Annotated in this window: 52 protein-coding genes and 1 pseudogene (1 of these 53 only partly in view); 16 read left to right on the top strand and 37 right to left on the bottom strand. The window is 72.8% G+C overall.

The genetic code is table 11. The features are described from left to right. A protein-coding gene (locus ACFVWY_RS13505; protein ID WP_389870869.1) for a Na+/H+ antiporter subunit A crosses the window boundary here: on the bottom strand, positions 1-232 show its beginning. It extends 2696 nt beyond the left edge of the window; the window shows 232 of its 2928 coding nt (coding positions 1-232); its start codon is at positions 230-232; its stop codon lies off the left edge, out of view. Between the two features lie 497 nt (positions 233-729). Here ACFVWY_RS13505 and ACFVWY_RS13500 point away from each other — a divergent pair, with 497 nt between their 5' ends. The 5 genes from ACFVWY_RS13500 (at position 730) to ACFVWY_RS13480 (ending at position 6319) form a co-directional block, all read left to right on the top strand. After that, the gene (locus ACFVWY_RS13500; RefSeq protein WP_389870866.1) at positions 730-3699 is read left to right on the top strand and encodes a nitrate- and nitrite sensing domain-containing protein; all 2970 of its coding nucleotides are present in this window, start codon (positions 730-732) and stop codon (positions 3697-3699) included. Beyond that, positions 3696-4133 (top strand): roadblock/LC7 domain-containing protein, encoded by a 438-nt coding sequence (locus tag ACFVWY_RS13495; RefSeq protein ID WP_389870864.1) that lies wholly within the window; start codon positions 3696-3698, stop codon positions 4131-4133. The genes ACFVWY_RS13500 and ACFVWY_RS13495 overlap by 4 nt, the downstream gene beginning before the upstream one ends. 44 nt (positions 4134-4177) lie before the next feature. Next, entirely contained in the window at positions 4178-4534 is a 357-nt protein-coding gene (locus ACFVWY_RS13490) for a DUF742 domain-containing protein (protein WP_389870945.1), read from the top strand. 6 nt (positions 4535-4540) lie between these two features. Beyond that, the gene (locus ACFVWY_RS13485) at positions 4541-5110 is read left to right on the top strand and encodes an ATP/GTP-binding protein (RefSeq protein ID WP_389870862.1); all 570 of its coding nucleotides are present in this window, start codon (positions 4541-4543) and stop codon (positions 5108-5110) included. Between the two features lie 75 nt (positions 5111-5185). Continuing rightward, entirely contained in the window at positions 5186-6319 is a 1134-nt protein-coding gene (locus ACFVWY_RS13480; protein ID WP_389870859.1) for an FAD-dependent monooxygenase, read from the top strand. A 135-nt stretch (positions 6320-6454) separates the two neighbouring features. Here the strand turns inward: ACFVWY_RS13480 and ACFVWY_RS13475 are convergent, their stop codons facing one another. After that, complete coding sequence (locus tag ACFVWY_RS13475; RefSeq protein ID WP_389870856.1) at positions 6455-6856, bottom strand: RidA family protein; 402 nt, start codon at positions 6854-6856, stop codon at positions 6455-6457. Further along, positions 6853-8040 carry an acyl-CoA dehydrogenase family protein gene (locus ACFVWY_RS13470; protein ID WP_389870853.1) on the bottom strand — a complete coding sequence of 396 codons (1188 nt, stop codon included), beginning with the start codon at positions 8038-8040 and terminating at the stop codon, positions 6853-6855. The genes ACFVWY_RS13475 and ACFVWY_RS13470 overlap by 4 nt, the downstream gene beginning before the upstream one ends. A 193-nt stretch (positions 8041-8233) precedes the next feature. Here ACFVWY_RS13470 and ACFVWY_RS13465 point away from each other — a divergent pair, with 193 nt between their 5' ends. From ACFVWY_RS13465 to ACFVWY_RS13450, 4 genes and pseudogenes are all read left to right on the top strand, one after another. Continuing rightward, positions 8234-9835 carry an AMP-binding protein gene (locus ACFVWY_RS13465; RefSeq protein ID WP_389870850.1) on the top strand — a complete coding sequence of 534 codons (1602 nt, stop codon included), beginning with the start codon at positions 8234-8236 and terminating at the stop codon, positions 9833-9835. Positions 9836-9909: 74 nt separating this feature from the next. Further along, positions 9910-10077 (top strand): annotated as a pseudogene (locus tag ACFVWY_RS13460) (DUF397 domain-containing protein); the annotation flags it as partial. A gap of 286 nt (positions 10078-10363) precedes the next feature. After that, the gene (locus tag ACFVWY_RS13455) at positions 10364-11185 is read left to right on the top strand and encodes a GNAT family N-acetyltransferase (RefSeq protein WP_389870848.1); all 822 of its coding nucleotides are present in this window, start codon (positions 10364-10366) and stop codon (positions 11183-11185) included. Next, positions 11182-11616, top strand: a complete 435-nt coding sequence (locus ACFVWY_RS13450; RefSeq protein ID WP_389870846.1) for a hypothetical protein — start codon at positions 11182-11184, stop codon at positions 11614-11616. The genes ACFVWY_RS13455 and ACFVWY_RS13450 overlap by 4 nt, the downstream gene beginning before the upstream one ends. Here the strand turns inward: ACFVWY_RS13450 and ACFVWY_RS13445 are convergent. Both ACFVWY_RS13445 and ACFVWY_RS13440 read right to left on the bottom strand, forming a co-directional pair. Then, positions 11603-13891 (bottom strand): bifunctional salicylyl-CoA 5-hydroxylase/oxidoreductase, encoded by a 2289-nt coding sequence (locus ACFVWY_RS13445; RefSeq protein ID WP_389870843.1) that lies wholly within the window; start codon positions 13889-13891, stop codon positions 11603-11605. The two genes, ACFVWY_RS13450 and ACFVWY_RS13445, sit on opposite strands and share 14 nt — an antisense overlap. A 2-nt stretch (positions 13892-13893) precedes the next feature. Then, positions 13894-14721 carry an enoyl-CoA hydratase family protein gene (locus ACFVWY_RS13440; protein WP_389870841.1) on the bottom strand — a complete coding sequence of 276 codons (828 nt, stop codon included), beginning with the start codon at positions 14719-14721 and terminating at the stop codon, positions 13894-13896. A gap of 250 nt (positions 14722-14971) precedes the next feature. On the opposite strand from ACFVWY_RS13440, the gene ACFVWY_RS13435 reads away from it, so the two are divergent. Next, a complete protein-coding gene (locus ACFVWY_RS13435) occupies positions 14972-15412 on the top strand; it encodes an ATP-binding protein (RefSeq protein WP_389870839.1) in 441 nt (146 codons plus the stop codon). Between the two features lie 55 nt (positions 15413-15467). Here the strand turns inward: ACFVWY_RS13435 and ACFVWY_RS13430 are convergent, their stop codons facing one another. From ACFVWY_RS13430 to ACFVWY_RS13345, 18 genes are all read right to left on the bottom strand, one after another. Continuing rightward, on the bottom strand, positions 15468-16889 hold the full coding sequence (locus tag ACFVWY_RS13430; protein ID WP_389870836.1) for an amino acid permease: 1422 nt from the start codon (positions 16887-16889) through the stop codon (positions 15468-15470). 152 nt (positions 16890-17041) lie between these two features. Continuing rightward, positions 17042-18052, bottom strand: coding sequence for an ornithine carbamoyltransferase (gene argF, locus ACFVWY_RS13425; protein WP_389870833.1), 1011 nt, complete (start codon positions 18050-18052; stop codon positions 17042-17044). Positions 18053-18185: 133 nt separating this feature from the next. After that, the gene (locus tag ACFVWY_RS13420) at positions 18186-19418 is read right to left on the bottom strand and encodes an arginine deiminase (RefSeq protein WP_389870830.1); all 1233 of its coding nucleotides are present in this window, start codon (positions 19416-19418) and stop codon (positions 18186-18188) included. Positions 19419-19600: 182 nt separating this feature from the next. Further along, complete coding sequence (locus ACFVWY_RS13415) at positions 19601-22174, bottom strand: polynucleotide kinase-phosphatase (RefSeq protein WP_389870827.1); 2574 nt, start codon at positions 22172-22174, stop codon at positions 19601-19603. Continuing rightward, entirely contained in the window at positions 22171-23805 is a 1635-nt protein-coding gene (locus ACFVWY_RS13410) for a 3' terminal RNA ribose 2'-O-methyltransferase Hen1 (protein ID WP_389870824.1), read from the bottom strand. The genes ACFVWY_RS13415 and ACFVWY_RS13410 overlap by 4 nt, the downstream gene beginning before the upstream one ends. A 44-nt stretch (positions 23806-23849) precedes the next feature. Further along, entirely contained in the window at positions 23850-24836 is a 987-nt protein-coding gene (gene mmuM / locus ACFVWY_RS13405; RefSeq protein ID WP_389870822.1) for a homocysteine S-methyltransferase, read from the bottom strand. Between the two features lie 18 nt (positions 24837-24854). After that, positions 24855-25778, bottom strand: coding sequence for an LLM class F420-dependent oxidoreductase (locus ACFVWY_RS13400; protein WP_389870819.1), 924 nt, complete (start codon positions 25776-25778; stop codon positions 24855-24857). Between the two features lie 80 nt (positions 25779-25858). Then, positions 25859-26425, bottom strand: a complete 567-nt coding sequence (locus tag ACFVWY_RS13395; protein ID WP_389870816.1) for a DUF6099 family protein — start codon at positions 26423-26425, stop codon at positions 25859-25861. 123 nt (positions 26426-26548) lie between these two features. Continuing rightward, complete coding sequence (locus ACFVWY_RS13390; protein ID WP_389870813.1) at positions 26549-26917, bottom strand: nucleotide pyrophosphohydrolase; 369 nt, start codon at positions 26915-26917, stop codon at positions 26549-26551. Next, positions 26914-28140 carry an ATP-binding protein gene (locus ACFVWY_RS13385; RefSeq protein WP_389870810.1) on the bottom strand — a complete coding sequence of 409 codons (1227 nt, stop codon included), beginning with the start codon at positions 28138-28140 and terminating at the stop codon, positions 26914-26916. The genes ACFVWY_RS13390 and ACFVWY_RS13385 overlap by 4 nt, the downstream gene beginning before the upstream one ends. Before the next feature lie 150 nt (positions 28141-28290). Next, positions 28291-28689 carry a cell division protein SepF gene (locus ACFVWY_RS13380; protein ID WP_389870807.1) on the bottom strand — a complete coding sequence of 133 codons (399 nt, stop codon included), beginning with the start codon at positions 28687-28689 and terminating at the stop codon, positions 28291-28293. Positions 28690-28793: 104 nt separating this feature from the next. Further along, entirely contained in the window at positions 28794-30089 is a 1296-nt protein-coding gene (locus ACFVWY_RS13375; RefSeq protein WP_389870805.1) for a cytochrome P450, read from the bottom strand. Continuing rightward, positions 30086-30700 (bottom strand): ATP/GTP-binding protein, encoded by a 615-nt coding sequence (locus ACFVWY_RS13370; RefSeq protein ID WP_389870803.1) that lies wholly within the window; start codon positions 30698-30700, stop codon positions 30086-30088. The genes ACFVWY_RS13375 and ACFVWY_RS13370 overlap by 4 nt, the downstream gene beginning before the upstream one ends. Beyond that, positions 30678-31031 carry a DUF742 domain-containing protein gene (locus ACFVWY_RS13365; protein WP_389870801.1) on the bottom strand — a complete coding sequence of 118 codons (354 nt, stop codon included), beginning with the start codon at positions 31029-31031 and terminating at the stop codon, positions 30678-30680. Before ACFVWY_RS13365 ends, ACFVWY_RS13370 begins: the two co-directional genes overlap by 23 nt. After that, positions 31028-31453, bottom strand: coding sequence for a roadblock/LC7 domain-containing protein (locus tag ACFVWY_RS13360; protein WP_389870799.1), 426 nt, complete (start codon positions 31451-31453; stop codon positions 31028-31030). Before ACFVWY_RS13360 ends, ACFVWY_RS13365 begins: the two co-directional genes overlap by 4 nt. Continuing rightward, positions 31450-32820, bottom strand: a complete 1371-nt coding sequence (locus tag ACFVWY_RS13355; protein WP_389870796.1) for an ATP-binding protein — start codon at positions 32818-32820, stop codon at positions 31450-31452. Before ACFVWY_RS13355 ends, ACFVWY_RS13360 begins: the two co-directional genes overlap by 4 nt. Positions 32821-32888: 68 nt before the next feature. Further along, positions 32889-33890: an MBL fold metallo-hydrolase gene (locus tag ACFVWY_RS13350; protein WP_389870793.1), complete on the bottom strand. Its 1002-nt coding sequence runs from the start codon at positions 33888-33890 to the stop codon at positions 32889-32891. Positions 33891-34260: 370 nt separating this feature from the next. Beyond that, on the bottom strand, positions 34261-35061 hold the full coding sequence (locus ACFVWY_RS13345; protein ID WP_389870790.1) for a DeoR/GlpR family DNA-binding transcription regulator: 801 nt from the start codon (positions 35059-35061) through the stop codon (positions 34261-34263). A 242-nt stretch (positions 35062-35303) separates the two neighbouring features. Here ACFVWY_RS13345 and ACFVWY_RS13340 point away from each other — a divergent pair, with 242 nt between their 5' ends. Next, positions 35304-36188, top strand: a complete 885-nt coding sequence (locus tag ACFVWY_RS13340) for an SIS domain-containing protein (RefSeq protein WP_389870788.1) — start codon at positions 35304-35306, stop codon at positions 36186-36188. Positions 36189-36273: 85 nt separating this feature from the next. Here the strand turns inward: ACFVWY_RS13340 and ACFVWY_RS13335 are convergent, their stop codons facing one another. The 3 genes from ACFVWY_RS13335 to ACFVWY_RS13325 all read right to left on the bottom strand — a co-directional run bounded on the left by ACFVWY_RS13335 (position 36274) and on the right by ACFVWY_RS13325 (position 38159). Then, on the bottom strand, positions 36274-36825 hold the full coding sequence (locus ACFVWY_RS13335; RefSeq protein ID WP_389870785.1) for a hypothetical protein: 552 nt from the start codon (positions 36823-36825) through the stop codon (positions 36274-36276). 209 nt (positions 36826-37034) lie between these two features. Beyond that, positions 37035-37280: a hypothetical protein gene (locus ACFVWY_RS13330; protein ID WP_389870783.1), complete on the bottom strand. Its 246-nt coding sequence runs from the start codon at positions 37278-37280 to the stop codon at positions 37035-37037. Positions 37281-37442: 162 nt separating this feature from the next. Next, positions 37443-38159, bottom strand: coding sequence for an IclR family transcriptional regulator (locus tag ACFVWY_RS13325; RefSeq protein WP_389870942.1), 717 nt, complete (start codon positions 38157-38159; stop codon positions 37443-37445). 186 nt (positions 38160-38345) lie between these two features. Between ACFVWY_RS13325 and ACFVWY_RS13320 the strand changes: the two genes are divergently transcribed. Genes ACFVWY_RS13320 through dmpG form a run of 3 tightly spaced genes read left to right on the top strand, consistent with a single transcriptional unit; the run spans position 38346 to position 41109 of the window. Beyond that, positions 38346-39146 (top strand): 2-keto-4-pentenoate hydratase, encoded by an 801-nt coding sequence (locus ACFVWY_RS13320; protein ID WP_389870780.1) that lies wholly within the window; start codon positions 38346-38348, stop codon positions 39144-39146. Further along, entirely contained in the window at positions 39143-40090 is a 948-nt protein-coding gene (locus ACFVWY_RS13315; RefSeq protein ID WP_389870777.1) for an acetaldehyde dehydrogenase (acetylating), read from the top strand. Before ACFVWY_RS13320 ends, ACFVWY_RS13315 begins: the two co-directional genes overlap by 4 nt. Then, positions 40087-41109 carry a 4-hydroxy-2-oxovalerate aldolase gene (gene dmpG, locus ACFVWY_RS13310; RefSeq protein ID WP_389870774.1) on the top strand — a complete coding sequence of 341 codons (1023 nt, stop codon included), beginning with the start codon at positions 40087-40089 and terminating at the stop codon, positions 41107-41109. The genes ACFVWY_RS13315 and dmpG overlap by 4 nt, the downstream gene beginning before the upstream one ends. Positions 41110-41161: 52 nt before the next feature. On the opposite strand, the gene ACFVWY_RS13305 is transcribed toward dmpG, so the two are convergent. The 11 genes from ACFVWY_RS13305 to ACFVWY_RS13255 form a co-directional block, all read right to left on the bottom strand. Then, on the bottom strand, positions 41162-42298 hold the full coding sequence (locus ACFVWY_RS13305; protein WP_389870772.1) for a P1 family peptidase: 1137 nt from the start codon (positions 42296-42298) through the stop codon (positions 41162-41164). 4 nt (positions 42299-42302) lie between these two features. Then, a complete protein-coding gene (locus tag ACFVWY_RS13300; RefSeq protein ID WP_389870770.1) occupies positions 42303-42998 on the bottom strand; it encodes a 4'-phosphopantetheinyl transferase in 696 nt (231 codons plus the stop codon). Positions 42999-43109: 111 nt separating this feature from the next. Continuing rightward, positions 43110-44348 (bottom strand): MFS transporter, encoded by a 1239-nt coding sequence (locus ACFVWY_RS13295; protein ID WP_389870767.1) that lies wholly within the window; start codon positions 44346-44348, stop codon positions 43110-43112. Between the two features lie 6 nt (positions 44349-44354). Further along, entirely contained in the window at positions 44355-44918 is a 564-nt protein-coding gene (locus ACFVWY_RS13290) for a GNAT family N-acetyltransferase (RefSeq protein ID WP_389870765.1), read from the bottom strand. Positions 44919-44934: 16 nt separating this feature from the next. After that, positions 44935-46113, bottom strand: a complete 1179-nt coding sequence (locus tag ACFVWY_RS13285; RefSeq protein WP_389870762.1) for a type III PLP-dependent enzyme — start codon at positions 46111-46113, stop codon at positions 44935-44937. Continuing rightward, positions 46110-47456, bottom strand: a complete 1347-nt coding sequence (locus tag ACFVWY_RS13280) for a DUF6271 family protein (protein WP_389870759.1) — start codon at positions 47454-47456, stop codon at positions 46110-46112. Before ACFVWY_RS13280 ends, ACFVWY_RS13285 begins: the two co-directional genes overlap by 4 nt. Next, a complete protein-coding gene (locus ACFVWY_RS13275) occupies positions 47438-48526 on the bottom strand; it encodes a phytanoyl-CoA dioxygenase family protein (protein ID WP_389870757.1) in 1089 nt (362 codons plus the stop codon). Before ACFVWY_RS13275 ends, ACFVWY_RS13280 begins: the two co-directional genes overlap by 19 nt. Before the next feature lie 321 nt (positions 48527-48847). Beyond that, positions 48848-49759 (bottom strand): ArsR/SmtB family transcription factor, encoded by a 912-nt coding sequence (locus ACFVWY_RS13270; protein WP_389870754.1) that lies wholly within the window; start codon positions 49757-49759, stop codon positions 48848-48850. A gap of 448 nt (positions 49760-50207) precedes the next feature. After that, complete coding sequence (locus ACFVWY_RS13265) at positions 50208-51062, bottom strand: Gfo/Idh/MocA family protein (RefSeq protein WP_389870752.1); 855 nt, start codon at positions 51060-51062, stop codon at positions 50208-50210. A 117-nt stretch (positions 51063-51179) separates the two neighbouring features. Continuing rightward, positions 51180-54323 carry a glycine--tRNA ligase subunit beta gene (glyS, locus tag ACFVWY_RS13260; RefSeq protein ID WP_389870938.1) on the bottom strand — a complete coding sequence of 1048 codons (3144 nt, stop codon included), beginning with the start codon at positions 54321-54323 and terminating at the stop codon, positions 51180-51182. A gap of 130 nt (positions 54324-54453) precedes the next feature. Further along, positions 54454-54936 carry an ATP-binding protein gene (locus ACFVWY_RS13255; RefSeq protein WP_389870750.1) on the bottom strand — a complete coding sequence of 161 codons (483 nt, stop codon included), beginning with the start codon at positions 54934-54936 and terminating at the stop codon, positions 54454-54456. A gap of 200 nt (positions 54937-55136) precedes the next feature. Between ACFVWY_RS13255 and ACFVWY_RS13250 the strand changes: the two genes are divergently transcribed. Further along, complete coding sequence (locus ACFVWY_RS13250) at positions 55137-55961, top strand: Scr1 family TA system antitoxin-like transcriptional regulator (RefSeq protein ID WP_389870936.1); 825 nt, start codon at positions 55137-55139, stop codon at positions 55959-55961. Continuing rightward, on the top strand, positions 55961-56149 hold a 189-nt coding region (locus tag ACFVWY_RS13245; RefSeq protein WP_389870747.1), incomplete at its 3' end, for a DUF397 domain-containing protein. The genes ACFVWY_RS13250 and ACFVWY_RS13245, both read left to right, overlap by 1 nt.

Below are 56149 nucleotides of genomic sequence, written 5' to 3'. Positions count from 1 at the left end.
GTTCGCCGAGGGCGTCGAGCCGCAGGACGACGGTGACGTCGTACGCGGGCATCCAGGGCCATGACCAGGTGACCGCGGAGCCGGAGACCGCGGTGTCCCACTGGGTGGCCGCCCACACGGTGGTGGCGGCGGGCGGCAGCGCGAGGACGACGAAGGCGCGTCGGCCCAGCGCCCGTACCAGCGGGTGCGCGAAGGCCGCCAGGACGAAGTGGCAGGCGATGAGCGCGGTCATGCGGCCCCGGGGGGCGTGTCACGCCGGTCCGGGGCAAAGGGCCGGGGCCTGGGCGATACAGAACGGACGAAGAGCACCGAATAGAGATATATCCCTCGCCGTGCTCCACCCGCACGGCGCGCCGCGCCTGTCAGCACCTGCTGGATTCGGCCACCGCCGGCTCCCGCCCCGCGGGCCGTGCGGCGAAACGGCGGGTTCCCGCCGCCCGCCGCCTGCCGGGCGTCGCGGAGCGGAAGGAGCTGCCGGGGCTACCGCCGGAGTCCGGCACCGGCTCCCCGTAACAGGAGGAACCCGTCATCTCCGGTCCCCGTGACGGCAATACGGCGGCGATACGGCACCGGGACGACGGGGCGCGGCAGGGGCAGCGGCGGGGGGCGCGGCAGAGCGGGGTCCGGAATGCGATGAGGATGTGCATGACCGGTGATGCACCAGTGAGCCCGGATTCTTTTCATTTTTTCACTGTGACTAAAATCTATCTGTCGAAGTTCTCAACGGATTTGACCAGTCCCGAGGCTGGCATCATCAAGGAGCACGCCCTGCGCACGCGCGCCTCACGGCGGACCGAGTCGACCACCATGTCGCTGCGGACAGCCCTGCTCGTTCTGGCCATCGTTCCCGGCGTCGCACTGGCCGCCCTCTGGGCCGTCACCAGTGGCCAGACCCTGCTGGACTTCCAACGCCAGGCGGCCCAGGGCCAATTGGCCGAGAAGGCCGGTCAGCCGTCCAACATCGTGTACTACAACCTGCAGCAGGAGCGTCGGCTCAGCGCCGAGGCGCTCGCCCGGCACGAGGGCGTCACCGACGAGCTCCGGCAGCAGCGCAAGAAGACCGACGAGGCCGTCAAGAGCTTCCAGTCCCTCTCCGGCGTGGGCGCCGACGACGCGCCCGCCGAGGTCCGTGACGCGGTCGGCAAGGCCCGCGAGGCCATCAACCAGCTGCCCGCCCAGCGCGCCCTCGTCGACGACGGCGGCGACGAGCAGCAGAAGGCCGTGTACCGCTACTACACGGATCTGATCGCGGTCGACCTCCAGCTCTTCGGGGCGCTCAGCCACGTCGACAACGGCCGTATCACCACGCTCTCGCAGCCGCTGGTCGACCTGTTCTGGACCAAGGAGATGATCTCCCGTTCGGACGCGCTGCTGGCACGCGGCTGGCCGGACGGGAAGCTGAGCACCACGGACCTGCGGCAGGTCCGCGAGGTGGTGTCCGGCCAGGAGCTCCAGTACTCCACCAAGGTCGTTCCCCAGCTGTCCACGGACGAACGGGCCATGTGGCAGACGATCGTGCGCAGCGAGGCGTGGAAGACCAAGACGCGGCTGGAGGGGCAGATCCTGCGTCCGGCCGAGGCCGACGCGGACGGATCGATCTCCCTCGGCGCCAAGGAGAAGACCTGGCGCGCGGCGATGGACGAGCTGGACCCGCAGATCGAGAAGCTGCTGGAACAGCGCACCGCCTCCGTGGTCGACGAGGGCAAGGGCAGCGTCATGTCGCTGCTGTTCAAGATGGCGCTGACGACGGTCGTCGGCCTGATCGCGGTGATCGCCGTCATCTGGACCACCTGGCGCCTCACCCGTAACCTCCGTCGCCGTATCGGCAGTCTGCAAGAGCGCGCCGAGGCCCTGGAGAAGTCGCTGCCGGACGTCGTCGAGCGGCTCGCCCTGGGTGAGCGGATCGACGTCGAGGCCGAGGCCCGCGCCATCGAGAACGACGCCAAGGGCGGCAAGAGCGACGAGTTGACCCAGCTCGGCGACGCGCTCAACCTGGCGCGCACCAGCGCCCTGGCGGCGGCCGTCAAGCAGGCCGACCAGCACCGCGGCTTCGAGCGGCTGCTCCAGCGGATCGCCCGCCGCACCCAGCAGCTGATCGGCCAGCAGCTGAAGAAGCTGGACGAGCTGGAGCGCAAGCACGAGGACCCCGAGGTGCTCGACGGCCTCTTCGACCTCGACCACCTCACCGCCCGGCTGCGGCGGTACGAGGAGAACCTGGTGATCCTCGCGGGCGGCTCCCCGCACCGGCGCTGGCGCAAGCCGGTTCCGCTGCTGGACGTGATGCGTTCCGCCCAGGGCGAGGTGCAGGACTACCGGCGGGTGGTGCTGGACCTGGACGGCAGCCCCTGGCTCTCCGAGCGGGCCGTCGGCCCCGTCTCCCACGTGCTCGCCGAGCTGATCGAGAACGCGCTCAGCTTCTCCCGGCCGCCCGCCCCGGTGGAGGTCAGGGCCGCCAAGGTGAGCCGCGGTCTGGCCATCGAGGTCGAGGACCGGGGCCTGGGGATGGACGAGGAGCAACTGGCGGCGGCCAACGTGCTGATGGCCAGCCCGCCCCGGATGGACGTGCTCGCCCACTCCGACGACATCCGTCTCGGCCTGTACGTGATCGCGCGCCTGGCGGACCAGCACGGTCTGCGGGTGGAGTTCCGTTCCTCGGCGTACGGCGGCACCCGCGTGGTCGTCCTCGTCCCCGACGAGCTGACCGTGCCCGAGCCGCGGACCGGTCCGGTCGGGGTGGCGAACCCCGCCCCGGCCGCGCAGCAGGCGCCGCCCGTCCCCGCGGCCCCCGAGCCCGGGGAGGCGCTGCCCACCCGCGTCCAGGGCCAGGCCCTCGCCGGGGTCACCGCGCTGAACGCGGCGGGTGCCCCGTACGCCGCCGCCGAACAGCCCCGCCCTGCGCCGGAGCAGGACCCGCTGCCCTACCCGTCCCCCGCCGACCCGTATCCGGGCCAGGAGCAGCCGTACCCGGCGCCCGGGCAGCCGGCCGCGCCGGTGCCTGGCGGGACGTACCCGGCCCCCGAAGCGCCGTACGCGACCCCCGAGGACACGTACACGGCCCCCGAAACGCCGTACGCGGCCGCCGGGGACACGTACCCGGCCCCCGAGGGCACGTACGCGGCCCCCGAAGCGCCGTACGCGGCCTCCGAAGGCGCGTACGGCACGGCCGAGCAGCCGTACATGACGGCCGCCGGGCAGTACCCCGTGGGCCAGTCGCCGTACGCGGCCGAGGAGCCGTACCCCCGTCCCCCGGCGACGTACGCGGCGCCGTACGCCGCCGGGACCGGGCCGGACCCGGCGTCCCCGCCGCAGCCCGCGCCGGAGGTCTTCCGGACCGCCTCGCTCCCGGTGTCCGAGCCCGACCACCCCGCGCCGCCGGACCCGGGCGCGGACCTCGCCCACGCCCCGGACCACGGGGCCGGGCAGCCCGCCTCCCCCGGCTCGGAGCCACCGCTGCCGCGCCGGGTCCGGCAGGCCAGCCTGGCCGATGAACTGCGGATCACCCCGGCGGGCACCCGGCCCGCCGCCCCGCAGCCGCCGGGCCGCCCGGAGAACCCGCTGCCACGCACGGAGCCCCGCCGGGCCGGTGCCGCGATCGGAGCGTTCCAGCGCCGGTCCCGGGCCGCCCGCGCGACCGACGAGGCACCGGCGCAGCCCGCACCGCCCGCCCTCCCCCTGCCCACGAGAGAAGAACGGCCATGACACGCACTACCGCCACCCACCAGGACCTCGACTGGCTGCTCGACGGCCTGGTGGACTCGGTGGCCGAGACCCAGAACGCCGTCCTGCTGTCCGACGACGGGCTCGTGGTGAGCCATTCGCGGACCATCAGCCGCCCCGACGCCGAGCGGCTGGCCGCCATCTGCACCGGCCAGCAGAGCCTGGCCCGCGGAGTCGGCCAGCTCTTCAACGGCGGCAGCGTGCACCAGGTGATCGTCGAGCTGAACGAGCTCTGGCTCTTCATCATCGCCGCCGCCCAGGGCACCCACCTCGCCGTCATCGCCTCGCAGGAGGTGGACGCCGAGATCATGTCGCTCGCCATGCACAACCTCGTGCAGCAGGTCGGCCAGAAGCTCAGCACGCCGGTCCGCGGCGAGTTCGACGCCTTCGGCACCGGGGACGGGCAGCGCGCGTGACCCCGTACTGGGAGGACGAGGCCGAGGAGGACGCGGCGGGCACGATGGTGCGTCCGTACACCATCACCCATGGCCGGACCGCTCCCGAGCGGGACGACTTCAGCCTGATCACGGTGCTGACGACCGCGCAGGACCCCCGCGACGAGCACGGCGCGCCGGTCCGGCCCGGACGGCTCCAGCCGGAACACCGGATGATCCTGGAGCGCTGCCGCCGCCCGGCAGCGGTCGCCGAGGTCTCCTCCGACCTCGGCCTCCCGGTATCGGTGACCAAGATCCTGCTGGCCGACCTCGTCGCCCAGGGCCTGCTGCTGGCCCGCGCCCCCCTCTCGGTGGCGCGGGTCGCGGGCGGCGCCACCATGGGCGTGCTCGCCGCCGTTCGTGACGGACTCCGGAGACTCTGAACCAAGATGACAAGCAGTCAGGCGGCCCCCGCCGCCGTAAAGATCCTTATCGCCGGAGGCTTCGGCGTCGGCAAGACCACCCTGGTGGGCGCCGTCAGCGAGGTCGCTCCGCTGCGCACCGAGGAGTACCTCACCAAGGCCAGCGTCGGCGTCGACGACCTGGCCGGGGTCGGCCAGAAGGACACCACCACCGTGGCGCTGGACTTCGGCCGCATCACGGTCAGTCCCGAGCTGGTGGTCTACCTCTTCGGCACCCCGGGGCAGGAACGTTTCTGGTTCATGTGGAACGACCTGGTCAACGGGGCGCTCGGCGGTGTGGTGATCGCCGACACCCGCAGGCTGGAGACGAGCTTCGCCTCGATCGACTTCTACGAGAGCCGCAGCATCCCCTTCGTGGTGGCCATCAACTGCTTCCACGGCCACAACACCCGCACCCCGGACGAGATCAGGGCCGCCCTCGATCTCGACCCGCACGTACCGCTGCTCATCGGCGACGTCCGCGAGCGGCCCTTCGGCCGGGACGTCCTGCTGGCCCTGGTGGACCACCTGATGAGCCTGCCCGCGGCGGCCGGCTGACCGCGGGCCGGTCCCGCGTGCCTCCCCGGCCCTTCTCGCTCCTTCCCGCTCCTTCTCGCTCTGGAGACACCTGAGATGGCAACACCCCTGCGCGTCCTGATTCACGGTGGCGGCATCGGCGGGCTGACCCTCGCCACCGCACTGGCCCGGCGCGGTCACACCGTCGAGGTCGCCGAGCTCCGCGACGAGGTGGACGCGCTCGGCGTCGGCATCATCCAGCCGTCCAACGCCCTTCACGTGATGCGGGAGATCGGGGTCCTCGACGACTGCCTGGCCGCGGGATTCGAGTGGGAGGTGCTGACCATCGCCGACCCGGCGGGCGGCACCCTCGCCGAGATACCCCAGCCCCGGATGGCCGACGCCCCCTCCAACAACGGCATCCCGCGCCCCGCCCTGGCCCGGGTGCTGAACTCCGCGGCCACCGCCGCGGGCGCGAAGATCCGGTTCGGCACCACGATCAGCGAACTGGCCGACGACGGCACCGGCGTGGACGTCACCCTGTCCGACGGCTCCTCGGGCCGCTGGGACCTGGTGGCCGGCTTCGACGGCATCGGCTCCCCGCTGCGCACCCGGCTCTACGGGGACCGCTACACCCCCGAGTACACCGGCTTCGCCAACTGGCGGGTGACGGTGCCCCGCCAGCCGCAGGTGCGCGGTGTGGTGATGGGCACCGCGGGCAAGGACGCCAAGGCGCTCCTCACCCCGATCACCGAGGAACTGATGTACCTGGGCGCGGTGTTCGCCGAGGCCGAGGACTTCCGGCCGGACCCGGAGCGGGCGCACGAGCAGCTCGCGGAGCGGCTGCCGATGTTCTCCGGTCCGGTCGCCGAGGCGCTGGCCACCGTCACCGACCCGGCCGCGGTGGTGTACTCGCGGATCTCCCAGGTGACGGTCGAGGAGCCGTGGCACGTCGGACGGGTCGTCCTCGCCGGTGACGCCGCGCACGCCTCCACCCCGCACCTCGCGCAGGGCGCGGCGATGGCCGTGGAGGACGCGCTGGTGCTGGCCGAGTCGCTGGACGCCGAGGACGGCGTGGCCGCGGCGCTCGAAGCGTGGGAGGCGCGCCGCCGCCCCCGGGCCATGTGGGTGCAGGCCCTCTCGCGCGCGGTGCTGAAGCAGGAGACCGGCACCGCGACGACGCCCGAGGAGGACGAGCTGCTGAAGGTCGGCATCCCCGGCGCCGCCCATGTACTGGTCCAGCCGTACTGAACCGTTCAAGGGCCTGATCAAGAGACTGGTCAAGGGCCTGGTCAAGAGACTGCTCAAAGGTCCGGCCGAGGGCCCGCGCGGTCGTCGGTGAGCCCGTGCGGGCCCGGGAGAACTCCTGGGCCCGCACGGTGCGTTCTACGGCAGGACAGCCACCCCGTCGATCTCCACCAGGGCCCGCTCGTCCCAGAGACGGGTCACCCCGACGACCGCCATCGCCGGGTAGTCGCGGCCGGCCAGCCGCCGCCAGACACGGCCCAGTTCCGCCACGCGTCCCCGGTAGTCGGCCACGTCGGTGGCGAACACCGTGACCCGGGCGAGGTCGGTCGGGGCGCCGCCCGCCGCGCGGAGCGCGGTCAGCAGGTTGGCGAGCGCCGTGGCGAACTGCGCGGTGAGGTCGTCGCCCACGATCCTGCCGTTCTGGTCCAGGGCGGTCTGCCCGGCCAGGAAGACCAGCTGGCTCCCCGTGACCGTGACGGCGTGCGAGAACCCCGTGGGCGGGGACAGGTCGACGGGGTTGATCCGGTGTACCGGACTCATGCGGAAGCCTCCCGGCTCGCGTACAGCTCTTTGGCGATGATGGTGCGCTGGACCTCGCTGGCGCCTTCGTAGATCCGTGGGGCGCGGACCTCCCGGTAGAGGTGTTCCAGGAGGTGGCCGCGGCGCAGGGCACGGGCGCCGTGCAGTTGGACGGCGGTGTCGACGACGTACTGGGCGGTCTCGGTGGCGTACAGCTTGGCCATGGCGGCCCGCCCCGGCACCCCGGGCTCCCCCGCGTCGTACGCGGCGGCGGCCGCGTACACCAGGAGCCGGGCCGCCTCGGTCCGGGTGGCCATCTCGGCGACCTGGTGGGAGACGGCCTGGAGGTCCTTCAGCACGCCGCCGAACGCGGTGCGCGCGGCGGTGTGCTCCACCGCGGCGTCGAGCGCGGCGCGGGCCATGCCCACGGCGAACGCGCCGACGCTGGGGCGGAAGAGGTTGAGGGTGTCCATCGCGACGTGGAATCCCCGGTCCGGTACGCCGAGCACATCGGCGGCGGAGACCGGGACGCCGTCGAACTCCAGCGCACCGATGGGGTGCGGCGAGAGCATGTCGAGGGCGGTGCCGGTCAGCCCCGGGCGGTCGGCGGGGACCAGGAACGCGGTGATGCCGCGGGAACCGGTGCCGGGGGCGGTGCGCGCGAAGACGGTGTAGAAATCGGCCTCCGGCGCGTTGGAGATCCAGTACTTCTCGCCGGTCAGCCGCCAGCCCCCGCCGTCGGGTTCGGCGCCGGGTCCGGCGCCGTGCCCGGCCGCGGAGCCCACCGCCGCGCCAGCCGCGGGCGCGGCCTTCAGCGCGAGGGCCGCCGCGTCCGACCCCGCGCCGGGCTCACTGAGCGCGAAGGCGGCGACGGCTCGGCCGGCCCGCACCTCGGGCAGCCAGCGGGCGCGCTGGGCGGGCGTGCCGGAACGGACCAGGGGGTGGGTGCCGAGCCCCTGGAGGGCCAGCGCCGTCTCGGCCTCCGTGCAGCCGCGGGCCAGGGACTCGCGCAGCAGGCAGAGGTCGAGGGCGCCGGAATCGAGCATCCGGCCGAGGAGACCCGCCTCGCCGAGCGCGGCGAGCAGCGGGCGGTTGACATGTCCGGGGTCACCCTTCTCGGCGAGTGGGCGCAGGTGCCTCTCGGCGAGGCTTCGCAGCTCCTCGCACCAGGCGGTCTGCGCCGGTTCGAGTGAGAATGCCGTCATACCCGCGCTCCTCTTGTTCTGTTATGTCGTTTTCTCGTACCCGTTCTTCGCATCCGCGCTCCGGCCTGTCGTCCAGTCCACTCCGTGCTCGTCTGCCCAGTCGTACGATTTCCAGTCCACTCGCCTTATCGCGGACCGTTGACTACCGTCACCCAAACGATACGCTCCAGAGGCGACAAGGGGGCGATCCGTCATGGACCCGAAGACCTCAGCGCACCTCGACCCGTTCGCCAGGGAGCACCTGCCACCCCGAGACCAGTGGCCGGAGCTCCTCTTCGACCTTCCCGCCCTGCGCTACCCGGACCGCCTCAACTGCGCGGCGGAGCTGCTGGACCGCACGGCGGAGCGGTTCGGTCCGGACCGCCCCGCCTTCCGCACCGATGACGGCGCGGTCTGGAGCTACGGGGAACTGCGCGAGCGGGTGGACCGGATCGCCCACGTCCTCACCGCCGACCTGGGCGTCGTACCCGGCAACCGCGTCCTGCTGCGCGGCCCCACCGGCCCCCGGCTGGCCGCCTGCTGGCTCGCGGTGCTGAAGGCCGGTGCGATCGCCGTCACCGTGCTGGACCGGCAGCGGCCCGGCGAGCTGTCCGCCATCTGCTCGCTGGCCAGGGTCAGCCACGCGCTGTGCGACGCCCGTTCGGCCGAAGACCTGCTGAAGGCGAACGTGCCGGGGCTGCGCACCACGGTGTACGGGGGCGACGCACCGGACGACCTGCTGCGGCTGGCCGCGGCCCGGCCGGGCCCGTACCGGGCGGTGGACACCGCGGCCGACGACGTCGCGCTGATCGCCTTCACCTCGGGCACCACCGGACGCCCGAAGGGCTGCATGCACTTCCACCGGGACGTCCTCGCCATCGCCGACACCTTCTCGGCCCAGGTGCTGCGTCCCACCCCCGACGACGTGTTCGCGGGCAGTCCGCCGCTGGGCTTCACCTTCGGACTGGGCGGACTGGTGGTCTTCCCGCTGCGGGCCGGTGCCAGCGCGCTGCTGCTCGAACAGTCCGGCCCGGCCAGGCTCCTGCCCGCACTCGCCGCCCACCGGGTCTCCGTGCTCTTCACCGCGCCGACCGCCTACCGGGTGATGCTCGACCGGCTCGGCGACTACGATCTGAGCACGCTGCGCCGCTGCGTCTCGGCCGGGGAGAACCTCCCGGCGGCCACCTGGCGGGCGTGGTACGAGCGGACGGGGCTGCGCATCATCAACGGCATCGGCGCCACCGAGCTGCTGCACATCTTCATCTCGGCGGCCGACGACGCGATCCGCCCCGGCACCACCGGACTCCCGGTGCCCGGCTGGCAGGCCCGGGTGCAGGACCGGGAGGGCCGCCCGGTGCCGGACGGGGAGCCGGGACTGCTCGCCGTACGCGGCCCGGTCGGCTGCCGCTACCTCGCCGACCCGCGCCAGCGGGACTACGTCGCGCACGGCTGGAACCTCACCGGGGACACCTACACGCGCGACGCGGACGGCTACTTCCGCTACGTGGCCCGCGCCGACGACATGATCATCTCCTCCGGGTACAACATCGCGGGCCCCGAGGTCGAGGACGCCCTGCTGCACCATCCGGCGGTGGCCGAGGCGGCGGTGGTGGGCCGGGCGGACGAGCTGCGCGGCCAGATCGTGGCGGCGTACGTGGTGGTGCGCGAGGGTGCGGCGGTGACCGCCGACGAGCTGCGCACGTACCTGAAGGAGGAGCTCGCCCCGCACAAGTGCCCGCGCGTGGTGGAGTTCCTGGAAGCGCTCCCCCGTACCGCCACCGGCAAGCTCCAGCGCTTCCGGCTGCGGGAGGGCTGACCCGGTCCGCCAACTGAGGGAAGGGGAAAGCGGATACGAAGTCCCGTCGGCCACAGCCCGGCACGTGGCGGAAGCGTTCGTACCGCCTCAACGAGAACGCCTCCTGCGTGGAGGCCGCCGAGTTCCCGGACCGGACCGGGGTCCGGGACGCGAAGGACCGGCAGGGACCGGAGCCGGCGCTCCCCTCCTCGTCGTGGTGCGGGTTCATCGCAGCCCTCCGTGCGGGAGGACTCGGCGGCTGACACGCCGGATGCCCGGCCCGCCGGAATGCGGCTCGGGCCGGTTCCCGCGCCGCGCTGCCCGGCTCGCTGCCCGGCTCGCTGCCTGGTGCCGAACTGCCGCGGCCGGACGCCTGGCCCAGGATCGCGCTTGTACGTCGGCGCCCCGGCCTGGCGGTCGGTCTCGCGGCCCGCGGCAGCGTGGTCGGCGCCGGCTTCTCCAGCCGCTGTGGACCCGGGGCCGGGCGGTCGGCCAGGACACCCGGTACGCGTACGCGCCCCGCCTGCCCCGCGCGCGGCAGGATGAGGCATGACCTGGACCTTCACCGATGACGTCGATGTCTTCCTCGACGCGGCCGGTGCCTCGCTGGCCGCCCGGCCCGCCGAGAACACCCTGCTGCTGACCCTCACCGACGCCCTGCGCCGCCACGGCCCGCACGCCTACGGGGCGGGCGTCCCGCTGCTGGGCTGGTGGCGCGGGGCGGACGGCGAGGTGGCCGGGGCGCTGGTGCGGACGCCACCGCATCCGCTGGTACTGGGGACCGTCGCCCCCGAGGCGGTGGGCCCGCTGGCCGCCGCGCTCGCGCCGAACCGGTTCAGCGCGGACCGGGCCACGGCCGAGGCGCTCGCCGCCACCTGGCCCGGCCACCGGGTCGAGGAGGAGCAGCGGCTCTACCGGCTGGGCACGCTGGTCCCGCCCTCCCCCGCCCCGCCCGGCCGGGCCCGGAGGGCCGCGCCCGCCGACCGGGAGCTGCTGGTGCGCTGGCATCACGCCTTCGCCGAGGAGGCGGGTACGCCGATCGTCCGTGCCGAGCGGATGGTCGACGAGCGGACGGCCTCGGGCGGGCTGACGGTCTGGGAGGACGGCGGGGCCCCGGTGTCGATGGCGGGGGTCTCCGCGCGGATCGCGGGCACCGTCCGGGTGGTCGCGGTCTACACCCCGCCGGAGTGCCGGGGCCGGGGGTACGCGGCGGCGGTGACCGCGGAGGTGAGCCGGGGGGCGGTGGCGGCGGGCGCACGGGCGGTGCTGCTCTTCACCGACCTCACGAACCCCACCAGCAACGGGGTGTACCGGCGGATCGGCTTCCGCCCGGTCTCGGACCGGCTGACGGTCTGCGCGGCCGGGCGGTGAGCGGGCCGCCGGAGCCCTTCTGGCTGGTCGCGGCGAATGTCGTGCTGTGGCGGCGGTACGGGCCGCTGGGCCAGGAGCTGCGGCCCGGCACCAAGGCGTACCGGGGCGGCGCGAAGGTCTACGTCGTCAGCACGTACCCGGGGACGGGGAACCAGCAGCTGACCACGGTGGGGCGCGGGCGGCACACCGGCCGCTGGATCACGATCGACACGGCGACCCGTCACTTGTACGGCTTCCGGGCGCGGCTGGTGTACAGCCCGGCCGTGCTGAGGCGGTGCGCCGGTGCAGGGCGCGCGCCCCGGGCGGAGGCGGAGGAGCTGGCGGCGCCGCTGGAGCGGATCGCCGGTGAGGAGCGGCACGCCTGGCACGGGGGCCCGCACCCGGACCCGTGCCTGTGCCACGCCTGCCGGCCGCCGGTCAGTCCAGGGTGAGGCGGGGTTTCGGGGCATCGGTGCGACCGGTCGGCGGGGTGCGGCTGCCCGCGCGGTACGGGGCAGGCCAGGGCGCCCCGGGTCCGGAATAGCCCTGCTCGGCCGCCGCGTGCAGCGTCCAGTGCGGGTCGTAGAGGTGCGGGCGGGCCAGGGCGCAGAGGTCGGCCCGCCCCGCGAGCAGCAGGGAGTTGACGTCGTCCCAGGAGGAGATGGCGCCGACCGCGATGACGGGCACGCACAGGGTGTTGCGTATCCGGTCCGCGTACGGGGTCTGGTAGGAGCGGCCGAACTCAGGCTGTTCGTCGGGCACCACCTGGCCGGTGGAGACGTCGATGGCGTCGGCCCCGTGGGCGACGAAGGCGCGGGAGATCTCCACGGCGTCGTCGGCGGTGGTGCCGCCCGCGGCCCAGTCGGTGGCGGAGATCCGGACGGTCATGGGCCGGTCGTCGGGCCAGGCCGCGCGGACCGCGTCGAAGACTTCGAGGGGGTAGCGGAGTCTGCCCCGGAGCGAGCCGCCGTAGGCGTCGGTGCGGTGGTTGGTGAGCGGCGAGAGGAAGCCGGAGAGCAGATAGCCGTGGGCGCAGTGCAGTTCGAGCAGGTCGAAGCCGCTCTGTCCGGCGCGGCGGGCAGCCGAGACGAACTGCTCGCGCACGGTGTCGAGCCCCGCCCGGTCCAGAGCGTGCGGAACCTGGTTGACCCCGGCCGCGTAGGGAATCGGGGAGGCGGCGACGAGCGGCCAGTTGCCGTGCGGCAGCGGCTGGTCGATGCCCTCCCACATCCGCCGGGTGGAGCCCTTGCGCCCGGAGTGGCCGAGCTGTACGCCGATGGCGGTCCCCGGGGCACCGGCGTGAACGAAGTCGGTGATCCGGCTCCAGGCGGCGGCCTGCTGCGGGGTGTAGAGGCCGGTGCAGCCGGGGGTGATACGGCCCTCGGCGCTGACGCACACCATCTCCGTCATGACGAGTCCGGCGCCGCCGAGCGCGCGGGCGCCCAGGTGGACGAGGTGGAAGTCGCCCGGGACGCCGTCCTCGGCCTCGTACATGTCCATGGCGGAGACGACGACGCGGTTGCGGAGTTCGAGGCCGCGCAGCCGCAGGGGGGTGAACATCGGCGGGACACCCGGGGCGCAGCCGAACTCCTCCTCGACGGCGGCGGTGAAGGAGGGGTCGCGCAGCCGCAGGTTGTCGTGGGTGACGCGGCGGCTGCGGGTGAGGAGGTTGAAGGCGAACTGGCGGGGCGGCTGGTCGACGTAGGTGCCCAGCTCCTCGAACCAGCGCAGGCTGGCGGCGGCGGCCCGCTGGGTGGACGCGACGACCGGTCGGCGCTCGGTCTCGTACGCGGTCAGCGCGCGGGGCAGATCGGGCTGCTCCTCGATGCAGGCGGCCAGGGCGAGGGCGTCCTCGACGGCGAGTTTGGTGCCGGAGCCGATGGAGAAGTGCGCGGTGTGCGCGGCGTCGCCGAGGAGGACGGTGTTGCCGTGGGACCAGTGCGCGTTGACGACGGTGCGGAAGGTGAGCCAGGAGGAGTTGTTGGAGCGCAGTTTCCGGCCGCCGAGTGCCTGCTGGAAGATCTCGGCGCAGCGCAGCGTCGCGTGCTCGGTTGCGCGGCTGTCGAATCCGGCGGCCCGCCAGACCTCCTCGCGCATCTCGACGATGACGGTGGAGGCGTCGGCGGCGAAGGGGTAGGCGTGCAGCTGCATCACCCCGTGCGGGGTCTCGGCGATCTCGAAGCGGAAGGCGTCGAGGGCGAAGTCGGCGGCGAGCCAGATGTAGCGGCAGCGGTGGCCGGTGAGGCGGGGGCCGAAGCTGTCGGCGTGAGCGGTACGGGTACGGCTGTGCACCCCGTCGGCGGCGATCACCAGATCGTGTCCGGCGGCCAGCTCGGCGGCGGGCGGCGCCTCGGTACGGAAGCGGAGCCGTACGCCGAGCGAGGCACAGCGCTCGTGCAGGACGTGCAGGAGCCGGCGCCGCCCGAGCGCGGCGAAGCCGTGGCCGCCAGAGGTGTGGGTGACACCGCGGTGGACGATGTCGATGTCGTCCCACCGGACGAATTCCTCGCTGAGCGCCCGGTAGACGACGGGGTCGGCGTGCTCGATGCCGCCGAGGGTCTCGTCGGAGAGGACGACGCCGAAGCCGAAGGTGTCCTCGGGGGCGTTGCGTTCCCAGACGGTGATCTCACGGTCCGGGTCGAGCCGTTTGAGCAGGGCCGCGGCGTAGAGCCCGCCCGGTCCGCCGCCGATGACCGCGATGCGCCGCACGGAGGGCCGGGTGGCCATCGTCAGCGTCCCCGCCACTTGGGGGGCCGTTTCTCGGTAAAGGCGGCGTGGAATTCGGCGTAGTCCTCGCCGTGCATCAGCAGGGCCTGGGTGGCGGCGTCCAGCTCGACGGCGGCGGCGAGCGGCAGGTCGAGCTCGGCGGTGAGCAGGGCCTTGGTCTGGGCGAGGGCGAGGGCGGGCCCGTCGGCGAGGCGGCGGGCGAGCACGGCGGCGCGCTCGTCGGCCCGGCCTTCGTCGGTCAGCTCGCTGATCAGCCCGATCCGTTCCGCCTCGGCGGCGCGGACGGGTTCGCCGAGCATCAGCAGCCGGGTGGCGTGGCCGAGGCCGACGACCCGGGGCAGCAGATAGGCGGCTCCCATGTCCCCGCCGGAGAGCCCGACCTTGGTGAACAGGAAGGCGAAGCGGGCGGAGGGGTCGGCGACGCGGAAGTCGGCGGCCAGCGCGAGCACCGCCCCCGCCCCGGCGGCCACTCCGTGGACGGCGGCGACGACCGGGAAGGGGGCCTCCCTGACGGCCCGGACGACCTGCCCGGTCATCCGGTTGAAGTCCAGCAGCTGGGCGGTGTCCATGGCGAGGGTGGCACCGATGATCTCGTCGACGTCGCCGCCGGAGCAGAATCCGCGCCCCTCCCCGGCGAGTACCAGGGCGCGCACGGCGCGTTCGCGGGACAGTTCGGCGAGCAGGTCGCGCAGGTCGGCGTAGGCGCCGAAGGTGAGCGCGTTGAGCTTCTCGGGGCGCGCGAGGGTGACGGTGGCGACCCCGTCCTTGATGGTCAGCCGCAGATGGCGCCAGTCGTCCGTGCGCGGTGCCGAGCTGGGAAACGGGCTCATCGAGGGGGCTCCCCTTCAGCCGTCGGGCTGCTGCCTGGACCCGAATTTATCACTCGTACGTGACTCCCGTCATGAGTGCGCGATAGGGCTGCACAGGGAAAAAAGAGTGTCCAACGTCCCTTTCATACCGGTCGGCAGTCCCTTGTCTCTCTCGTTGCAGTTCGTAAGGTTGAAACCGAGAAGTCTCGAACTCCACACAGGTCCCGCGCCCCCGAGGGCCCGCTTCCAGTCCAGGAACGGAAACCATGCCGTGCTCCCCGATGCCCCCGATGTCCCTCCCCCCGCCTCATGGCGGATCACGCTGCCGCACTCGACGGCAGCCGTCCCGATAGCCCGTGCCCTGATCCGCACCGCACTCGCGGACATCGACGCGCCGGCCGACACCGACACGGCCGAGCTCCTCACCGCGGAGCTGGTGGCCAACGCGGTCGAGCACACCCTCAGCGGCGAGCCGATCGAGCTGGTGGTGGAGCTCCTGCCCACCGGCTGCCAGGTCGAGGTGCACGACCGCTCCCCGGCCCCGCCCGGCGGTCTCGACTTCCCCCACCCCGGCGGCGAGCCGGACCCCTGGCAGGAACACGGCCGGGGGCTGCTGCTGATCCGCGCGCTCAGCTCCTCCTGCGGCCACCGCCCGACGGAGCACGGCAAGGCGGTGTGGTTCACGCTCCCGCCCCTCGCGCCCCAGGACTGAGCGGCCCCGGCCCGGACAGCGGAACCGGACGGCGAGGGCCGGACGGCGGCGGGGCTCAGCCGGTCCGGCCGGCGGCGAGCCGGGAGTGGACGCGGCCGTAGCCGGCGTACACCGCCGAGCCGACGAGCAGGAAGACCGCGAACTGCAGCCAGGTCGCCCAGCCCGTCCCGTACATCAGGTAGAGGCAGAAGGCGATGCCCAGAAGCGGGCCCAGCGGGTGGAGCGGCGCCCGGAAGGGGCCGCGCACCTCCGGGTTGCGGCGGCGCAGCACGATCACCGCGAGGTTCACCGCGACCATGGTGGCCAGCGCGCCGATGGTGGTCAGGTTCACCACCATGTCGAGCGAGGAGAAGGCCGCCGGGACCGCGAAGACCACGGCCACGATCCAGGTGTTGGCGACCGGGGTCGCGGTGCGCGGCGAGACCCGTTCGAAGATCCGGGGGACCAGCCCGTCCCGGGACATCGACATCAGGATGCGGGTCTGCCCGTACATCACCGCGAGCACGACGGAGGCGATCGCGACGACCGCGCCGAAGGCGACGATCCCGCCGCCCGCGGTCGAGCCGGTGACCTGGTTGACGACGATCGACAGCGCCGCGGGCCGGTCGGCGACCGCCTGCGGCCCCAGCGCGCCGATGGCACCGAGTGCGACCGCGCAGTAGAGCAGGGTGACCAGTCCGATGCAGATCATGATCGCGACCGGGATGTTCCGCCGGGGGTTGCGGACCTCCTCGCCCGCGGTGGTGATGGCGTCGAAGCCGATGTACGAGAAGAAGGCCAGCGAGGCCCCGGCGGTGACCCCGCCCGCGCCCTCGGCGAAGAACGGCGTGAGGTTGCCGCGCTCGAAGGCGGTGAAGGCGACGGCGCAGAACGCGACCAGGACGGCGATCTTGAGGACGGCCATCGCGGCGGTGGCCCCGGCGCTCTCCCGGACCCCCCGCACCAGCAGGGTGGCGGCCATCATCACCACCAGCACGGCGGGCAGGTTGATCACCCCGCCGTCTCCGGGCCCGGCCGAGAGGGCCTCGGGCAGCCGCACACCGATCAGGCTGTCCAGCAGTTCGTTGACGTACTGGCTCCAGCCGACGGCGACCGCGGAGACCGAGACGCCGTACTCCAGCAGCAGACACCAGCCGACGAGGAACGCGACGCGTTCGCCGAGGGTGGCGTAGGCGAAGGAGTAGGAGCTGCCGGAGACCGGGATGGCGCTGCCCAGTTCGGCGAAGGAGAACGCGGTGAAGACGCAGGTGATCGCCGCGAGCACGAAGGAGAGCACGACCGCGGGGCCCGCTTCGGCGACGCTGTCGGAGAGGCCGACGAAGATCCCGGTCCCGACGACGGCACCGATACCGAAGCACACCAGCTGGAAGAGGCCCATGGTGCGCTTGAGGCCGTGCCCCTCCAGGTCCGCGCCGGACTCGGCGATCAGCTGGTGGGGGCTCTTGACGCGCGGCCCGGACGGGTGCAGCGGACTCACGGGGACGGGCTCTTCTCTGAGGGGCGCGGAAAAGGAAGTGGGGTTCGAGCGTGCGAGCTCGAACCCCACCGGATGGCACCATCATAGCCATCTCTCCGCATATTCACCCAATTGGGTGCATGATCATGCAATTGTCGGCTTCCGGCCGTCCGTCACCGGCCCGGGGACGCCATCGTCGCGACCAGCACGGCCTTGATGGTGTGCATCCGGTTCTCCGCCTCGTCGAAGACGAGCGAGTGGGCTGATTCGAAGACCTCGTCGGTGACCTCCAGCTCCGTCAGTCCGTACTCCGCCTCGATGCCGCGCCCGACCTCGGTCCCGAGGTCGTGGAAGGCCGGGAGGCAGTGCAGGAACTTCACGTCCGCGTTGCCGGTGGCGCGGAGTACGTCCATGGTCACGGCGTACGGCGCCAGCGCGGCAATGCGCTCGGCCCAGACCTCCTTGGGCTCACCCATGGAGACCCAGACGTCGGTGGCGACGAAGTCGGCGCCCCTGACGCCCTCGGCGACGTCCTCGGTGAGGGTGACGACCGCTCCGCCGGCAGCGGCGAGGCGGCGGGCCTCGGCGACGACCGGCTCCGCGGGCCAGTACGCCTTCGGCGCGACGATCCGTATGTCCATACCGAGCAGGGCGCCGGTGATCAGGTAGGAGTTGCCCATGTTGAAGCGGGCGTCGCCGAGGTAGGCGAAGGAGATCCGCTCCAGCGGCTTGTCGCAGTGCTCGGTCATGGTGAGGAGGTCGGCGAGCATCTGGGTCGGATGCCAGTCGTCGGTGAGCCCGTTGAAGACCGGCACGCCGCCGTGGACGGCCAGCTCCTCGACGGCCGCCTGGCTGTCGCCGCGGTACTCGATGCCGTCGAACATCCGGCCGAGGACGCGCGCGGTGTCCTTCACCGACTCCTTGTGCCCCATCTGCGAGCCGGAGGGGTCCAGGTAGGTCGTGGAGGCGCCCTGGTCCGCGGCGGCCACCTCGAAGGCGCAGCGGGTGCGGGTCGAGGTCTTCTCGAAGATGAGCGCGATGTTCTTGCCGCGCAGCCGCTGCGTCTCGGTCCCGGACTTCTTGGCCGCCTTGAGCTCGGCCGCCAGCTCGATCAGGCCGCGGAACTCCTCGGCCGTGAAGTCCAGCTCCTTGAGGAAGTGGCGGCCTGCGAGGTCTATGGCCATGGTGCAGCTCCAGGGTCGGGCGAGGGTCGCGCGTGCAGTGATTCTGGAAGTCTATACGACGCACTGCATCGCTATACGGAATGGTCGCGCAGCCCGCGCGGCCCGCCCCGCTCCCCCGCGTCCTGCGCCCGCTCTACACCGCGTCGCGCACCACCGGACAGCTCATGCAGCGCGGGCCGCCCCGGCCCCGGCCGAGTTCGCTGCCGGGGATCTCGATGACCTCGATCCCCTCCTTGCGCAGGAAGGTGTTGGTCGTGGCGTTGCGCTCGTACGCGACGACGACGCCCGGCTCGACGGCCAGCACGTTGCAGCCGTCGTCCCACTGCTCGCGCTCGGCGGCGTGCACGTCCTGGGTGGCGGTGAGCACCCGGATCGCGTCCAGCCCCAGGGCGCGCGCGATCGCCCGGTGCATCTGCTCGGGCGGATGGTCGGTGACCTTCAGGTCCCGGGGGCCGTCGCCGGGCTCGATGGTGTACGAGCGGAGCATGCCCAGCCCGGCGTACTGGGTGAAGGTGTCGCCGTCGATCATCGTCATCACCGTGTCGAGGTGCATGAACGCCCGCCGCTTGGGCATGTCCAGCGCCACGATCGTGCGGGCCGAACCAGCGTCGAAAAGGCCCCGGGCCAGCATCTCCACCGCCTGCGGGGCGGTGCGTTCGCTCATCCCGATGAGCACCGCGCCACGGCCGATGACCAGGACGTCACCGCCCTCGATGGTGGACGGATAGTCCGCCAGCCCCTCCGACCAGTGGTGGAAGGGGCCCGCTTCGGAGCCGGTGAAGAGCGGGTGGTGGTGGTAGATCGCCTCGAAGTGGACGGTCTCGCGCTGCCGGGCCGGCCAGCGCATCGCGTTGATGGAGACCCCGTCGTATATCCAGGCCGAGGTGTCCCGGGTGAAGAGGTGGTTGGGCAGCGGATGCAGCAGGAAGTCGTCCAGGTCCATGACGTGGAAGCGGACGGAGGTCGGCTCGCGGTGCCCGGCCAGGAACTCCCGCTTGGTCATGCCGCCGACCAGCGCGTCGGCCAGCTCCGTGCTGGGCATCTCCTCGAAGGCGGCCCGCAGGTGCTCGGTGGCGAGCGGACCGTACTCCTTCTCCTCGAAGACCCGGTCCAGGACGAGCCGTCTGGCCACCGGGATGTCCAGTGACTCACGGAGCAGATCGCCGAAGAGGTGCACCTCCACACCGCGATCGCGCAGCACGTCCGCGAAGCCGTCGTGCTCCTGGCGGGCGCGGCGCACCCAGAGCACGTCGTCGAAGAGGAGCGCGTCCTTGTTGCTGGGGGTGAGGCGCTTCAGTTCCAGATCAGGGCGGTGCAGAATGACGCGGCGCAGCCGCCCGGCCTCGGAGTCGACGTGGAATCCCATGTCTCCATCCTCACCGGGCACGGCCCCGTTCACTCCCGCACAGCACCGGCCGGTGCCCGGTCCGCCGCTCCGACGGGACCGGTCGCGGCGGTCCGCGGACCGACGCGACCGGCATCGGCGCCATGGGCCCGACCGGTGCAGAAGTCACCGGCCGGCCGGGGCGGAGCCGGGGGCCGACCGGGTCAGAGCCGGGGGTCGACCGGCTCCGACTCCAGGGCCAGCACCGCGAACACCGCCTCGTGGACCCGCCACAGCGGCTCCCCGTCGGCCAGCCGGTCCAGCGCTTCGAGACCCAGCGCGTACTCCCGCAGCGCCAGCGACCGCTTGTGGCCGAGGAACCTCTCGCGCAGCCGCTCCAGGTTCTCCGGGCGGGTGTACTCGGGTCCGTAGATGATCCGCAGGTACTCACGGCCGCGCACCTTGATGCCCGGCTGGGCGAGGCGGCCCTTGCCGTCCCGGACCAGCGCGGCGAGCGGCTTGACGACCATGCCCTCGCCGCCGCGCCCGGTCATCTCCAGCCACCAGTCGACACCTGCGCGCACCGATGCCTCGTCCCCGGTGTCGACGACGAGCCGCCGGGTGGTCCGCAGGAGCCCGGTCGGGTCGTGCTCGACCATGCGGTCCAGCCAGGCCAGCTGCTCGTCGTGCGGCACGGTGGCCAGCGAGCGGCCCTGGACGGCGAGGATCTGGAACGGCGCGAACCGCACTCCGTCCATCCCCTGGGTGCTCCAGCAGTACCGGCGGTACGCCTCGGTGAACGCGGCGGCGTCCTCGGCCCGCCCCTGCTGGCGTCCGGCCAGCGCGCCGACGTCCACCCCCCTCGCCGCCGCGGCGGCGAGGGCCGCGTTGGCCTCCGGGAGGACCGCGCCGGAGGCGGCGCCGACCGCGGCGTACTGCGAGCGCAGCAGCCCGGCCGCCTTCAGGGACCAGGGCATCAGCTCGGCGTCGAGCAGCACCCAGTCGGTGCCCCACTCCTCCCACAGCCCGGCGGCGGTGACGGCGGCGCGCAGCCGGTCGAGGATCACCTCGGTCAGCGCCGCGTCGTCGAAGAACGGCCGTCCGGTACGGGTGTGCAGCGCCCCGGTCGGGCCACCGGTGGACCCGGACGCGTCCGGGTCGCCGCCCACGCCGAACCGCTCACGGGCGGCCGCCGCGTCCCGGCAGACCAGGGCCACCGCACGCGATCCCATGTGCTTCTCCTCGCACACCACCCGGGCGATCCCGTCCGCCCGGTACTGCGCGAAGGCCTCGGCCGGGTGCTCCAGGTATCCGTCCTCGCGCGAGGTCGCGGTGGGCGCCATGGTCGGGGGCAGGTAGCCGAGCAGCCGGGGGTCGACGGCGAACCGGCTCATCACTTCGAGCGCGGCGGCGGCGTTCTCCTCCCGGACCGCGATCCGGCCCATGTGCCGGGTCTCCACGATCCGGCGGCCCTGGACGTCCTCCAGGTCGAGCGGCCTCCCCTCCCGGCCGCCGGGCGCCTCGGTGACCAGCGGCTTGACCGGCTCGTACCAGACCCGCTCGGCCGGTACGTCGACCAGCTCGCGCTCCGGCCAGCGCAGCGCGGTCATCTTTCCGCCGAAGACCACTCCAGTGTCCAGGCAGATGGTGTTGTTGATCCAGGAGGCGTTGGGCACGGGGGTGTGCCCGTAGACCACGGCGGCCCGGCCCCGGTAGTCCTCCGCCCACGGGTAGCGCACGGGCAGGCCGAACTCGTCGGTCTCCCCCGTGGTGTCCCCGTACAGCGCGTGCGAGCGGACCCGGCCGGAGGTGCGGCCGTGGTACTTCTCGGGCAGCCCGGCGTGGCAGACGACGAGCCCGCCGCCGTCGAGCACGTAGTGGCTGACCAGTCCGTCGATGAACTGCCGCACCTGTTCCCGGAAGGCCGGGTCCTTCTCGTGCTCGCGGTCGAGCTGCTCGATGGTCTCGGCGAGGCCGTGGGTGCGCTGGACCGTGCGGCCCTTCAGGTGGCGGCCGAGCTTGTTCTCGTGGTTGCCCGGCACACACAGGGCGTCGCCCGAGGACACCATGGACATGACTCGTCGCAGTACCCCGGGGCTGTCGGGGCCCCGGTCGACCAGGTCGCCGACGAAGACCGCGGTGCGCCCCTCGGGGTGCGTGCCGTCGACGTATCCGAGCGTGCCGAGCAGGGTCTCCAGCTCGGAGCTGCAGCCGTGGATGTCACCGATGATGTCGAAGGGGCCGGTGAGGTGGCGGAGGTCGTTGTAGCGGCGCTCCAGCACCACTTCGGCCTGGTCGGCCTCCTCCTCGGTGCGCAGGATGTGCACCTTGCGGAAGCCCTCGCGCTCCAGGCCGCGCAGCGAGCGGCGCAGTTCGCGGCGGTGGCGCTGGATGACGTGGCGCGGCAGCGTCGCGCGGTCGGGGCGGGCCGCGTTGCGCGTGGCGCAGACCTCCTCGGGCAGGTCGAGGACGATCGCGATGGGCAGCACGTCGTGGCTGCGGGCCAGCTGGACCAGCTGTCTGCGGCTCTCGGACTGCACACTGGTCGCGTCCACCACGGTCAGCCGCCCGGCCGCCAGCCGCTTGCCGACGATGTAGTGCAGTACGTCGAAGGCGTCGGAGCTGGCGCTCTGGTCGTTCTCGTCGTCGGCGACCAGGCCCCGGCAGAAGTCCGAGGAGACGATCTCGGTGGGCTTGAAGTGTCTGCGGGCGAAGGTGGACTTGCCGGAGCCGGTGGCCCCGATGAGGACCACCAGGGAGAGGTCGGTCACCGGGAGGGTGCGCGGGGTACTGGTCATGCGGCGTTCGCCTCCTTCTCGGCGGTGTTCTCACTGCCGGTCCCGGCCGTACGGCCGGGACCGGCCTCGGTGTCGGTCGCGGTCTCGGTGTCGGTCGCGGTCTCGGTGTCGGTCGCGGTGTCGGTGTCGGTCGCGGTCTCGGTCGCGCTCTCGGTCACACTGCCGGGTCCGGCCTCGGTGCCGGGTCCGGTCGCGGCCAGGGTGAACACGGCCATCTGCGTGGGCGGTCCCACCTCCGGGTCGTCGGGCCCCACGGGCACGAAGGCGACCCGGTAGCCGTGCCGCCGTGCCACTTCGCCGGCCCAGGACCGCAATTCGGCCCTGGTCCACTCGAAGCGGTGGTCGCCGTGGCGCACGTGCCCGGCGGGCAGGCTCTCCCACCGGACGTTGTACTCGGCGTTCGGCGTCGTCACGAGCACGGTCCGGGGGCGGGCCGCGCCGAAGACGGCGTACTCCAGCGCGGGCAGTCGCGGCAGGTCGAGGTGTTCGATCACCTCGCTGAGGACGGCCGCGTCATAACCCTTGAGCTGTTTGTCGGTGTACGTGAGCGAACCCTGCCGCAGCCGTACGCGGGCGGCCTGCCGCTCCCCCATCCGCTCCAGCTTCAGCCGCCGGGCCGCGATGGTGAGGGCGCGCACGGACACGTCGACGCCGACGATCTCCTTGAAGCCCGCGTCCTTGAGCAGAGCCTGCACCAACTGGCCCTGGCCGCAGCCCAGGTCGAGGACCCGGCTGGCACCGGCGGTCCGCAGTGCGCCGAGGATCGCGGCGCGCCGCTGCTCGGCGAGCGGAACCGGCTTCTCCTCGGTGTCGGCCGTCTCGTCGACGGCGTTGTCGAGGGAGTCGACGTCGAGGTCGTCCGACTCGGCGAGGCGCACCAGTTCGAGCCGCTGCATCGCCTGCCGGGTCAGCCCCCAGCGCCGGGAGAGATAGCGGCTGGTGATCAGCTTCTGTTCGGGGTGGGCGGCGAGCCAGCCCTCGCCCGCCCGCAGCAGCTTGTCCACCTCGTCCGGGGCCACCCAGTAGTGCTTGGCGTCATCCAGCACCGGCAGCAGTACGTACAGCTGCCGCAGCGCGTCGGCCAGCCGCAGATCGCCTTCGAGCACCAGCCGTACGTACCGCGAGTCGCCCCACTCCGGGAACCGTTCGTCCAGCGGTACGGCCACGGCGTCGACGCTCGTCCAGCCCAGCGGGCCGAAGAGCTTGCGCACCAGCTCCGCACCGCCGCGGGCGGGCAGCGCGGGCACCTCGATCCGCAGCGGCATCGGGGCCCGCGCGCGCTCGGGCAGCGCCCGGCACACCCCGTTGAGCGCGGACTTGAAGACCGTGCTCATGGCGACGGACAGCAGGGAGGAGGCGGCGTACGGGCGGTCGTTGACGTACTGCGCGAGTGCCGCGTCGGGAGCGCCGCCCCGGCCCTTGCCCTTGCCCCGGCGCACCAGGGCGACGGGATCGACCTCCAGCAGGAGCGCCGCCGTGCAGCGCTCGGCGGATGCCTCGGGGTAGAAGACATGCGCGGTGCCATGGGAGGTGGAGAACGCCTGTGCCTTCTCGGGATGCTTGTGCAGCAGAAAGCCGAGATCGGTCGCCGGACGCTCCGGATTGCCGGTGGTACTGATGGTCAGGAACACGCGTCCGAGTATGGGCCGCTCACCCCTCGCCCTACCAGGCATTTTCACCTCCGGGAACGCCCCGCCCCCGGTTCTCTCCCGGCCACGGGCGGGTGAACGCCCCCGAGCACACCGGCCAGTTCCGCGATGGTCTTCGGGCCGACCCGGCAGCAGCCGCCGATCAGCCGGGCCCCCGCATCCGCCCAGGCGCCCGCCGCGTCCGCGCTGAAGGTGGGGGCGCCGGTCCAGCCCCGCCCTCCTGCCTCCTCCCACCGCTCGCCGCTGTTCGGATAGACGACGACCGGCTTTCCGCTCACCTCGGCGGCCACCTCCACCGCCCGGCCCGCCTCGGCCGGATCGCAGCAGTTCACCCCCACGGCCAGCACGTCGTCGCGGCCCCGGACCAGGCCGAAGGCCGCCTCCAGCGACTGCCCCGCCCTGGTCCGGCCGCCCGCCACGCTGTACGAGAGCCAGACGGGCAGCCCGCACCCCTCGACCGCCCGCAGCAGGGCCTCGGCCTCCTCCGTGTCCGGCACCGTCTCCAGCGCCAGCAGATCGGGCCCGGCCGCGGCCAGCGCCTCGATCCGGGGCCGGTGGAAGCGCTCCAGCTCCCGGACGGAACGTCCGTAGCGGCCCCGGTACTCGCTGCCGTCCGCCAGCATCGCCCCGTACGGGCCGACCGAACCGGCCACCCAGATGTCCCGCTCCGCCGCCCTGGCGGCCCGCCGCGCCAGCCGGACGCTCCGCGCGAACAGCCCCGCCGCCTCCGCGCGCCCGATCCCCCGCCGGGCGAACCCCTCGAACGTGGCCTGGTACCCGGCCGTGGTGAGCACCCGTGCCCCGGCCCGCGCGTACGCGGCGTGCGCCGCCTCGATCCTGCCGGGCGCGTCGATCAGCAGGCGGGCCGACCACAGGGCGTCGGACAGGTCACAGCCCTGCGCCTCCAGCTGGTGGGCCAGACCGCCGTCGAGGAGGACCGGCCCCGCCTCCAGAGCCTGGCCGAACGAACGGGCCGGGGCAGAACCCGACGGGCCGGCGGGGGTGGGGCGCATGGGGGTCTCCCGGGGGTCTCAGCCCAGCTGGGGCATGACCTGCGAGGAGATCAGCTCCAGGTGGTCCAGGTCGTCGAGGTCCAGGATCTGGAGGTAGATCCGGGACGAGCCGATCGCACCGTACTGACCGATCTTGTCGGCCACCTCGGCGGGCGAGCCCGCGAGCCCGTTCGCCTTCAGCTCCTCCACCTCGCGCCCGATGACGGAGGCGCGCCGCGCCACCTCCGCGTCGTTCTTGCCGACGCAGACGACCAGGGCGTTGGAGTACACCAGCTCGTCCGGTCCGCGACCGGCCGCCCCGGCCGCGTCCCGGACCCGGCCGAACTGCTTCTCGCTGTCCTCCAGCGACGCGAACGGGATGTTGAACTCGTCGGCGTAGCGGGCGGCCAGCCTCGGGGTCCGCACCGCCCCGTGACCGCCGATCAGCACCGGCACCCTGCCCTGGACCGGCTTGGGCAGCGCGGGCGAGTCAATGAGCTGGTAGTAGGTGCCGTCGAAGCTGTACTTCTGGCCGATCCCGGTCGCCCAGAGTCCGGTGATGATCTCCAGCTGTTCCTCCAGCCTGCCGAACTTCTCCTTGGGGAACGGAATCCCGTAGGCCTTGTGCTCCTCCTCGAACCAGCCCGCGCCGAGACCGAGCTCGACCCGGCCGCCGGACATCTGGTCGACCTGCGCGACCTGGATGGCGAGCACTCCGGGGAGCCTGAAGGTCCCCGCCGTCATCAGGGTGCCGAGCTTGATCCGGCTGGTCTCGCGGGCCAGTCCGGCCAGGGTGATCCACGCGTCCGTCGGGCCGGGCAGCCCGTCCCCCGGCCCCATGCGCAGGTAGTGGTCAGAGCGGTAGAAGGCGTCGAAGCCGAGGTCCTCGGTCGCCTTGGCGACGGTGAGCAGGGTGTCGTAGTCGGCCCCTTGCTGGGGTTCGGTGAAGATGCGGAGATCCATGCCTCCATCCTGCACCTGCGGCCGGTGTCCGCCGCGCTCCGGCCTCCTCCCGGGCGAGGCCGGGCCGGACAGCGGCACGGTCATTCCCGGAGCCGGGCGCGGCCACGGCCCGCGGCGGTCGCGCCCGTGGGGCGGGCGGCCACGCCGTATGTCCCGTACGGGCCGTCCCGCTCCCTGCCGCGCTCCAGATCCTGCTGTCGTTCCCTGTCCCGCTCGTCGAGACGGCGGAGCATCGTGTGGACCCGGTCCATGGACTCGTCGGCCGCGTCGATCGCCTCCATGCACTGCCAGTAGAGCCCCTGGTCGTCGGTCTCGCAGGCCACCCCGACCAGGGCCATGCCCACCTCCGCGAGCAGGGCGCACAGCCCTGTCAGCGTCGCCCGGAGGTCGGCCAGGGCGGAGAGCTGCGCCGCCCGCGCCACCCCGGCCCGCGCCGCCGGGTGATCCAGCGTCCCGCCGCTGCGGCCGCCGGTCTCGCTGAGGGCGCGCGCCTCGCCCCTTAACCCCTTGGGCCCGTCGGCCGCCAGGCGGCTGCCGATCGCCTGGGCCAGGGCCTGCGCCTGCCAGGCCTCGGCGATGATGTCCGGCGTCCCTCTGCTCTGTGCCAGGGCGCGCCGGCTGATCCCCACAAGACGTTCCGCTTCCATCCGTTCCCCCGTCCGTACGAAAAGCCGCTCACCTCATCCATTACCCACAGTGAGGTCAGCGGCACCGAAAAGCCAGAGGAATTCGGAAATCTATGGACACACAATCGATTGTGGATAAGTCGATCACTCCGAAGAGTGACGATCGTCGGGTTCGGGTGGGTTCCGGCGGTCCGGCACGGGGAACCGGAACTCGTTCCGGTCGATCTTCTCCGACAGCGCTGTGAGGGCGTCGATCCCCAGCACCTCGCAGAACTGAAGCAGGTACGCGAGCACGTCCGCGACCTCGTCCGCGACCCGGTGCGCCGTCTCCGGCCGCTCCATCACCCGCGCCGACTGTTCCGGCGTCAGCCACTGGAAGATCTCCAGCAGTTCGGCGGCCTCGACGCTGAGCGCCGCCGCCAGGTTCTTCGGCGTGTGGTACGGCTCCCAGTCCCGGGCGGACGCGAAGGCGGCGAGCCGTCGTTGCAGTGTCTGTACGTCGAGTTCGGTCACGGCCCCAGGTCTACCACCGTGACTCCGGGCGCCTCCCTGGCCCGTAACGCTCCCGGTTCGCTGACCGTGCCGACCAGCCGGAGGTGTCCGGCCGCCCCGGTCGACGCGGCCAGCGAGAGCAGTTCGCGCAGCTGCCGCCCGTCCAGGTCCCGGTCCAGTCCGTCGGCCAGCACGGTGAGGGTCTGCATGGCCGGGGGCACCTCCCGTACCGAGTCCACCGCCAGCACCCCGGGGTCGGTGAGGAGCACCAGGGCGAGGGCGAGGTACCTCAGCTCACCGTCCCCGAGGCGGCCGACCGGGGTGGCCGCTCCCCCGTCCCGGCCGAGGGTCGCCCGCAGCGATCCGTCCGCGAGCCGCTCCACGCCCAGGGCCGTCACCGGCCCGGCGCACCCGGCGCGCGCCGCGGCGACCAGCCGGGCGTGGCGCCGTCCGCACTGGGTGTGGCGGTCCAGCGCCGCCGCGAGGTTGTCACAGCCGCGCCGCAGTCTGCCGTCACCGGCCGGCACGGGGGCCCGCATCCGCTGCGGCTGCGGTTCGCACACGAAGACCGAGCGCAGGGCCACCACGGTCTGTTCGGCGGCGGCCAGGACCCGTAACTGTCCCTCGGTCCGGCCCGCGACGCGCAGCGGCAGCAGGGCCGTGCCGAGGCGGTCGTCGGGGAGCGGCGCCCGGGTCACCGGCACCGTGCCCGCGGTGTGCCAGGCCGCCTGGACCATGGAGCGGCCCGGGTCGCGCAGCGCGGTGCTGAGCAGCGTCTCCCCGCCGCCGGTGAGCCGTTCGCCGACGATCCGCAGGGCGGGCTCCGCCTGTACGGCGATGTCGAGCCGCACCGGCCCCGCCGGACCGTCCGTCGTGCAGCCGATCCGGAAGCCGCGCCGCCCCTGCGCGTCGGCCGCCGCCCGCTCGGGCACGCAGCCCGCCGGGTCCGGGAAGACCTCCGCCAGCGGCTCCCCGCCTCCCAGCCGCGCCAGCGCCTCGTACGCCCGCAGCGCGCTCGTCTTGCCGCTGCCGCCGGGCCCGCCGAAGAGGGTGACCGGGCCGATCGGGAAGGCCGCGCCCCGGTGCGCCGCGAACGCGGACAGCCGCAGCTCGGTGACGACGGGTCCGGCGGAGCGCCGCGCGGCGTGCGGACCGGCCGGGCGACGCGTGGCGTCGGGCGGTCCGCCGGGCCCGGAGGGGCAGGCGGGCGGTGGCGGGGTGGCCCCCGGTCGGAGTGCGGTCATGGGGCGGACGGTATGCGGACCACGGTCCGGCGAACCGTTCCTCCTGAACGACCTTCCTACGATCGGGGTACTGAGGCGCCCAGCCCCGCCGGACGGCGCTCGCGTGGGCTACGGGGTGTCCGACGCTCCCGAAGGCCGTCGGGCCGTCGTTCAGGAACCGGGCAGGCCCGCCGCCGTGACGCCTTCGACCTCCATGCCGATCGGGGAGAGCAGGAAGACGTTCCGGTCCACGCGGTGCATCCCGCTGCCGAGGCCGAAGACCACCCCGCTGGTGAAGTCCAGGATGCGCTTGGCCACGTCGGTCTCGGCACTGGTCAGGTCGAGCAGCACCGGGACCTGCGCGACCAGGTACTCGGCCACCTCCCGGGCGTCCGCGAACACCTGGACGCGCAGCACGACCAGCCGTCGCTGCTCGGCGGCCGGGGCCTCGTCGGGGACCGTGCGGTGGTCCACCCTGGACGGCCACTCGTTGCGGCTGCGCAGAGGCACGACCTGGGCAAGCCCCTCCCACTGCTCGTCCGTGACGTCGTACCTGTCGTACCTGCTCACCGGTCCACCCCGTCTGTGCTTCGGTTGGCGTTGCGCCGGCTGCGCTCGCTGTTCATCGGGCAATTCTCTCGCCACTCACCCGATCGGCGTAACACCGACACGGTTCAGGGGCCGGTCGACACGGCCGGGGGCTCGTCCGCCGTGTCCCCGGCGGTTCTGAGCCGGTGTGCCTCCGCGCTCATGTCGACGGGGGTGAACCGTACAGGAAGCCGGACCAGGGCGCGGTGGAACGGTCCCGGGCGCCAGGTCAGCCCGCTCACCGGAACAGCCAGTTCCGCGTCGCACAGCTGACTGGTGATCTGCTCGATGGCGGTCATGGCGATGAGCAGTGCGGGCTGTTTGGCCGGGCACCGGTGCGGGCCCGCCGACCAGGCGAGATGGGCACCCGCCCCGGAGCGCACCGCGTGGTCCGGCGCGGAAGGCTCCGGCCCGGAAGAACCGGGCTCCGCACGGCTGTTGGCCGCGGCGTAGGACACCAGGACGAGCGCTCCCGCGCGCAGCCGCACCCCGTGGAACTCCGTGTCGTGCCGCGGGTAGTGGGCGGCGAGGTTGGCCAGCGGCGGGTCCTGCCACAGGACTTCGTCGATCGCCTCGTGCGCCGTCATCGCGCCGCCGTGCAGCGAACCGGCGTAGCGGGGGTCGGTGAGCATGTGCAGCAGCGCGTTGCCGATCAGATTCGTTGTCGGATCGTGTCCCGCGCTCATGATCAGGGTGATCTGACGCACGGTCTCGTCGTTGTCGAGACCGGCCGGATGGCCGAGGAGGTACGAGGTGAGGTCGCGGCGCGGGCGTCGGCGGCGGGCGGCGACCAGTTCGGTGACGACCTGGACGAGATCGGCGTAGGCGCTGGCGGCGTTGGCGCCGGAGCCGAACATCCCGGCGACGCCGTCGACGATCCGGTCGGCGTCGCCGGGCGGTACGCCGAAGGAGGTGACGAGCACGTGGAGCGGGAGCAGCCGCGCGTACTGGGCGATGAGGTCGCCGCTGCCGGTGGCCGCGAAGGTGCCGATGAGCCGCTGGGCGACCCGGGCCACCTCGGCCCGCAGGGCGTGCGGCTCGATCAGGGCGAGGCTGTCGTTGATGGCGGCGCGGTAGCGGGCGTGCACCTCTCCGTCGCTGAAGAGCGCGGTGGGCCGGTAGCCGAGGATCGGCAGGACCGGCGAGTCGTCGGGGACGGTGGCCTGCCAGGCGCGCGGGTCCTTGGTGAAGGTGTGGGTGTCGCGCAGCAGGTCGACGGCGGCCTGGTAGTCGGTGACCAGCAGCGCGTCGATGCCGGGGGCGAGCCGCACGGGCGCGAGCGGACCGTGCGCGCGCAGCCGCCGGTAATGGCTCCGCGGGTCGGCGGCGAACTCCGGCCCGTACAGGGCGAGGGGCTGCGGGGGCGGTGCGTACGGAGTCATGACGGGTCCTCGGTCCGGGGCATCCGGGTGAGCACGTGCTCGGCCAGGGCGATCAGGGCGTCGATGCTGCCCCGGCGTTCGCGGGCGTCGCACTGCACCAGCGGGGTCTCCGGCGCGAGGTCCAGGTGCTTGCGCAGGACCTCGTCGGTGTGGGCGGGCGCGTCGGGGAAGCGGTTGACGGCGACCGTGTACGGCAGGCCCTGCTCCTCGACCATGTCCATGACGGCGAAGGAGTCGGCGAGCCTGCGGGTGTCGACCAGGACGAGTGCGCCGAGCGCGCCGCGTGCGATGTCCTCCCAGAGCGGCAGGAACCGCTGCTGGCCGGGGGTGCCGAACAGGTACAGCACCAGGTCGTCCAGGACGGTGAGGCGGCCGAAGTCCACGGCGACGGTGGTCGTGGTCTTGTCCGGGAGTCCGGCGGTGTCGTCGAAGCGGGTGCTGGACTGGGTCATCGCCTCTTCGGTGTGGAGGGTGGCGATCTCCGACAGCGTGCGGATCAGGGTGGTCTTGCCGACGCCGAACGGGCCCGTGACGACGATCTTCATCAGGGTCTGCGCGGACGTCGGCAGGTAGCCGACGCCGGTGCGGTCAGTGCAGGGAGCGGAGTCCAACGAGCAGCCTCTCGACGAGCGACCGGTCGATCTCCCCGGCGCTGGGGACGGGCGGTCGGGTGTGCAGATGTCCGGCGGCGGCGAGGTCCGTGGCCAGGAAGACGGTGGCGCTGACCGGAAGGTCCAGGTGGGCCGCGCACTCGACGACGGTGAGCGCCCCCGGTTCCAGCAGCTCGCACAGCCGGAGCTGTTCCGAGCCGGTGTCCGGGGGCAGTTCGGTGCCGGTGCGCACGAGTACGTCGAGCCGGTCGAGCGCGGGACCGGCGGGCCGGGTCCGGCCGCCGGTGACCAGATAGGCGGGTATCAGGCGGCGCCCCGGTCCGGCGGTCATGGCCGGGCGTCGGTGTCCGGGCGGCGGGCGGGCGCGTTCATCGCCCGGTTCAGGGCGCTGACCTGCACCTGCATCTGGTACGCGATATCGCCGAGCTTGGCGCCGGGTTCCGCGAACAGGGCGAGGGTGGTGTTGTTCCCGGCCGGTACGACGATCGCGAAGCCCTGGTCGGACTCGACGACCGTCTGGGCCAGCACGGGCGTCTCGACGTCGGTGAACGCGGTGGTGAACGCGCGCGCCGCGGCGTGCAGGGTGGCGGTCATGGCGGCGACCCGCTCACCGGAGGCCCGGTCGAGGCCGGGTGAGGCGCCCTCGACGAGTCCGTCGCCGGTGGCGACCACGGCGTGCTGGACTCCGGGCAGCTCCAGCAGCGGGGTCAGCACCCATGCGAGGTCACCGTTGGTGGAAGTGGGGGTGCTCACGTCTGGTCGTCTCCTTGCTCGTCCCGGTCGTCCGGGTGGTCGTGGTCCTCCGGTGCCGGTGCGGCCGGCCGCCCGGCGACGCTCCGGCCGTTGAGGGTGCCCTGCTGGAGCGCCGCCCAGGAGGCCCCGGCCTGTTCGGGCGTACGGGGCGGCTGCCCGCTTTCCGCGGCTCCGCCGGCCGGGGCGGGGCGGGCCGGGGCGGGGCGCGGTGCGCGGCGGCGCCGGCTGGGCAGGGCGGCCGGCTGCCCGTCGGCGGGTTGCGGCACGGGGGCGGTCTCCTGCTCGGTCGGGGCGGGATCGACGGCCGCGGCGGGGGTCCGTACCGGCTTCGGCGCGAGCGCGGAGAGGCTGCGCTCCTCGTCCAGCACGGTCAGCAGGTGGGCGGGGACGCGCAGGATGGTGCGCATGCCGCCGAAGGGCGACGCCTCGATGTGGCAGTCGAAGCCGTACTGCGCGACCAGCCGTCCGACCACGGCGAATCCGGTGCGCGGCGGGTCGCCCAGCTCGGTCAGGAGCACTTCGGGCGGGCCCGCCAGCAGGGTCCGTGCCCGGTCGAGCGTGTCGTCGTCCATGCCGATGCCCGCGTCGTCGACCATCAGGAACGCGCCCCGGCCGCCGCTCTGCTGGAGGGTGATCTGGACGTCGGTGCCGGGGTGCGAGTACGCGGTGGCGTTGGCCAGCAGTTCGGCCAGGGCGATGGCGAGGGGTTCGGCGGCACGGGCGACCAGGGCGAGCCGTTCCTGGCGCAGGTGGTTGGCGACCTTGACGCGTTCGTACCCGGCGACCCGGGACTGGGCGCCGAGCACGATCTCGACGAGCGGCGAGTTCTGGCGGGCCAGACCCGGCCAGGCGTCGCAGAGCACGGCGGTGGCCTGGGTGCGCCGCAGCGCGAGTTCGTTGCGGAAGTCCAGTTGCAGGATGCGCGGGTCGTCGTACTCGTGCTGGAGTTCGTGCAGCAGCTGCTGGGACTGGTTCAGCAGGGACTGGATCTTGGCGGAGGTGCCGCGCATCGCCGCGCGGGCCGCCGCGTCGACCCGCCCGCGCTCCTCCATGACGGCGTCGCGGGCCGCCTGCACCGCCTCGGTGAGCAGCCGGGCGGCGTCGCCGTCGACCTCGGCCGCCTCGCGCAGTCCGGGGACCTTCGCGGTGGGGTGGGTGAGGGCGAGCGCGACGGCGGGGATGCGGTGGCGGGCCAGCTGGCGGATCTCGTCGGTGAGCGCCGCGGTGCGGGTGTTGGCGGCCTTCGCCTGGCGTTCGGCCAGCTCGGCGCGGGCCAGCGCGATGTGCTCGGCGCGCGCCGCGTTCTGCGCGCGGACCGCTGCCGCCACGGCCGCCGCGACGGCGATCACCGCCACTATCCAGCCCATGCCGTCACCGTGCTTCTGTCGTCGCTTCTGTCGTCGGGTCGTTCTCGCGGCCGGGGCGGCGGCACACGCTACCGCTGCGCCGGTCCGGCCGGTTCGTCCCGCTGCTCCAGCTCCTGGGCGACGGCGGCGACCTCGGACATCACCTGGAGCACACCGGGCAGCTCCGAACCGTCGAGGTCGCGGTACTCGCTGCCGATGGTCACCACCAGCCGCTCGGGCAGGCCCAGCTCCGGGTAGCGCCGCTCGGCGATCACCCGGCGGGCGGCCTCGACGGCGGGAACCCCGGCGGTGTGGAAGGCGTGGGCGCGCTCGCGCACGTACTCCAGGTAGACGATGTGGTCGCGCACCCCGGCCCGGTCGAGGAGCGGGCCGTGGCCCGGTACGACGGTGGTGGCGCCGGTCTCCAGCACGCGTTCGCAGGCCGCGATCACCTGGCTCAGGGGCCCGGCCCAGTGCACCGGGTGGTCGCCGGGCCGGTCCGGGGTGCTGGCGAAGATGACGTCGCCGGTGAACACCGCGTCCTGGGCGGGCAGGTGGACCATCAGGTCGCCGGTGGTGTGCGCGGGCGGCAGCGAGGAGATCCGGACCGGGTACGCGCCCAGGGTCAGTTCGAGCTCGCCCGTGAAGTACGTGGTCGGCGCGACCGGCTCGGTGTGCGACCAGTCGAAGGGACCGAAGTGGCGGGAGAGGTAGCGGCCGAGCGGGGTGGCGAGGTCGCCGGAGGTGACCAGGGCGTGCTGCTGCTGCGGCGTCGGGTCGTAGTGGATGTGCTCACGGGCCTCGCGGGTGGCGATGATCTCCGCGTCGGGCAGCACCCCCGCGCCCCAGTAGTGGTCGCCGTTCGCGTGGGTGACGACGATGCGGTCGATGCCGACGCCGTCGGGCAGCAGCTTCGTGGACTCGGCGAGGAACTGGCCGGCCAGGACGGTGTCGTACGGGGTGTCGATCCAGAGCGCGCCGCGGGACGAGACGAGCAGTCCGCAGTTGGCCAGTCCCCAGCCGCGTTTCGGCGGGAGCCATACGTGAAGGCCCCGCCCCAGGTCTACGACATCTCCACCCGTGATCGACATGGACGCGATTATGCCGACCGAATTCCGGCCACGCGTTCGAACTCGTTCACCGCTCCACCTCGCTGGCTCAAATGCATCGCCCGTGCGGCTCGATACGAGCGCGATGGTGACCCTGCGAGACCAGCCTCCCCCTCCCTCGCCTGCCACCTTTCGGGCAAAGAGTGCCAATTCACCCACGAGCACCCCCTCCCGCGACCGAATACCGGAGAGCGGCCACCACGCCAGATCGCACTGATTACCCACTGAGCATGGCCGAAAACAGCCACTCAAAGCGGACGTTCGCGCCCGTCACGCACATGACGGGACAGGCGTGTCCGGCGACCGTGGGGAACTACGGGAGAACAGCCGCGGCCCGGCGTCGGCCGCCCGTTCACACCGCGACGACGGTGACCCCGGCCTCGGTGAAGCGGGCCGTCGCCCCGGGAGTGATACCCCGGTCCGTGACCAGGAGGTCGATCTGCGCCAGATCGCAGACCCGGGCGAAGGCGCGCTTGCCGATCTTCGAGGAGTCGGCGGCCACCACCACCCGCCGCGCCCGCTCGGCGAGCAGCCGGTTGATGCTGGCCTCGCCCTCGTGGTGGACGTACGCGCCCTGCTCGGTGTCGATCGCGTTGACGCCCAGCACGGCGACGTCCAGCGTGATCTCGCTCAGCACCCCGCCAGCGAGGGGGCCGGTGAGCTCGTACGACTGCGGCCGGGCCACCCCGCCGGTCACGACGAGCTTGATCTGCGGCCGGATCACCAGCTCGTTGGCGATGTTGAGGGCGTTGGTCACCACGGTCAGGCCCTGCTGGCCGCCCGTCGTGGTCGCGCTCTCGCCGACGATGTCGGGGCGTACCGCGAGCGAGCGGGCCACCTCGGTCAGCGTCGTGCCGCCGGTCAGCCCCACCACCTCGCCGACCGCCACCAGTTCGGAGACCGCGCGGCCGATGGCCTGCTTCTCCGGAGCGTGCCGCCCGGTCTTGTAGCGCAGCGCCAGTTCGTAGGCGACGCCGTGCGCCACCGCGCCGCCACGGGTACGGGTGAGCAGCTGCTGCTCGGCGAGCTGGTCCAGGTCGCGGCGGATGGTCGCGGCCGAGACGTCCAGCGCCGTGGCGGCGCCCTCGACGTCCACCCGGCCGTTCTTGGCGACCAGTTCCAGCAGCGCGTTCCACCGGGCATCCCTGGACAAGGCTCAGCTCTCCTCACGGGCCCGGCCTTCGGGCACCCGTCCCCCTGGGCACGGTCGCCGGACACGCGCAAGCGTCGCACAAGGCCCCGGGCAGTCAAGCCGACCGCACGCACGCTGCTTGATAATGCTTGAAGAGCGCGTATAGCGTGCACATTCGAGCATCTTCCGACGAGCCTCGTCCCGAGCCGCAAGCCTCTGCGACGGGCCTCTTCCCGAGCCTCACCACGAGTACGGAGTGCACCGTGTCATTTGTCGAGACCGAGACGGCCAGTCAGCCGGAGTGCTGGCGCCGCGCCGCCGAACTGGCCGGGACGCAGTCGGCCGCTCTGCCCGCCGCCGGTGAGCGCATCGCGGTCGTCGGCTGCGGCACCTCGTTCTACATGGCCCAGGCGTACGCCGCGCTCCGCGAGGGCTCCGGCCAGGGCGAGTCCGACGCCTTCGCGGCCTCGGAGTTCCCGTTCGGCCGGACGTACGACCGGGTCGTCGCGCTCACCCGTTCCGGGACCACGACCGAGGTGCTCGACCTGCTTGGCCGGGTACGGGGCACCACGCGCACCGTGGCCATCACCGCCGACCCCGAGACCCCGGTCGTGGCGGCGGCCGACGACATCGTGGTGCTCGACTTCGCCGACGAGAAGTCCGTGGTGCAGACCCGGTTCGCCACCACGCTGCTGACCCTGCTCCGCGCCCACCTCGGACTGCACACCGAGTCCGTGGTCCGTGACGCGGAGACCGCGCTGGCCGAGCCGCTTCCCGAAGGGCTGGTGGACTGCACGCAGTTCACCTTCCTCGGCCGCGGCTGGACGGTGGGGCTCGCCAACGAGGCGGCGCTGAAGATGAAGGAGGCGTCGCTCTCCTGGACCGAGTCGTATCCCGCGATGGAGTACCGCCACGGCCCGATCAGCATCGCGACCGAGTCCACGGCCACCTGGGTGTTCGGCCCCGCCCCCGAGGGCCTGGCCGGGCAGGTGCTGGCGACCGGCGCCCGCTGGGTGGAGAGCGGGCTCGACCCGCTGGCCGAGCTGGTGCGCGTACAGCGCCTGGCGATCGCCCGCGCCGCCGCCCGCGGCCTCGACCCGGACAGCCCCCGCCACCTGACCCGCTCGGTCGTGCTCACGGACGGCTGACCGGCCCCGGGCCGACGGTCGTCAGACGGCCGCCGGCCCGGCCGTGTCCGTGCGTACGTACGTGTACGCGGCGGTCAGGACTGGCTCAGGATTCCTCGAAGTAGGCGTCCAGGACCGCGTCCATCTCCTCCGCCCATTCCTTGAGGCGGCTCTTGGCCGGTGCGTCGACCTCGGCGGTGAACCACCGGTGGTTCGGCATGTGGACGACGACGGTGAACCGGCGTCCGAACCTGGGCAGCTTCACCTCGACCGCGGCGATCTCGTCCCAGCGGAACTCGGCCTCCTGGTCGTCCAGCTGGAAGCGGACGCCCTCGTGACCGGCGGTGATCGAGCCGCGCCGGTCGCTCACGTCGAACGCGGGCCCGTCCTTCGCCTCCTTCCGGTCCGCCGGGGGTCCGTCCGCCTCCCCGGGCCGAGCGGCGTCGGAGACCGGCTCCGCCACCGGCTGCGGCTCCGGCTCCGGCTCCGGCTCCGGCTCCACCACCGGTCCAGGATTCACCTCCGGTTGCGGGGTGGCCCCTTCCGGGCTCGATTCCGGTGTCACGGCCGGTGCGGGGACCGTGAGACCAGGGACGTACGCCGGATCTGTCCCCGCGGCGTATCCGGGCTGAGTGTTCGGATCTATGCGCTGCTCCACGGCGGGCAGTATGGCCGACGAAGCTGTGCCGGGCCAACGCCCCCGCCCCGGCCGGTCTCGCCGGGGAACGGTTTCGCCCGCTCCGCGAAGCGCTCCGTCCGTGCGACCGGGACCTGGTGGCCTCCGCGCAGCGGCGACGCGCCGAGGGTCCGCCCGGCGTATGCCGGGCGTGTCGCTGGCCAGGCCGGCGGCCTGCCGCTCCCGGGCCCTCAGGTGAGCGGGTCCGGGTCCAGCTTCAGGTCCGGCTCCGGCTCCAGGTCCAGCTCCGGCTCCGGGACCGGCTCCGGGACCGGCTCCGGCTCCGGCTCCGGGACCGAAACCGGGTCCAAGTCCAAGTCCAGGTCCAGGTCCAGGTCCAGGTCCGGGACCGGGACCGGGACCGGGACGGGGACCAGGTCCGGCTCCAGGACCGGGTCCAGGTCCGGCTCCGGCTCCGGGACCGAAACCGGGTCCAAGTCCAAGTCCAGGTCCAGGTCCAGGTCCAGGTCCGGGACCGGGACGGGGACCAGGTCCGGCTCCAGGACCGGGTCCAGGTCCGGCTCCGGCTCCAGGTCCGGGACCGGCTCCAGGTCCGGGGCCAGGTCCGGCTCCAGGTCCGGGGCCGGGGCCGGGGCCGCTCAGCGAAGGGCCCGGGTCAGCCCCAGCGCCGCGGTCCGCACCGCGGTGCCGAGCTGGGCCGGGAACCAGCGCGCGACGGGGACGGCCACCGAGACGGCGGCGACCACCGTGCCGTCGGCGGCGAAGACCGGGGACGCCACACAGTTCACCCCGGCCACGGCTTCCTGCTCCTCGTAGGCGAGTCCCGCGAGCCGGGCCTGGTCCAGCATCGCGCGCAGCCGGGCCGGATCGGTCACCGAGTGCGCGGTGAGCCGCGGCAGGGGGTCGGCGAGGAGTTCCTCGGCCGCCTCGCGCGGGGAGAACGCGAGCAGCGCCTTCCCCACCCCGGTGCAGCTCAGGGGCAGGGCGCCGCCCACCCTGGACGGCAGGGGCAGCCGCTCGTGGCCGTGGATGCGTTCGAGGTAGACCACGGACCGGTTCTCCCGGACGCCCAGGTGGACCGTCTCCCGGGTCGCCTCGTACAGGTCCTGGAGGAACGGCAGCGCCACCTCGCGCAGGTCCTGGCGGCGCGGCACCAGACCGCCGAGGTCGAAGAGCAGGCCGCCCAGCTGGTACTCCTGCCCGACCCGTTCGAGCAGCCCGAGGCGTACCAGGTCGGCGGCGAGCCGGTGCACCGTGCTCTTGGGCAGGCCGGTACCGGCCGCCAGCTCGGACAGGCGGCGGCGGCCCCCGTCGGGGCGGAAGCAGCCCAGCAGTCCCACGGCCCGCTCCAGCATGCTGCCCTGCACCGCGTCCTTGCTCGTCACCGCTCCAGCCTGACACGGAAAGGCTGGTCCGGACCCTTGTGTTCCATGTGGCGGAACACTCCTTGGACCCGGTGGGCCCAGCGTCTATACCTGCCTCATCGCACCACCCGCTTCCCCCTTCCCCCGACCCCACCCCCGTTCCGGAGGTTGTCCGCCATGAACTCCCCCGCGGTCCGCGAGGCCGCCGACCTGCTGGCCGAGGCCGCACGGACCGGCACGCCGGTTCCCCCGGTACGTGGTCTGATCCCCGCCGACGACATCAGCGCCGCCTACGCGGTGCAGCGGATCAACGTGGAACGGAGGGTGGCGGCCGGACACCGGATCGTCGGACGGAAGATCGGGCTGACCTCCCCCGCCGTCCAGGCCCAGCTGGGCGTGGACCGGCCGGACTTCGGCGCCCTGCTGTCGGACATGGCCGTACCGGACGGCGGCACCGTCCCCGCGGGCCGGCTGCTCCAGCCGAAGGTGGAGGCGGAGGTAGCGCTGGTCCTCGGCGCCGACCTCGATCTGACCGAGCCCAGCGCCGCCGACATCATCCGCGCCACCGACTTCGCCCTGCCCGCCCTGGAGATCGTCGACAGCCGCATCGCCGACTGGGACATCACCTTCGCCGACACCGTCGCCGACAACGCCTCCAGCGCGCTCTTCGTCCTCGGCACCACCCCCGTGCCCCTCACCGCCGTCGACCTGCGTGACGTCACCATGACGCTGCTGCGCGGCGGGGAGCGGGTCTCCACCGGCACCGGTGCCGACTGCCTCGACGGCCCCCTCAACGCCGCGGTGTGGCTGGCCGGTGCGCTGGCCGGGATGGGGGACTCGCTCAAGGCGGGCGACATCATCCTCACCGGCGCCCTGGGGCCGATGGTCCCGGCCGTGCCCGGGAACCGGTTCGAAGCCCACATCCGCGGACTCGGTTCCGTCCGCGTCCGTTTCGCCCCCGAAGGAGCCGCCCAGTGACCACCAAGGTCGCCGTCATCGGCTCCGGCAACATCGGCACCGACCTCATGATCAAGGTGCTGCGGCTGTCGGAGACCCTGGAGATCGTCGCCATGGCCGGGATCGACCCGGCGTCGGACGGTCTCGCCCGTGCCCGCCGTCTGAAGGTCGCCACCACCCACGAGGGGATCGACGGGCTCGTGAGGATGCCCGAGTTCGCGGAGGTCTCGATCGTCTTCGACGCGACCTCCGCCGGGGCCCACCGGCGCCACGAGGAAGTCCTGCGCCCGCTGGGCCGCACCCTGATCGACCTCACCCCGGCGGCCGTCGGCCCGTACGTGGTGCCCACGGTCAACGGTGCCGAACACCTCGCCGCGCCCAACGTCAACATGGTCACCTGCGGCGGCCAGGCCACCATTCCGGTGGTCGCCGCCGTCAGCTCGGTCACCCCGGTCCACTACGGGGAGATCGTCGCCTCGATCTCGTCGCGCTCCGCGGGCCCCGGCACGCGCGCCAACATCGACGAGTTCACCGAGACCACCTCCGCCGCCATCGAGAAGGTCGGCGGCGCGGCGCGCGGCAAGGCCATCATCGTCCTCAACCCCGCCGAGCCCCCGCTGATCATGCGGGACACGGTCTACTGCCTGGTCTCCGACTGCGACACCGGCAAGGTGCGCGAGGCGGTGCTCGCCATGGAGGGCGCCGTGAAGGAGTACGTGCCCGGATACCGGCTCAAGCAGGACGTCCAGTTCGACCGCGTTCCGGCCGACGACCCGCAGCGCGGCCTCCTCCCGGAGGGCGAGCGCGACGGCACGGCCTGGAAGGTCTCCGTCTTCCTGGAGGTCGAGGGCGCGGCGCACTACCTTCCCGCCTACGCGGGCAACCTCGACATCATGACCTCCGCCGCCCTGCGCACCGCCGAGCGCATCGCGGCCCACCACCAGCAGGAGGTGCCGACCGCATGACCAGCGAGCTCTACATCCAGGACGTGACCCTGCGGGACGGCATGCACGCCGTCCGGCACCGCTACACCGTCGAGCAGGCCCGCTCCATCGCCGCGGCGCTGGACACGGCGGGCGTCGCCGCGATCGAGATCGCGCACGGCGACGGGCTGTCCGGCTCCTCCCTCACCTACGGGGTCGGCGCGCACACCGACTGGGAGTGGATCGAGGCCGTCACCGACGCCGCCCGGCGGGCCATCCCCACCACCCTGCTCCTGCCCGGCATCGGCACGGTCCACGACCTCAAGCAGGCGCACCGGCTCGGCATCCGCTCCGTGCGGATCGCGACCCACTGCACCGAGGCCGACATCTCCGCCCAGCACATCACGGCCGCCCGTGAACTCGGCATGGACGTCGCCGGGTTCCTGATGATGTCCCACATGGCCGAGCCCGCCGAACTCGCCCGCCAGGCCCAGCTGATGGAGTCCTACGGCGCCACGTGCGTGTACGTCACCGACTCCGGCGGCCGCCTGACCATGGACGATGTCCGCGCACGGTTCCGCGCCTACCGCGAGGTCCTCGCCCCCGAGACGCAGATGGGCATCCACGCCCACCACAACCTCGCCCTCGGCGTCGCGAACAGCGTCGTCGCCGTGGAGAGCGGGGCCGTCCGGGTCGACGCGTCCCTCGCCGGGCAGGGCGCGGGCGCGGGGAACTGCCCGCTGGAGGCGTTCGTCGCCGTGGCGGACATCCAGGGCTGGAAGCACGGCTGTGATCTGTTCCCGCTGATGGACGCCGCCGACGACCTCGTCCGCCCGCTTCAGGACCGCGAGGTGCGGGTCGACCGCGAGACGCTCACCCTCGGCTACGCGGGCGTGTACTCCAGCTTCCTGCGGCACGCCGAGATCGCGGCCGGGCGGTACGGTCTCGACACCCGCTCGATCCTCGTGGAGGTGGGGCGCCGCAAGATGGTCGGCGGCCAGGAGGACATGATCACGGACATCGCCCTGGACCTCGCCCGGCGATCCGCTCCCGCTTCCTGACCGGCACCTCCGACCGGTTCCCCCGCCGGGCAGCGGCCTGGCGGGGGGCTCGTCACGACACCGCGCCCCGCGCCGCCAGGAGTTCGCTCACCTGGTCCAGCGGGAGCGCCGGTACGTGGTGTCCGGCCCGTCCCGTCATCGGCCGGGCACCGGTCAGCACGTTGAGCACCGCCTCCTCCACCGACTCCACCACCGCCTCGTAGAACGGGTCCATCCGGCCCCAGGGCACGAAGCGCATCGACTCGTACGGGGCGCTGCCGTCGCCCTCGGGGAACGTGCTGGTCAGGGCGGACGGGTTGGCGGTGGAGAAGGCCAGGAACAGGTCCCCGGAGAAGTGGCTTCCGGTGGTGCCGGTGCGGGCGAGGCCCAGCGTCACCCGGCGGGCCAGCGCCTTGCACTGCCCCGGCAGCAGCGGGGCGTCGGTCGCCACCACCACGATCACCGATCCGGCGCCGGGCGGCACCGGCCGCTCCTCCCCGGCGGCTGCCGGGGCCGGTGCGGCCGGGGCGGGCAGTTCGCGCCCCACCGGCACCCCGGCCACCACCAGTTCGCGCCGGGCTCCGAAGTTGGCCTGGACGAAGGCGCCGACCGTGTACCGGTCCTCGCCGTACTCCACCACGCGCGAGGCGGTGCCCGAGCCGCCCTTGAAGCCGTAGCAGCGCATGCCCGTGCCGCCGCCCACGCACCCTTCCTCGACCGGACCGGAGACCGCCGCCTCGATGGCCTCGGCCGCGTGCCGCCCCTCCACGGCCCGGCCGTGGATGTCGTTGAGGTGGCCGTCCCAGGTCTCCGTGACGACCGGCAGCAGCCATTCCGGGGCCATGCTCGCGCAGTTGGCGCGCACCCACTCGACGACGCCCCGGTGCACCGGGCCGACCGCGTAGGTGTGGGTGATGAGCACCGGGACGGCGAGCGAACCGCTCTCCTCGATCCACGCGGTGCCGGTCATCTCGCCGTTGCCGTTGAACGAGTGCCAGCCGGCCGCGCAGGGGGTGCCGACGCCGCCCCGGCCGCGCGGCAGCAGCGCGGTCACCCCGGTGCGTACGTCGTCGCCCTCCACCAGGGTGACGTATCCGACCTCGACGCCGGGTACGTCGGTGATCGCGTTCCACGGCCCCGGCCGGCCGGTCAGCGGGATGCCCAACTCGCGTGCGCGCACCCGCTCTTCGTTACGGTGATCGTCGCTCATGCGGTCAGAGCGTACGGGAACCCCCGTGCACCGGGTTCCCGACGACGACGGCGGTCAGCAGCAGACCCTGTTCGCTGAGCCAGCGGCCGTGCAGGCGCGGGGGCACCGTCGAGCCCGGCGGGCCGTCCGCCGTCCCCAGGTCCTCGGCGAGGAGCTGGGCCGTGAAGCTGCCGTCCGGGCGGAGTTCGATGTCGGCCTCCTCGAACCCCAGCCAGCGGCGGGTGAGCGGGAACCACGCCTTGTAGACGGCCTCCTTCGCGCAGAACAGCAGCCGGTCCCAGTGGACGCCGGGGTGCTCCAGGTCCAGCACGCGTCCGCGCCACTGCTCCGCCGCCAGTGCGATGCTCTGGTGCACGTCGCCGGGGAGCCGCGCGTTCTCCTCGGCGTCGATGCCGATGCTCAGCACCTGCGCCCGCCGGGCCACGGAGGCGGCACGGTACCCGGTGCAGTGGGTGAGGCTGCCGACCGTCTCCGCGGGCCAGACCGGGGAGCCCCGCTCGCCCTTGAGGATCGGTACGGGGCCGATGCCCAGCGAGCCCAGCGCCTGGCGGGCGCAGTGCCGGGCAGTGGTGAACTCCTTGCGCCGCTTCTCCACGAAGCCGCGGGTCAGCGCCTCTTCCTCGGGCAGGAGCACGGCGTCGGGAAGGTCGGAGAACGCTTCTGCCACCGCTGCCCCGGACGGCAGGATTTTCTCGATCATGGTCTCCCTCACCGGCTGGACTGCCCCATCCTGCCTGGTATCCCGGGCACTCCCAACCGGTGAGCGGCACGAAGACCGAACTTATCGGTGTTGCGTCGGCCACAGCGCACCTCAGCCGACCGTCACGGCCTCCCCCTCGTCCCGGGAACCGGCCACCGGCCGGGGCCAGTTGACGCGGGTGGCGCACAGGGAGACCAGGACCGCCGAGACGGCCACCGCGCCCATCCCCCAGACCAGACCGCTGCCTTCGGCGATGAACCCGATCACCGCCGGACCGGCCAGCAGCCCCGTCGTCCCCATGGCCGCGACCAGGGCCAGCGCGTCCGTGCCCCGGCCCGCCGCCGCCACGTAGACGCACGGTGTCACCGCCGCGACGCCCAGCCCGACGCAGGCGAACCCGAGCAGTGCCGGTACGACGCCCCCGGCCAGCAGGGCGAGCGCGAGGCCCGTACCGGCCACCACACTGCCGACGCGGACGATGAGCCCGTCGCCCCAGCGGCTGCGCCAGCCGTCGGCGAAGAGCCGGGCCACCACCATCATCACCGAGACCACCGCGATGCCCAGCGGGGCCACCCCCGAGCCGGCCCCGGCGACGTCCTTCATGTAGAGCGCGGACCAGTCGTTCATGGCGCCCTCGGTGATCGTGCCGAACACCATCGCCAGGCCCATCCAGACCGTCACCCGGGACGGCAGGCTGAGCTTGCGGCGGCTCTTCTCCGGAGCCGGAGCCGCGTCCGCGGCCGTCTCCGGGGCGGGGTCCGCGGTCGCCGGGACCGGGGCGGAGTCCTCCGTCAGCAGGCCCGAGCGGGTCAGCGCGACCAGCAGGAGCAGCAGGGCGGCGGCCACGCCGAAGTGGGTCGCGAGGTCCGTGGTCAGGAGGTTCACCCCGGACGCGAGGAGCGCGGCGAAGAGCGATCCGGCGCTGAACGTGGCGTGCAGCCTGGCCATCGCGGTCCGCTCGTAGGCGGCTTCGAGCGCGGCCCCCTGGGCGTTCATCGCGACGTTCAGGGCGCCCACGGCGACCCCGTCGCAGGCGACGACGAGCAGGGCGACCGGGTAGTTGGGTGCCACCGACAGGGCGAGCAGCACCAGGCTCAGGCAGACCGCGGACGCCACCGCGAGGCGCCGCGAGCCCAGCCGCCTCATCAGCACCGCCACGAGCGGGAACGAGACGGCCGCGCCCGCCCCGCAGGCCATCAGCAGCAGTCCCAGCTCCGCCTCGCTCAGGTCGAGCCGCGTCTTCAGCGCGGGCAGCCGCGAGGCCCAGGTGGCGTACTGGAAGCCGAGGAAGCAGAACAGCGCCGCGATCGAGAGCAGCGGCCGTCGGAAGGGGTCACGCACGCCAGACACAGGTAATCAGCCCACTTCGTCTTTCATCGGTGCCTGATGCGACGGCGCATCGGCGAGGTCGGTTCGGCCGCCGCGGACATCCGGCACTGCCAGGGACATGTACACCGCGTCGGCGCCGTACCCGGCCGGGGGTGTGACGTCCCGGTGGGGACGGAATCCGCTCGCCGCCCAGAAGGTGTCGCTGCCGCCGACGGCGACCAGCGAGACCGTCCCGTAGCCCTTCGTGCCCGCGACCGCGACGAGGCGGCCCAGCAGGACCCTGCCCAGTCCCCGGCCGCGGAGGTCCTCGGCGATGACCAGGTCGTGCAGGTGGAGGTTGCGGGAGTGGAAGACGACGTCCTCGGTCCGGTCGAGGTCCGGGTACGCGAACATCGGGTAGGGCAGGGCCAGCAGGTAGCCCGCGGTGCGGCTGCCGTGGTCCAGGACGAAGCAGGTGGCCGGTGAGGCCGCCGCCCGGGACTCCAGCGCCGCCCGCCCCTCCGACAGCCCGGCGGCGCCGTACGCGGCGGCCTCCAGCGCCACCACGGCGTCCCAGTCGCCTCCGCGGACGGCTCGTACGGTTACGCGCACGTCGTGACCTCTCTGTTCATCTCTGCTCGTGGTCCACGCACAGGTACGGAAGCGGGTCGAAGCCGTTGAACCCCTGCGTCATGTAGCCGGTGGCGTAGGCGCCGCTGGAGAGGATCCAGACGGGGTCGCCGGACGCGGCGGTGCCGGGCACCTCGACCCTGTTGTGCTCGTGGGCGTAGGCGTCGTCGCTGTCGCAGGTGGGGCCCGCGATCACGGCCGGGACCGCGTCCGCGCCGGGGCGGGCGGGGAAGTGCAGCCGGTACTGCAGCTGGTCCATCTCGTACAGGCCGTTGAACTTCCCGCAGCTGAGGTAGAGCCAGTGGTCGCGTGCGCCCTCGCGGTGGCGGCGGGTGGAGAGCCGGGAGACGTGGGCCCGGATCGCGCCGTGGTCGGCGACGAGATGGCGCCCTGGTTCCATGACGAAGTCCAGCGGGACCTCCGAGACGGCCGTCAGGTGCTGCATGCCCTCCCTGATCACCGCGAAGATCTTGTCCATCGGCGGGTCCAGGACGCCGCCCCGGCTGTCGAGGTAGCCGAGGGCGGGCAGGCCGCCGCCGAGGTTGACGCGGTCCGGGTGGATGCCGCGCCGGTTGAGGGCCGCGAGCACGTCGGCGAGGCGGTCGGTGGCGTCCCGCCAGGCGTCGGCGGTCATCTGCTGGGAGCCGACGTGCACGGAGAGGCCGGACGGGGTCAGCCCGGCCTGCCGGGCCGCCTCCATGACGTGCACCGCGTCGCTCCCGGAGCAGCCGAACTTCCGGCTGAGCCCCCACAGCGCGCCCTCGCCGCTGGTGGCCAGCCTGCAGAAGACCCGGGCCCCGGGGGCGTGCACCGCGATCGCGGCCACGTCCTCCGGGCTGTCGGTCGCGAAGTCCCGTACGCCCAGGCGGTGGGCGGCGGCGATGTGCTCGTCGGACTTGATGGTGTTGCCGTAGTGGACGCGGTCGACGGGCACTCCGGTACGCAGGGCCTGGGCGATCTCGTTGGGGCTCGCGGCGTCGAAGCCCGAGCCCTTCGCCGCCAGCCGGCCAAGGACCTCGTCCACCGGGCACGCCTTCATCGCGAAGCGGACGGCGATGCCGGGCAGTTCCCGCAGCAGCGTGTCGTACTGCGCCTCGATGCCCGCGAGGTCGAAGACGATCCGGTCGCCCCCGGCGGCCTCCAGCGCGGTGCGCAGATGTGCGCTCAGGCGTGTCACGACCCGTGCCCGCCCGGTACCGCGCCGGTGGCCGTGCCCGTGCCGCGCAGGCCGGTGGTGCGGCTCGCCGCCATCAGCGGCTGCCAGACCTCGGTCAGCAGCGCGAAGTCCTCGATGTCGGCCTGGGCCTCTTCGAGCAGGCGGGGCCCGCGCGCCGCGAGGATGTCCGCGAAGTCGGCGTAACGGCCCCCCAGCCGGCGGTAGGAGCGGCCCAGTACGTCGAGCCGGTGCGCGTTCTCCGCGCGGTCGGCCCCGGCGCTCCACCGGGCCAGCCCGGCCACCGCCTCCGGCCTGACCCGGAACGTGTCGTCGAGCAGCGAGGCGCCCGCCGCGGCCATCCGGTCGTAGATGAGGTTGAAGTACAGCATCGACAGGAAGAACTTCGTCAGCCGCAGCTGGTAGGCCGTGAACCCGGCGTCGGTGCGGCGTTCGGGCGTGTAGTAGTTGACGATGTTGCGGTTGTGCAGGACGCCGGGCAGGCCACCGTCGTGCACCAGGTGCATGAGGAAGTAGTCACTGCCGATGGTGTCGGTCGCGGGCGGCAGCGGCACCCGCTCGTACACCTGGTCCAGGAAGCTGATGTTGCACATGTCCACGCGCATCGGGTCGACATGGGTCAGCACCGTGTGGTCCCCGGAGAACGGCTCGGTGCCCGCGCCCCGGAACGACTCGCCGACCAGTTCCCGCTTCCGCTCCTCGGGCCAGTCGCGGGGGGCCCACAGGCTGACCACGTCGTAGTAGACCTCGGGGTCCGTGCGGAGGATCTCGCCGATGTCCACCGACAGCTCGCCCACGAAGGAACCGCCCGCCATCACCACGGGCTTGGCCGCGTCCCCGGCGCCGAGCAGGTTCTCGTCCACCCCGGCCGCCGCCTCGGCCGCGGTCCTGCCCAGCGAGGCCAGCTCGTGGTGGACCGGGAAGACGGTCTCGCCGTCGAGGACCTGGTACCGGCTGTCGGAGTCGCGGCGGTGCACCGACCGGCAGCCGAGCGCGGCGGCGATCAGGAACGCCCGGTTGGTGCAGGCGCCGTAGGACACCCCGGCCGGGAGCATGAGATCGAGCACCAGGTCCGGCTTGAGGACCCCGGAAGCGAGGATCACCCGGCGCAGGAAGTCCCGTTGCCGGTCTTCGTCGAGGTGGTGCACGACCACGTTGTGGTGCCGTCCGGCGGCCTCGGCGGCCCGCGCGTGCCCGGCGAGGACCGGCCCCGTGGTGGAGTCCAGGATCAGCAGGTGCACCTCGGCGCCGAAGCGGTCGGCCGCGTACGCGGCCTCCTCGCCCATGGTGGCGATCGTGTCGGCGCAGGCCCTGTTGGTGGGCAGGGTCAGACAGACGCGGCGCATACCGGCTCTCCCGTCGGCTGCTCGGAGCGGGGCTGGGAATCGGGCTCGGAACGGGGCTCGCGCCAGGACCTCAGGCCCAGCAGCCGTTCCCCGAGGCCGTTCAGCACGGCGGTGCCGTAGCGCAGGGATTCGTGCTTGGTGAGGTCGCCCACCAGCGTCTTGTTCCAGTCCGGTGTGCTCAGGCTGCGCCAGGACTCGATCCGCGAGCGGCGCAGTTCCTCGTGCGACTCCAGCGCGGGCATCATCGAGAGGTACTGCACCGCGCGGACCCCGTCCCGCGAGGTGTTGCGCGCGACGCCGTGCGCGAGCAGGCCGTTCCAGATCAGCAGGTCCCCGGCCCGGAGTTCGGGCCTGACCACGGGGAATTCCTCCCGGTCGGCGTCCGGCCGGATCGGGTCGCGGTCCGCGGGCTGGCCCGCCTTCCACGGCTCGAAGCGCCGGAACAGCTCGGGCGAGCACTGGAAGCCGCCCAGCTCGGGCCGGGTGTCGTGGAGCGCGATGATCCCCTGGACGCGCTGCGGCAGCATCCCGAGCGAGGTGTCGACGTCCCAGTGCAGCTCGATGTCGAAGCCCTTGTCCGTGGGCGCGATGAGCGCGCGGTCACGGTTCTTGACGTTGGGCGGGTTGAGGTTGAGGCGGTCCAGGGTCACCCACAGCTCTTCGCAGTCCCATACGTCGACGAAGGCGTCGTAGACCCGCTGCGCCTGCCGGCTGTCCCAGATGAGCTGGTGGTGGTACGCCTCGACGAAGCCGTAGACGTGCAGCTCCCGGTCCAGGTCGTCGCGGAACGGCCGGTCCTCGTACCAGGTGTCGGGGCGGGCCGGGTCGAGCCCCTGGAAGTCCCAGGTGAAGTCGAGCAGCCGGCGGGCGGCCCCGGCGGGTATCGCCTCTCTGACGATGACGTAGCCGTAGGTCTGCCAGAACGCGAAGTCCTCCTCGGACAGCACCCGCAGTCCGTGCGTCTTGCGGATCTCCCGCAGCGGCGTCTGCGCCAGGTACGCCTCACCGTCCGAGCTGAAGTACGGGCGGCCGGAGGGGGCTCGGTGGAGATACGGGTCGGGCGTCGGCAATGCAATCACTCCAGGATCGACGTCTTCGTGGGCACCGGGGAACGACCGTGGGCACACCCGTCCTCGTCGACGACGGCCTCGGTTGCGTGGGAGTGCTTCAAGTCCGGGCGGAAGCCGTGGCTCGGCTTCTGGCGCCTCTCGGTCTCTCGGCTGACGGCCGGCTCGCCGCCGGTCTCACGGCTCCGGCGTGGTGCCGGCCTCCGGCCGGGCCGCTCCGCGCCTCGACTCTGCTGGACGGTCCGGGGGCGGACAAGCTTTTCGGTATCAGCCGAATCGCCCCGACCGCAGGTGGGAGGCGCCGCCGCGCACCCGCCGCGGTGATCATTTGTTGGTCAGGCACTGGGTCAGTTCCAGGCCCGAGCGGTTGAGTTCGTACAGGACCCGGGTGCCCGCCCGGTGGCGTTGCACCACGCCCGCCGAGACCAGGGCCGAGAGGTGCTGGGAGACCGTGCTGGCGGCCAGTCCGAGCTGGTCGGCGAGGGCGGAGGTGGTGGTCGGCGCGGCCAGCTGGCGTACGACCGAGGCGCGTCCCCGGCCCAGCAGGATGGCCAGCCGGTCCTCGCGCGAGGGCCGCCCGCCGCCGCCCCGCTCCGGCTGGGTGTGCAGCAGCCCGGCCCCGCGTGCCGGGAAGGAGACCACGGTCCGGCCCCCGGCCACCGACCACCAGCAGGTGCCGTCGGCGAACATCATCGGCACGGCGGTCACCCGGTCCGCGCCCTCGGTGCGCTCGTACGGGACGCGCAGGTCGCGCAGCAGTTCCGCGCCGCCCCCCATCGCCAGGGTGCGGGAGCGGAAGAGGATCTCCTCCTCCAGCGAGCGCGCCATCCCGGCGGCGCGCGGCTCGATCGCGGCCCTCCAGAAGCGGGACAGCTCCACGGCCAGTAAGCCGAGTTGTGCTCCGGGGTCGCGGACCAGGGCCGCGATCAGCGGATCGGCGAAGCCCTGCGGGTACTCCCGGGCCAGCTCGTCGCGGACGAGACCGGCCGACACCCGGGTCATGCCGTCGAGTTCGGCGGCGAAGCCCTTGGCGCGGGAGGTGGCGCCCGCGGTCAGGAACGACGGGACGCGCCCCCTCTGCCGCGCGAGGAACACCACCGACCTCAGCCGCGGTGTGAGCAGCCGGTGCGCCTCACGGGCCCAGGCGGCGTGCGGCCAGGGGACGTCGGGGCCGTACCGGACCAGCAGGGCGGCGGCGCCGAACGCCTGCCACGACTCGCACAGCGCCAGTCGCACATCGGAAGGGTGGCGCCGCATCAGCCCGCCCTACCGACGGCCGGGCGCACCAGGGCCGTCACGGGTCTGGCTCTCAGACACCCCAACTCTCTTGATCTGAACCGGAGTTCACCGGACGAGACGAGCACATCCACGGCAGAAGCATGCGACGGCTTGAACATGAACCCCGCCCATTCCTTGTGGTCCAGACCAATGCTGCTTGAGCTTTCGACACCCGTCCGGCAGCTGTCAAGGAGCTCGTGAGCCAGGTCACACCACCATCACGTACGGCAGGGTAACTCGCACACACCGTGGGTCATTAGCGTCAGGGGCATGCCAATGAAAGGGCGGCGAGAAAGCCTGCGCGAACCCCGCGAAACACGCCCCTGCCAGGCCATTCGTCAAGGGGAATGTGTGAGTCCGACGGCGTCCCTTCACCTGTCCGCAACCCGGGTACGGTACGTCCGCGTCAGGCGCGGGCACCCGTCGGCGCGCCGCGCAGCGCGGCGTCGACGGCCTCCAGGACCTCGACGGGACGCAGCAGGTCCGCGTAGCCGATCGGCGGCCGTCCGGTGCGCACCATCGTCAGGAACGCTTCGAGGCCGGGTACGCAGTAGTCGGCGCCCGGCACGAGGGTCCGCCCGGCCATGCCCTCCCGGGTGAACACCATGGCGTGGAACGGGATCTGCTCCGTGCTGCCGGGCCGGACGAGGTTCACGACCACCCGGGTGGGGCCCGCGGTGAACGAGGCGACGGCCGTGGAGCCGGTGAGGTCGGTGCGCACGGCCGAGAGGGCGCCCGGGGCGAGCCGGAGCGCGATGTCGACCGCGTGGATGCCGTAGAAGAAGATCCCGCCGTGGTCGCCGTCCGGGTCGGCGGGCCCGGAGACGACGACCAGCTCAGGTGTCCCCGCACGGGCCGCCAGCTCCTCGGTGCCGGGGAGCCAGCGCAGCGCCGAGGAGGAGGTGAGCGGGGCGTCGTGGGCGCGGGCGGCGTCGATCAGGGCGCGGGCGTCCTCGCTGGTGCGGGCGAGCGGCTTGTCGACGAAGACCGGGAGGCCCGCGGTCAGGAAGGGCATCGCCTGGTCCCGGTGGCGGGCGCCGTCCCGGTCCGCGACGACGACGGCGTCGACCAGGCCCAGCAGGTCGGCGGGTGCCTCGACGACCCGCGCGATGTCCCCGGTGGCCGCCAGGGCGTCGTTGCGCGGGCCGCGCCCCCCGCTGAGGGCCACCACCCGCGCGTCACCCCCGGCCGCGTCGCTGTTGAGGTGACGGACGATCTGGTCGACGTGACTGTTGTCGGTGCCGACGATCCCGATGCGCATCCGGAGAGCTTCCCTTCGAGCCGGTGGGCCTGCGGAGGCACCCCCGGGGGCCCCGCGCCGCTGCCGCCGATCTTCGCACGGCCGCGACGCGGGGCCCGGAGCCCTGCGGGTGCCGGGTCAGACGAGCGCCTCCCAGTCGATCAGGCCCTCCGCGAGATCGCGCACGGCGGCGAGCAGGCCCAGCCGGTTCGCCCGCACCCGCGGGTCGTCGGCCATCACCAGGACGTCGTCGAAGAAGGTGTTGACCGCGGCGACCAGTTCGCCCGTCTCCGCGCTGAAGCGCACCAGCGAGCTCTCCCCGGCGAGAACGGCGCGGCTCTTGCTGAGCGCGTCGTGCAGGCCCTGCTCGGCACCCTCCCAGAACAGCGTCCGGTCGTAGCCCGCCGTGACGTCGGCCGGGACGATGCGCCGGATGCGCTGGAAGGCGGCCAGCACGGTGGCGAACCGCTCGTCGCCGCGCAGGCTCTCCAGCTCCTCCAGGGTGCGCGCGGCCATCAGCGGCGCGTCGGCCCGTACCAGCACGGCCCGTACGTCCACGGTGGCGTGGCCCGTCTCGATCAGCTGCTGCTCGAAGCGGCGCACCACGAACTGCTGGGTGCCGTCCACCGTCTCCGCGGACACCGGGACGGCCTGGTGCTCGGCGGCGATCGCCAGGCCCTGGCGGACGGTGAGAGCGGCCAGGTCGCCCCGGCTGAGCAGGATGTTGACCACACCGAGCGCGGAGCGGCGCAGCCCGAACGGGTCGGAGCTGCCCGAGGGTTCCGCGCCGATCGCGAAGAGGCCGGCCAGCAGGTCGAAGCGGTCCGCCAGCGCCAGCAGGGCGCCCGGCAGCGTGCCGGGCAGCAGGTCACCGGCGGAGCGGGGCAGTTCGTTCTCGAAGAGCGCCTGGGCCACCGCCTCGCCCTCCCCCGCACGGTAGGCGTACTCCCGGGCCATGACGCCCGCCAGGCTGGACAGTTCGGTGACCATCTGCGAGCCGAGGTCGAACTTGGTGAGGGCGGCGGCGCGCTCCAGCGTCTCGCGGTCGGTGCCGGAGATCCCGATGCTCTCGCCCAGCCTGAGGGCCACGGCCGAGATGCGGTCGGCGCGGTCCGCCATGGAGCCGAGCCGCTCCTCGAAGGTGAGGAGGCGGATCTTCTCCTTCATGTCGGTCAGCGGGGTCTCCAGGTCCGCCTTCCAGAAGAAGGAGGCGTCCTCGTACCGGGCGCGGAGCACGGCCTCGTTGCCGCGACGGACCACGTCGTGGTCGCAGCGGCCGTTGGCGACGGCGACGAAGTACGGCAGCATCTCGCCGCGCGCGTCCACCACCGGCAGGTAGCGCTGGTGCTTGCGCATGACCGTGACGAGGATGTCGGCGGGCAGCGAGAGGTACTTGGCGTCGAAACCGCCGAGGATCGGGGTCGGCGCCTCGACGAGGTTGGTGATCTCGTCGATGAGTCCGGTGTGCCGCTCCGTGTCGATGTACCCGCCGACCTCGGCGGCGAGCCGGACCGCCCCGTCCACCACGAGCCGTCGGCGCTCGTCGGCGTCGGCGAGGATGTCGTGCCGCTCCAGGAAGGAGACGTACCCGTCGGCCGTCGGCACCTCCACCACCGGCCGGACCGCGTCGCGGTGCACCTGCGTCGTACGCCCGGACTCCAGCGTGGACACGGCGAAGGGGACGACCCGGTCACCGAGGAGTGCCATGATCCAGCGGATCGGGCGGGTGAACGCGAGCTTCGGGACGTTCCACCGCATGTTCTTCTCGGCGCGCAGCCCGGTCACGATCTCCGGGAGGAGGGCGGACAGCACCTCCTCGGCCGGACGCCCGGCCACCTGGCGGGTGAGCGCGACGTGCTCGTTGGCGCCGAAGGTGACCCTGCTCAGCTCGGCGGGGTCGGCCCCGTTGCTCCGGGCGAAGCCCAGGACCGCCTTGGTGGGGTTGCCCTCGGCGTCGAAGGCCGCGGAGAGCTTCGGCCCGCGCACGGTCCGCTCGTAGTCCGGCTCGCGGGGCTCCACCCCGTCGACGACGGCCACGACACGGCGCGGGCTCGCGAGGACACGGATGTCACCGTGGCCGAGCCGGGTGGCGGCCAGCTTCTCCGTCAGCGCCTCGCGCACCGCCCGCGAGGTCCGGGTGACCTCGGCCGGGGGCATCTCCTCGACGCCGATCTCCATCACCAGCGTGGCCGGACCCGCCTCGACGGGCGCGGCGGGCTCGACGGGCTCGGGGACCTCGGCGGGCTCACTCGGGGCGGCGGACTCCGCGGGCTCGGCCGGAGCGGCTGGTTCCGCCTCCGCGGGGGCCTGCTCCGGCTCCTGCCGCTGCTCCGGCTGCCGCTGCTCCTGCGGAGCGGCGGACTCCATGGCGACGTCCCGGCGCGCGGCGGCCGAGGCCTTCAGCGCGGCGGCGGTCCCCGGGACGGTACCCAGCGGGAAGCCCAGCTCCTCACGGCGGGAGACCCACAGCGCGGCCACCTCGTGGGCCAGCCCGCGCATCCGGGCGAAGGAACGCGCCCGCTCGGTGGTGGAGATGGCACCCCGCGCGTCGAGCACGTTGAAGGTGTGCGAGCACTTGAGCACGTACGAGTACGCGGGCACCGGCAGCCGTGCGTCGAGCAGGCGGCGCGCCTCTCCCGCGTACGCCTCGAAGAGGGTGCGCTGGGTGTCCAGGTCGGCCTCGTCGAGGTAGTAGCGGCTCATCTCGTACTCGGCCTGGCCGAAGGCCTCGCCGTAGGTGACGCCGGGCGCGTACTGGAGGTCCTTGAAGTGCTTGACGTCCTGGAGCGCCATCAGGATGCGCTCGATGCCGTAGGTGATCTCCACCGACACCGGGTCCAGGGTGATGCCGCCCGCCTGCTGGAAGTAGGTGAACTGGGTGATCTCCAGCCCGTCCAGCCACACCTCCCAGCCCAGGCCCCAGGCGCCGAGCGCCGGGGAGGCCCAGTTGTCCTCGACGAAGCGGATGTCGTGCGCGTCGGTGTCGATGCCGAGGGCGCGGAGGCTGCCGAGGAAGAGTTCCTGGGCGTTGCCGGGCTCCGGCTTCAGGATGACCTGGTACTGGGTGTGCGTCTGGAGGCGGTTGGGGTTCTCGCCGTACCGCGAGTCGTCGGGCCGGACGCTCGGCTCCACGTACGCCACGCGCCAGGGCTCCGGACCCTGGACGCGCAGGAACGTGGAGGGGTTGAGCGTTCCCGCGCCGACCTCAGTGTTCATGGGCTGAACGTTCAGACACCCGTGACCGGTCCAGTACGTGTTCAGTACCTGGAGAGCTTCTTGCATCGTCAACACTGAGATCATTCCTTCACGGCGGCGCGGACTTTCGGAGCACCTCCCAGCCGGAGCACAGGAGACCCTGGGTCCGGCGAGTCTACCGAGCAGGAGGACGCCCCCCAGCCGCACGAAGGCACGGTCAGCGCAGCGTGACCTCGCACCAGACGGTCTTGGTGTACGGGTCGCCGCCGGTGGCCCCCCAGCGGCTCGACAGGGCTTCGACCAGCAGCAGGCCCCGCCCTCCGTCCCCCTCCGCGGACGGCGGCGGAATCGCGCCGGGGACGGGCAGGGGGCGGCCGGGGCTCGCGTCCGTGACCTCGACGAGCAGCTCCGGATCTCCAGCCTGGAGAGTGAGCCTCAGCCGGAAGTCGCGGCCCGGCACCCGTCCGTGCCGCACCGCGTTCGTGGCGAGTTCGGCCACCAGGAGCGTCGCCGTCCGGTTCGCCTCGCTCCCGTGCGGCCAGCCCCAGCGATGCAGTTCCTCCGCCGCGAGACGGCGGGCGAGACGGGCACCACGCGGAGTGGCCGACAGCAGGATGCCGAAGTGACGGGCGGCTGCGGTGGGTTGCCCGGGGCCGGGAGCGGGACGGAGCGCCGCGGTGGGGGGAGTTTCGCGATTCATGTCACTCAGCGTGGCTACCCGACCCTACGCTGACCAGTAACGACACCGGTACGTGACGTGACTGTCCGGGTCTTGTCCGGGTCTGTCCGGGCCGCGTGGCGTTACCCGGTTCTCCGCCGAGGAGTTGAGCATGCACGGAACGGACGTGGAGGTGCGCGAACGTGAGTCTGACGGGGCATTCGGTACAGGTGGGCGACGGGATGGAGCCGTACGACGGGGCCGATGAGGAGTCGGCGGCCGTCCTGCGGATGATCGGCCGGACCATCAAACTCTGGCGCGACCGGCTGGACATGACCCAGGCCGAGCTGGGCGCGGCCATCGGCTACAGCGAGGAGCAGGTCTCCTCGGTGGAACGGGGACGGCGCGCGCCGAGCGCGACGTTCCTGGAGAAGGCGGACGAGGTACTCGGGGCGGGCGGCATGATCGCCTGCCTGCGCAAGGAGGCGGAGGAGGCCCGGTTCCCGAAGAAGGTACGGGACCTGGCGAAACTGGAGAACCAGGCGATCGAGATCTGCGCCTACGCCAACTCCGTCGTTCATGGCCTGCTCCAGACACCGGACTACGCACGGGAGCTGTATGAGATGCGGCGTCCGGCCTTCAGCGAGGAGGAGGTCGAACGACTCGTCGCGGCACGGCTGGCGCGTCAGGAAGTCTTCGATCAGCAGCCCTCCAGGGTCTTCACTTTCGTCCAGGAAGAGGTGACGCTGAGGCGCCCGCTCGGAGGCAGAATGGTGATGCGGAAGCAACTCGAACACCTGCTGGAACTCGGCCGTCGGCGGGACGTGGAGATTCAGGTGATGCCCACGAACCGCGAGGAACACGGCGGTCTCGCGGGGCCGTTTCAACTGCTGCGGCTGGAAAAGGGGGAGACCGTGGGACACAACGAGGCCCATCTCAGCAGCCGGCTGTTCTCACATCCCAAGGAGGTCCAGCTACTTGAGATCCACTATGGCATCATCCGGGCCCAGGCCCTCACCCCTCGCGAGTCGCTGGCCTTCATCGAGAAAGTGCTGGGAGAGACGTAATGACCAACCCTTCGACAGGGAACAGTCCCGTATTGAAGTGGTTCAAGAGCAGCTACAGCACGAATGAGGGCCCGGAGTGCGTGGAGGTCGCCGTCGCCCCCGAGACCGTCCGCGTACGCGACTCGAAGCAGACCCACGGCCCGCAGCTCGCCTTCGGACCGCAGCAGTGGAACGCCTTCGTCACATAC

This window comes from Streptomyces sp. NPDC058195, from assembly GCF_042883525.1.
Taxonomy (GTDB): domain Bacteria; phylum Actinomycetota; class Actinomycetes; order Streptomycetales; family Streptomycetaceae; genus Streptomyces.
Note: the sequence above shows the minus strand (reverse complement) of the source record. Positions and strands in the feature narration are given on the sequence as shown.

Bases quoted from the DNA above. Each gene is read 5' to 3' on its own strand.
- dmpG (WP_389870774.1), top strand. From the start codon at position 40,087: ATGACCAGCGAGCTCTACATCCAGGACGTGACCCTGCGGGACGGCATG.
- ACFVWY_RS13490 (WP_389870945.1), top strand. From the start codon at position 4,178: ATGGTGCGTCCGTACACCATCACCCATGGCCGGACCGCTCCCGAGCGG.
- ACFVWY_RS13440 (WP_389870841.1), bottom strand. From the start codon at position 14,721: ATGAGCCCGTTTCCCAGCTCGGCACCGCGCACGGACGACTGGCGCCAT.
- ACFVWY_RS13400 (WP_389870819.1), bottom strand. From the start codon at position 25,778: ATGGATCTCCGCATCTTCACCGAACCCCAGCAAGGGGCCGACTACGAC.
- ACFVWY_RS13455 (WP_389870848.1), top strand. From the start codon at position 10,364: ATGACCTGGACCTTCACCGATGACGTCGATGTCTTCCTCGACGCGGCC.
- ACFVWY_RS13320 (WP_389870780.1), top strand. From the start codon at position 38,346: ATGAACTCCCCCGCGGTCCGCGAGGCCGCCGACCTGCTGGCCGAGGCC.
- mmuM (WP_389870822.1), bottom strand. From the start codon at position 24,836: ATGCGCCCCACCCCCGCCGGCCCGTCGGGTTCTGCCCCGGCCCGTTCG.
- ACFVWY_RS13385 (WP_389870810.1), bottom strand. From the start codon at position 28,140: ATGACCGCACTCCGACCGGGGGCCACCCCGCCACCGCCCGCCTGCCCC.
- ACFVWY_RS13420 (WP_389870830.1), bottom strand. From the start codon at position 19,418: ATGGGATTCCACGTCGACTCCGAGGCCGGGCGGCTGCGCCGCGTCATT.
- ACFVWY_RS13470 (WP_389870853.1), bottom strand. From the start codon at position 8,040: ATGACGGCATTCTCACTCGAACCGGCGCAGACCGCCTGGTGCGAGGAG.
- ACFVWY_RS13485 (WP_389870862.1), top strand. From the start codon at position 4,541: ATGACAAGCAGTCAGGCGGCCCCCGCCGCCGTAAAGATCCTTATCGCC.
- ACFVWY_RS13465 (WP_389870850.1), top strand. From the start codon at position 8,234: ATGGACCCGAAGACCTCAGCGCACCTCGACCCGTTCGCCAGGGAGCAC.
- ACFVWY_RS13325 (WP_389870942.1), bottom strand. From the start codon at position 38,159: ATGCTGGAGCGGGCCGTGGGACTGCTGGGCTGCTTCCGCCCCGACGGG.
- ACFVWY_RS13265 (WP_389870752.1), bottom strand. From the start codon at position 51,062: ATGCGCATCGGGATCGTCGGCACCGACAACAGTCACGTCGACCAGATC.
- ACFVWY_RS13375 (WP_389870805.1), bottom strand. From the start codon at position 30,089: ATGACTCCGTACGCACCGCCCCCGCAGCCCCTCGCCCTGTACGGGCCG.
- ACFVWY_RS13445 (WP_389870843.1), bottom strand. From the start codon at position 13,891: ATGGCCACCCGGCCCTCCGTGCGGCGCATCGCGGTCATCGGCGGCGGA.
- ACFVWY_RS13250 (WP_389870936.1), top strand. From the start codon at position 55,137: ATGGAGCCGTACGACGGGGCCGATGAGGAGTCGGCGGCCGTCCTGCGG.
- ACFVWY_RS13365 (WP_389870801.1), bottom strand. From the start codon at position 31,031: ATGACCGCCGGACCGGGGCGCCGCCTGATACCCGCCTATCTGGTCACC.
- ACFVWY_RS13280 (WP_389870759.1), bottom strand. From the start codon at position 47,456: ATGCGCCGCGTCTGTCTGACCCTGCCCACCAACAGGGCCTGCGCCGAC.
- ACFVWY_RS13480 (WP_389870859.1), top strand. From the start codon at position 5,186: ATGGCAACACCCCTGCGCGTCCTGATTCACGGTGGCGGCATCGGCGGG.
- ACFVWY_RS13495 (WP_389870864.1), top strand. From the start codon at position 3,696: ATGACACGCACTACCGCCACCCACCAGGACCTCGACTGGCTGCTCGAC.
- ACFVWY_RS13355 (WP_389870796.1), bottom strand. From the start codon at position 32,820: ATGGGCTGGATAGTGGCGGTGATCGCCGTCGCGGCGGCCGTGGCGGCA.
- ACFVWY_RS13415 (WP_389870827.1), bottom strand. From the start codon at position 22,174: ATGACCAGTACCCCGCGCACCCTCCCGGTGACCGACCTCTCCCTGGTG.
- argF (WP_389870833.1), bottom strand. From the start codon at position 18,052: ATGGCCATAGACCTCGCAGGCCGCCACTTCCTCAAGGAGCTGGACTTC.
- ACFVWY_RS13395 (WP_389870816.1), bottom strand. From the start codon at position 26,425: ATGGAAGCGGAACGTCTTGTGGGGATCAGCCGGCGCGCCCTGGCACAG.
- ACFVWY_RS13475 (WP_389870856.1), bottom strand. From the start codon at position 6,856: ATGAGTCCGGTACACCGGATCAACCCCGTCGACCTGTCCCCGCCCACG.
- ACFVWY_RS13255 (WP_389870750.1), bottom strand. From the start codon at position 54,936: ATGAATCGCGAAACTCCCCCCACCGCGGCGCTCCGTCCCGCTCCCGGC.
- ACFVWY_RS13300 (WP_389870770.1), bottom strand. From the start codon at position 42,998: ATGATCGAGAAAATCCTGCCGTCCGGGGCAGCGGTGGCAGAAGCGTTC.
- ACFVWY_RS13305 (WP_389870772.1), bottom strand. From the start codon at position 42,298: ATGAGCGACGATCACCGTAACGAAGAGCGGGTGCGCGCACGCGAGTTG.
- glyS (WP_389870938.1), bottom strand. From the start codon at position 54,323: ATGCAAGAAGCTCTCCAGGTACTGAACACGTACTGGACCGGTCACGGG.
- ACFVWY_RS13350 (WP_389870793.1), bottom strand. From the start codon at position 33,890: ATGTCGATCACGGGTGGAGATGTCGTAGACCTGGGGCGGGGCCTTCAC.